This window comes from Streptomyces sp. Y20 (assembly GCF_043195475.1).
Lineage (GTDB): Bacteria > Actinomycetota > Actinomycetes > Streptomycetales > Streptomycetaceae > Streptomyces.
Genome location: NZ_JBIDDP010000020.1, coordinates 56879 through 113614, shown reverse-complemented (window position 1 = coordinate 113614; position 56736 = coordinate 56879). Strand labels below are relative to the sequence as shown.

49 protein-coding genes and 5 pseudogenes (2 of these 54 only partly in view) are annotated in these 56736 nt (G+C 70.9%); 26 read left to right on the top strand and 28 right to left on the bottom strand.

Features of this window, described 5'->3' with window-relative positions; all coding sequences use genetic code 11:
* The 3 genes in view from ACGFT1_RS33985 to ACGFT1_RS33975 are tightly spaced (at most 50 nt apart) and all read left to right on the top strand, a layout consistent with a single transcriptional unit that may run on beyond the window.
* Positions 1–1795 carry the 3' portion of a transposase gene (locus ACGFT1_RS33985; protein ID WP_373912835.1) on the top strand. The gene continues 341 nt to the left of window position 1, outside the view, so 1795 of the gene's 2136 nt are visible here — the last part of the coding sequence; the start codon falls outside the window, past its left edge; the stop codon is at positions 1793–1795.
* Positions 1796–1845: 50 nt separating this feature from the next.
* The gene (locus ACGFT1_RS33980) at positions 1846–2826 is read left to right on the top strand and encodes a TniB family NTP-binding protein (protein WP_373912846.1); all 981 of its coding nucleotides are present in this window, start codon (positions 1846–1848) and stop codon (positions 2824–2826) included.
* Entirely contained in the window at positions 2823–3737 is a 915-nt protein-coding gene (locus ACGFT1_RS33975) for a TniQ family protein (RefSeq protein WP_373912834.1), read from the top strand. Before ACGFT1_RS33980 ends, ACGFT1_RS33975 begins: the two co-directional genes overlap by 4 nt.
* A gap of 623 nt (positions 3738–4360) precedes the next feature.
* Here ACGFT1_RS33975 and ACGFT1_RS33970 read toward each other — a convergent pair.
* From ACGFT1_RS33970 to ACGFT1_RS33960, 3 genes are all read right to left on the bottom strand, one after another.
* A complete protein-coding gene (locus ACGFT1_RS33970) occupies positions 4361–5056 on the bottom strand; it encodes a DCL family protein (RefSeq protein WP_373912833.1) in 696 nt (231 codons plus the stop codon).
* Between the two features lie 210 nt (positions 5057–5266).
* On the bottom strand, positions 5267–5623 hold the full coding sequence (locus ACGFT1_RS33965; RefSeq protein ID WP_373912831.1) for a hypothetical protein: 357 nt from the start codon (positions 5621–5623) through the stop codon (positions 5267–5269).
* Between the two features lie 362 nt (positions 5624–5985).
* Entirely contained in the window at positions 5986–6168 is a 183-nt protein-coding gene (locus tag ACGFT1_RS33960; protein WP_373912830.1) for a hypothetical protein, read from the bottom strand.
* A gap of 410 nt (positions 6169–6578) precedes the next feature.
* Between ACGFT1_RS33960 and ACGFT1_RS33955 the strand changes: the two genes are divergently transcribed.
* Complete coding sequence (locus ACGFT1_RS33955; RefSeq protein ID WP_373912829.1) at positions 6579–6806, top strand: hypothetical protein; 228 nt, start codon at positions 6579–6581, stop codon at positions 6804–6806.
* 257 nt (positions 6807–7063) lie between these two features.
* On the opposite strand, the pseudogene tpg reads toward ACGFT1_RS33955, so the two are convergent.
* A pseudogene (tpg, locus tag ACGFT1_RS33950) lies at positions 7064–7342 on the bottom strand (telomere-protecting terminal protein Tpg); the annotation flags it as partial.
* 415 nt (positions 7343–7757) lie between these two features.
* Positions 7758–8006 (bottom strand): hypothetical protein, encoded by a 249-nt coding sequence (locus tag ACGFT1_RS33945; protein ID WP_373912828.1) that lies wholly within the window; start codon positions 8004–8006, stop codon positions 7758–7760.
* 213 nt (positions 8007–8219) lie between these two features.
* Here ACGFT1_RS33945 and ACGFT1_RS33940 point away from each other — a divergent pair, with 213 nt between their 5' ends.
* From ACGFT1_RS33940 to ACGFT1_RS33890, 11 genes are all read left to right on the top strand, one after another.
* Positions 8220–10082: an amino acid adenylation domain-containing protein gene (locus ACGFT1_RS33940; RefSeq protein WP_373912826.1), complete on the top strand. Its 1863-nt coding sequence runs from the start codon at positions 8220–8222 to the stop codon at positions 10080–10082.
* Positions 10079–13003, top strand: a complete 2925-nt coding sequence (locus ACGFT1_RS33935; protein WP_373912825.1) for a type I polyketide synthase — start codon at positions 10079–10081, stop codon at positions 13001–13003. Before ACGFT1_RS33940 ends, ACGFT1_RS33935 begins: the two co-directional genes overlap by 4 nt.
* A gap of 32 nt (positions 13004–13035) precedes the next feature.
* Entirely contained in the window at positions 13036–13236 is a 201-nt protein-coding gene (locus tag ACGFT1_RS33930) for an MbtH family protein (protein WP_373912824.1), read from the top strand.
* Complete coding sequence (locus ACGFT1_RS33925; RefSeq protein WP_373912823.1) at positions 13233–14498, top strand: MFS transporter; 1266 nt, start codon at positions 13233–13235, stop codon at positions 14496–14498. Before ACGFT1_RS33930 ends, ACGFT1_RS33925 begins: the two co-directional genes overlap by 4 nt.
* Positions 14491–15246, top strand: a complete 756-nt coding sequence (locus ACGFT1_RS33920) for a thioesterase II family protein (RefSeq protein ID WP_373912822.1) — start codon at positions 14491–14493, stop codon at positions 15244–15246. Before ACGFT1_RS33925 ends, ACGFT1_RS33920 begins: the two co-directional genes overlap by 8 nt.
* 10 nt (positions 15247–15256) lie before the next feature.
* A complete protein-coding gene (locus ACGFT1_RS33915; protein WP_373912821.1) occupies positions 15257–17026 on the top strand; it encodes an acyl-CoA dehydrogenase family protein in 1770 nt (589 codons plus the stop codon).
* A 1-nt stretch (position 17027) separates the two neighbouring features.
* Complete coding sequence (locus tag ACGFT1_RS33910; protein WP_373912820.1) at positions 17028–18380, top strand: condensation domain-containing protein; 1353 nt, start codon at positions 17028–17030, stop codon at positions 18378–18380.
* A 10-nt stretch (positions 18381–18390) separates the two neighbouring features.
* Positions 18391–20181: an amino acid adenylation domain-containing protein gene (locus ACGFT1_RS33905; RefSeq protein ID WP_373912819.1), complete on the top strand. Its 1791-nt coding sequence runs from the start codon at positions 18391–18393 to the stop codon at positions 20179–20181.
* 8 nt (positions 20182–20189) lie between these two features.
* Positions 20190–21557, top strand: coding sequence for a hypothetical protein (locus ACGFT1_RS33900; protein WP_373912818.1), 1368 nt, complete (start codon positions 20190–20192; stop codon positions 21555–21557).
* Between the two features lie 23 nt (positions 21558–21580).
* Positions 21581–22774 (top strand): cytochrome P450, encoded by a 1194-nt coding sequence (locus tag ACGFT1_RS33895; RefSeq protein WP_373912817.1) that lies wholly within the window; start codon positions 21581–21583, stop codon positions 22772–22774.
* A gap of 293 nt (positions 22775–23067) precedes the next feature.
* The gene (locus ACGFT1_RS33890) at positions 23068–23685 is read left to right on the top strand and encodes a hypothetical protein (RefSeq protein ID WP_373912816.1); all 618 of its coding nucleotides are present in this window, start codon (positions 23068–23070) and stop codon (positions 23683–23685) included.
* Here ACGFT1_RS33890 and ACGFT1_RS33885 read toward each other — a convergent pair.
* Positions 23678–26482 carry a BTAD domain-containing putative transcriptional regulator gene (locus ACGFT1_RS33885; RefSeq protein WP_373912815.1) on the bottom strand — a complete coding sequence of 935 codons (2805 nt, stop codon included), beginning with the start codon at positions 26480–26482 and terminating at the stop codon, positions 23678–23680. The two genes, ACGFT1_RS33890 and ACGFT1_RS33885, sit on opposite strands and share 8 nt — an antisense overlap.
* A 917-nt stretch (positions 26483–27399) precedes the next feature.
* Between ACGFT1_RS33885 and ACGFT1_RS33880 the strand changes: the two genes are divergently transcribed.
* The 4 genes from ACGFT1_RS33880 (at position 27400) to ACGFT1_RS33865 (ending at position 29200) form a co-directional block, all read left to right on the top strand.
* Positions 27400–27633: a hypothetical protein gene (locus ACGFT1_RS33880; RefSeq protein WP_373912814.1), complete on the top strand. Its 234-nt coding sequence runs from the start codon at positions 27400–27402 to the stop codon at positions 27631–27633.
* Between the two features lie 117 nt (positions 27634–27750).
* A complete protein-coding gene (locus ACGFT1_RS33875) occupies positions 27751–28026 on the top strand; it encodes a hypothetical protein (protein ID WP_373912813.1) in 276 nt (91 codons plus the stop codon).
* Entirely contained in the window at positions 28026–28424 is a 399-nt protein-coding gene (locus ACGFT1_RS33870; RefSeq protein ID WP_309055078.1) for a hypothetical protein, read from the top strand. The genes ACGFT1_RS33875 and ACGFT1_RS33870 overlap by 1 nt, the downstream gene beginning before the upstream one ends.
* 452 nt (positions 28425–28876) lie before the next feature.
* Positions 28877–29200, top strand: coding sequence for an STAS domain-containing protein (locus ACGFT1_RS33865; protein WP_373912812.1), 324 nt, complete (start codon positions 28877–28879; stop codon positions 29198–29200).
* A 244-nt stretch (positions 29201–29444) separates the two neighbouring features.
* Here the strand turns inward: ACGFT1_RS33865 and ACGFT1_RS33860 are convergent, their stop codons facing one another.
* The 4 genes and pseudogenes from ACGFT1_RS33860 to ACGFT1_RS33845 all read right to left on the bottom strand — a co-directional run.
* The gene (locus tag ACGFT1_RS33860; protein ID WP_373912811.1) at positions 29445–29981 is read right to left on the bottom strand and encodes a hypothetical protein; all 537 of its coding nucleotides are present in this window, start codon (positions 29979–29981) and stop codon (positions 29445–29447) included.
* A 1036-nt stretch (positions 29982–31017) separates the two neighbouring features.
* Positions 31018–31161: a hypothetical protein gene (locus ACGFT1_RS33855; RefSeq protein ID WP_373912810.1), complete on the bottom strand. Its 144-nt coding sequence runs from the start codon at positions 31159–31161 to the stop codon at positions 31018–31020.
* Between the two features lie 443 nt (positions 31162–31604).
* Positions 31605–31763 (bottom strand): annotated as a pseudogene (locus tag ACGFT1_RS33850) (cold-shock protein); the annotation flags it as partial.
* A gap of 40 nt (positions 31764–31803) precedes the next feature.
* Positions 31804–32025, bottom strand: a pseudogene (locus ACGFT1_RS33845) (HNH endonuclease); the annotation flags it as partial.
* Between the two features lie 14 nt (positions 32026–32039).
* Between ACGFT1_RS33845 and ACGFT1_RS33840 the strand changes: the two are divergent.
* A complete protein-coding gene (locus ACGFT1_RS33840) occupies positions 32040–32423 on the top strand; it encodes a hypothetical protein (RefSeq protein ID WP_373912809.1) in 384 nt (127 codons plus the stop codon).
* Positions 32424–33500: 1077 nt separating this feature from the next.
* Here ACGFT1_RS33840 and ACGFT1_RS33835 read toward each other — a convergent pair.
* Positions 33501–34205: a DUF4232 domain-containing protein gene (locus ACGFT1_RS33835; RefSeq protein WP_373912808.1), complete on the bottom strand. Its 705-nt coding sequence runs from the start codon at positions 34203–34205 to the stop codon at positions 33501–33503.
* A 294-nt stretch (positions 34206–34499) separates the two neighbouring features.
* Between ACGFT1_RS33835 and ACGFT1_RS33830 the strand changes: the two genes are divergently transcribed.
* Positions 34500–36725 (top strand): helix-turn-helix domain-containing protein, encoded by a 2226-nt coding sequence (locus tag ACGFT1_RS33830; protein WP_373912807.1) that lies wholly within the window; start codon positions 34500–34502, stop codon positions 36723–36725.
* Positions 36726–37471: 746 nt separating this feature from the next.
* Here the strand turns inward: ACGFT1_RS33830 and ACGFT1_RS33825 are convergent.
* Complete coding sequence (locus tag ACGFT1_RS33825) at positions 37472–38077, bottom strand: phosphotransferase (protein WP_373912806.1); 606 nt, start codon at positions 38075–38077, stop codon at positions 37472–37474.
* Positions 38078–38334: 257 nt separating this feature from the next.
* Complete coding sequence (locus ACGFT1_RS33820) at positions 38335–39201, bottom strand: MFS transporter (protein WP_373912805.1); 867 nt, start codon at positions 39199–39201, stop codon at positions 38335–38337.
* Positions 39202–39277: 76 nt separating this feature from the next.
* Here ACGFT1_RS33820 and ACGFT1_RS33815 point away from each other — a divergent pair, with 76 nt between their 5' ends.
* The gene (locus ACGFT1_RS33815) at positions 39278–39673 is read left to right on the top strand and encodes an ArsR/SmtB family transcription factor (RefSeq protein WP_373912804.1); all 396 of its coding nucleotides are present in this window, start codon (positions 39278–39280) and stop codon (positions 39671–39673) included.
* Between the two features lie 89 nt (positions 39674–39762).
* Here ACGFT1_RS33815 and ACGFT1_RS33810 read toward each other — a convergent pair whose 3' ends face one another.
* The 4 genes from ACGFT1_RS33810 to ACGFT1_RS33795 all read right to left on the bottom strand — a co-directional run bounded on the left by ACGFT1_RS33810 (position 39763) and on the right by ACGFT1_RS33795 (position 44327).
* Entirely contained in the window at positions 39763–41364 is a 1602-nt protein-coding gene (locus ACGFT1_RS33810; protein ID WP_373912803.1) for an alpha/beta hydrolase, read from the bottom strand.
* Positions 41361–42560 carry a serine hydrolase domain-containing protein gene (locus tag ACGFT1_RS33805; protein WP_373912802.1) on the bottom strand — a complete coding sequence of 400 codons (1200 nt, stop codon included), beginning with the start codon at positions 42558–42560 and terminating at the stop codon, positions 41361–41363. Before ACGFT1_RS33805 ends, ACGFT1_RS33810 begins: the two co-directional genes overlap by 4 nt.
* A gap of 542 nt (positions 42561–43102) precedes the next feature.
* Positions 43103–44095, bottom strand: a complete 993-nt coding sequence (locus ACGFT1_RS33800) for a hypothetical protein (protein ID WP_373912801.1) — start codon at positions 44093–44095, stop codon at positions 43103–43105.
* Positions 44096–44147: 52 nt separating this feature from the next.
* Entirely contained in the window at positions 44148–44327 is a 180-nt protein-coding gene (locus tag ACGFT1_RS33795; RefSeq protein WP_373912800.1) for a hypothetical protein, read from the bottom strand.
* Positions 44328–45097: 770 nt separating this feature from the next.
* On the opposite strand from ACGFT1_RS33795, the gene ACGFT1_RS33790 reads away from it, so the two are divergent.
* Positions 45098–45307, top strand: coding sequence for a hypothetical protein (locus tag ACGFT1_RS33790; RefSeq protein ID WP_373912799.1), 210 nt, complete (start codon positions 45098–45100; stop codon positions 45305–45307).
* A gap of 429 nt (positions 45308–45736) precedes the next feature.
* Here the strand turns inward: ACGFT1_RS33790 and ACGFT1_RS33785 are convergent, their stop codons facing one another.
* Complete coding sequence (locus ACGFT1_RS33785) at positions 45737–46327, bottom strand: hypothetical protein (protein WP_373912798.1); 591 nt, start codon at positions 46325–46327, stop codon at positions 45737–45739.
* Between the two features lie 564 nt (positions 46328–46891).
* A pseudogene (locus ACGFT1_RS33780) lies at positions 46892–47556 on the bottom strand (HNH endonuclease family protein).
* A gap of 151 nt (positions 47557–47707) precedes the next feature.
* Between ACGFT1_RS33780 and ACGFT1_RS33775 the strand changes: the two are divergent.
* Positions 47708–47950, top strand: coding sequence for a hypothetical protein (locus ACGFT1_RS33775; protein ID WP_373912797.1), 243 nt, complete (start codon positions 47708–47710; stop codon positions 47948–47950).
* 450 nt (positions 47951–48400) lie between these two features.
* Here ACGFT1_RS33775 and ACGFT1_RS33770 read toward each other — a convergent pair whose 3' ends face one another.
* The 5 genes from ACGFT1_RS33770 to ACGFT1_RS33750 form a co-directional block, all read right to left on the bottom strand.
* Positions 48401–49582, bottom strand: coding sequence for a low temperature requirement protein A (locus ACGFT1_RS33770; RefSeq protein WP_373912796.1), 1182 nt, complete (start codon positions 49580–49582; stop codon positions 48401–48403).
* Positions 49583–49666: 84 nt separating this feature from the next.
* Positions 49667–50536: an alpha/beta fold hydrolase gene (locus ACGFT1_RS33765; RefSeq protein ID WP_373912795.1), complete on the bottom strand. Its 870-nt coding sequence runs from the start codon at positions 50534–50536 to the stop codon at positions 49667–49669.
* Positions 50537–50666: 130 nt separating this feature from the next.
* Positions 50667–50846: a hypothetical protein gene (locus ACGFT1_RS33760; protein WP_373912794.1), complete on the bottom strand. Its 180-nt coding sequence runs from the start codon at positions 50844–50846 to the stop codon at positions 50667–50669.
* Positions 50824–51012 carry a hypothetical protein gene (locus ACGFT1_RS33755; RefSeq protein WP_373912793.1) on the bottom strand — a complete coding sequence of 63 codons (189 nt, stop codon included), beginning with the start codon at positions 51010–51012 and terminating at the stop codon, positions 50824–50826. Before ACGFT1_RS33755 ends, ACGFT1_RS33760 begins: the two co-directional genes overlap by 23 nt.
* Positions 51013–51384: 372 nt before the next feature.
* The gene (locus tag ACGFT1_RS33750) at positions 51385–52347 is read right to left on the bottom strand and encodes an NADP-dependent oxidoreductase (protein ID WP_373912792.1); all 963 of its coding nucleotides are present in this window, start codon (positions 52345–52347) and stop codon (positions 51385–51387) included.
* Positions 52348–52580: 233 nt separating this feature from the next.
* On the opposite strand from ACGFT1_RS33750, the gene ACGFT1_RS33745 reads away from it, so the two are divergent.
* Positions 52581–53018, top strand: coding sequence for a MarR family winged helix-turn-helix transcriptional regulator (locus ACGFT1_RS33745; protein ID WP_393734522.1), 438 nt, complete (start codon positions 52581–52583; stop codon positions 53016–53018).
* Positions 53019–53084: 66 nt separating this feature from the next.
* Here ACGFT1_RS33745 and ACGFT1_RS33740 read toward each other — a convergent pair.
* Both ACGFT1_RS33740 and ACGFT1_RS33735 read right to left on the bottom strand, forming a co-directional pair.
* A pseudogene (locus ACGFT1_RS33740) lies at positions 53085–53351 on the bottom strand (alpha/beta fold hydrolase); the annotation flags it as partial.
* Positions 53352–54008: 657 nt separating this feature from the next.
* Positions 54009–55079, bottom strand: coding sequence for an alkene reductase (locus ACGFT1_RS33735; RefSeq protein ID WP_373912790.1), 1071 nt, complete (start codon positions 55077–55079; stop codon positions 54009–54011).
* 288 nt (positions 55080–55367) lie between these two features.
* Between ACGFT1_RS33735 and ACGFT1_RS33730 the strand changes: the two genes are divergently transcribed.
* A complete protein-coding gene (locus tag ACGFT1_RS33730) occupies positions 55368–55853 on the top strand; it encodes a MarR family winged helix-turn-helix transcriptional regulator (protein ID WP_373912789.1) in 486 nt (161 codons plus the stop codon).
* 703 nt (positions 55854–56556) lie between these two features.
* Here the strand turns inward: ACGFT1_RS33730 and ACGFT1_RS33725 are convergent.
* Positions 56557–56649, bottom strand: a complete 93-nt coding sequence (locus ACGFT1_RS33725) for a zinc-binding dehydrogenase (protein WP_373912845.1) — start codon at positions 56647–56649, stop codon at positions 56557–56559.
* A gap of 43 nt (positions 56650–56692) precedes the next feature.
* Positions 56693–56736: the 3' end of an ABC transporter permease gene (locus ACGFT1_RS33720; RefSeq protein ID WP_373912788.1), read on the bottom strand. 1096 nt of this gene lie beyond the right edge of the window; 44 of the gene's 1140 nt are visible here — the last part of the coding sequence; the start codon falls outside the window, past its right edge; its stop codon occupies positions 56693–56695.

Genomic DNA, 56736 nt, shown 5'->3' with positions numbered 1-56736 from the left:
GGGGACGCCGCGGCCCGAGTATGACCCGCAGCGCACATCGATGGCCGAGCGGGAGCAGGCCAAGGCCGACGAACTCGCCCGGCTGGGCTGGCCGAAGGCCAGCCGGGCCACCGTGCGCCGCATGCGTGCCCGCTACCACGACCAAGGGCTGTGGGGTCTGATCCGACGCCGCAAACCATCGAGTGCGACCGGGCAGGCCGACGAACGGGTGGTGGCCGCGATCCTGGAGGCGCTGCGCCGCCAGCGCGGCCGCTCCAAAGGCACCCTGAAAGGGCTGCGGGAGCTGACCGGGCAGATCCTGGCCGACACCCACGGGCCGGGCACGGTGCCGGCGCCGCCGCCGTCGACGTTCAACCGGTTGGCGCGGGTGCTGGCCGACCCGCTGGAGCATCCCGGACGGCCCGCCCGCACAGCCACCGCGCCGGTGCGGCCCTTCACACCGACGGTGGCACTGCGACCGGGCGAGCTGGTGCAGATCGACACCACCCGCCTCGATGTGATGGCCATCAGCGAGGACGGCCGTGCGGTGCGCCCGGAACTCACCATCGCTCTCGAGGTGGCGACCAGGTCGGTGGTGGCGGCCGTGCTGCGCGAGGAGGGCACCAAGGCTGTGGACGCCGCCCTGCTGCTGGCGGAGATGGCCGTGCCGCACCCGTCGCGGCCCGGCTGGCCCGACCACCTGCGCCTGGCCCACGCCGCCGTCCCCTACGACCGGCTCCTCGCCTTGGACGACCGGCTGGAACAGGCGGCAGCGCGGCCGGTGGTGGTACCGGAGACGATCGTCATCGACCGCGGGCGAGTGTTCGTCTCCACCGCGTTCCTGGCCGCCTGCGAAACCCTGGGGGTGAGTGTGCAGCCCGCACCACCCCGGTCCCCGACCGCGAAGGGCGCCGTCGAGCGCACGTTCGGAAGCTTCAACACGCTCTTCGCGCAGCACGTCGCCGGCTACACCGGCCCCCACGTCCTCGCGCGCGGCGAGGCAGTCCAGGACGAAGCCCGGTTCACCGTGGTCCAGTTGCAGGAGCTGCTGGACGAATGGATCACCGCGTGCTGGCAGCACCGCCCCCACGAGGGTTTGCGCCACCCCCTCCTGCCCAAAGCAGCCCTGACCCCCAACGAGATGTGGGGCGCGCTGCTGGGCGCATCCGGATACGTGCCACTGCCGCTGGCCGGCGCCGACTACCTGGAACTGCTGCCGGTGCGCTTCCATCCCGTCACCGGCCGCGGCATCCGCATCAACCACCGCACCTACGACCACACCCTGCTCAACGAGCCCCGCGGACGGCCCTCCCCCGCCGGCGCGGGCGGCAAGTGGGAGATCCACCTCAACCCGCACGACGTACGGCAGATCTACATCAGGCTGCCCGACGGACACCTGCACGAGATCCCGTGGATCCACCGCGACCACGTCCACGCCCCGATGAGCGAACCCACCTGGCGCCACATCCGCACCGCCCTCAGACGGCGCGCAGGCCGCGAGGAGCACGAAGCCGCCCTCGCACAAGCCGCCGACCAGGTCCTGCGCCGCGCCCGGCCCACCACTACGGCACAACCAGCACCGCCCAGGACGACGCCGGGCACGCACACCGCAGAGGCAGCCCCCCGGGCAGCGGGCGGCCAACCAGCGGTGAGCCGCTACGAGGCCGAGGCCGAGGACAGCCGCGACGCGCTGGAAGCCCGAGTCCAGGCCGAGGCTCGTGACGACGCCGGCGCCGACGAGACCGGCGCGCACCCGCTGCCGGTGACCGGCGCACTCACGCTGTACGACGCCGACCAGGAGGCCGAACTGTGGTGACCCGTACCGATCCCCCCGCCCCCGATGACGGGGAAGCAGCCGCGGGGACGGTGACGACGTTCGACGCCTTCGCCCGCTTCGCCCACGCCGCACCCCCCACACCACCAAAGCCGGGCCAGGCACCACGGCCGCCTGAGGAACGCCTCGCCTACCACTCGCAGTTCGTCACCGTGCGCACCCCGGCCATCGCGACCCTCGCACGCCAGGTCCGCACGCTGATGATCCTCGGCCGGCATCAACACGTCACCGCCCGGCCGTCACTGATCGTCACCGGGCCGGCCACCACCGGCAAGACCACCGCGCTGCTGCAGGTCGGCCGGACCTGCCACCTCGCCCACACCCGCCGCGCCGCCCCAGGCGACGCCAGTGTGCCCGTCGCCTATGTGCTGGTGCCGCCCGGCGCCACCGCCAAGACCCTGGCCGGGGAGTTCGCCCGCTACCTCGGCATCCCCACAACCGCCCGCATGACCACCGCACAGATCACAACGGCTGTCTGCCACACCTACACCGCGGCCGGGGTCAAGCTCGTGCTGATCGACGAGATCCACCGGCTCAACCCCCGCACGTCCACCGGCGCGGAGGCCGCCGACTGGCTCAAAGACCTCACCGAACGTGTGCCCGCCACGTTCGTCTACGCCGGCATCGACGTCACCGCCAGCGCCGTGTTCACCGGCGTGCGCGGGGCCCAACTCGCCGGACGGGCCTCCCTGATCGACTGCGGAGCACTGCCCGCCCGCGCCGGCGACCGGCAGCCGTTCCGCGAGCTGATCACCGCCCTGGAACAGGCCCTCGACCTCACCGCACACCGGCCGGGCACCCTGCCCAGACTCGCGCCCTACCTCCACGAACGAACCGCCGGACGGATCGGCAGCCTGGCCCGCCTCATCCGACAAGCCGCCATCGAAGCCATCCTGGACAGCAGCGAACGCATCACCAAACCACTGCTGGACTCCATCGCGCTGGACCACCTCGCCGAAGAGCACTACCGGCCCCGCACCCCCGGACGCCGCGCCCGGCCCGGCAGCCGGTGACCACCCACACCGCGAGCCGCCCCACGGTACGAGCCGGCACCATGTGGCCCACCCCGCCCGGCGCACTGCACGTGAGGCCGCTGCCCCGCGAGAGCGCCGCCTCCTACCTCACCCGCCTCGCAGCCGCCTACCACCTCTCCCCCGCCCAGCTCCTCGACGGCCTGCACATCACCGCCACCGGCACCTCGACGGGCCTGCCCGCCACCGAAATCCACCTCAGCAACGAAGCCACCCGCCGCCTGTCAGGCTTCACCCGCATCCCGCCCGCACACCTCGCCCACGCCCTGCCCCGCCGCCCCCCGCCCGCCGCCATCGGCATCGCCCACGCCGCCACCGCCCGCTGGCAGCCCGTCCAGCCCGCGCTGCAGCCGCTGCCGGCATGCACCGCCTGCACCATCCGCCGCAGCCCGCACCAAGCCCACCCCGCATGGATCCACCCGACACCGGACCTGCCCAGGATCATGATCTGCACCCGCCACCAACAGGCCGCCAGCGACCCCAGACACCCCGCGCCCCTCGACATCCGCCCCGTCCCCGACCTCACACGGACCCACCTCCGCGCCCGCCGCCGCCCGACGGCGACCTCCCTGAGCTGGGCATCGACGATCACCACACGCTGGTACGACCACCACCAACACCTGCACCAACGCTGGCACACACGCCTCAACCAGCTCACCGCCGCCAATCCCCACCTCCCCCAAGGCCCGGCCTCCCCCGCCCTGACCTGCCGGAACCTGATCACCTACCCGGAGACCCTCACCCTCGCCGCGGCGCTTGACCGCCTGCCGCTGTACCCCCTGCCCCGCAGCCAGCAGAGCGCCTTCCTCCACGACCTGGCCGGCCGCCTGGACCTGCCCCGCCTCGCACCCGCCGACCACGACCTGCTCTGGCAACGCCTCCACGCCCGCTGAACCACCCACGTGCCCCTGCTGCCCAGACCTCAACACACCGGCCGACCAGGCCCCGTACCTATAGACGCGCCAACCACCCTGCGCAAAAACCACCGCCCCACCCAGCACACTGCGCAACACCAAACACCCAGCTCAGCACACGTATCGTCCAGCACCGAACACTTGGCTTCGCGTAAACCTCCCCCACGAAACGAACACACCGCTCAAAACAACTGAGCAACAGCACGCCACAACCAAGATCAATAAGCAGACGCCACAGCTACGCCACAGCCGCCAGGCGCACCCCCGGCACAAGGCGCCTGGACGGTGAATCCACCATCAGCTCCTGGGCGCGGTGGTGGCCGTCGCAGAAGTGGACATGGGCGAGACCTTCGGCGGTGATGTCGCGCAGCTGCTGCTCGCCGGCGCCGGCCTGCCGGGCGTCGAACAGGCGAACCGCATAGATGGGCGGCAGGACGAGGGTCAGGTGACGCAGGCCGGCGTCGTGGGTGGTATCGGGCGCTGCGGCCAGGTCTCCCTGCGGAACACCCCCGCGTCGGCGGGGGGATGCGGACCGAGGTCGCCGATGGAGGTAGAACGATCGTCCGTTGGGCGGACGGCTCCCGCCCAACGGAAGTAGCCGTTCATGGAGTGGGAGTGCCGGGCCGATTCACACGCCGCAGATCCGACAGGTTGACTCGCGTCAGCACCGGCCGCAGCAGAGCACGCTTCTGGTGGTAGTCCTGCCAGTGCCCCTCCAGCGCTTTGTCCTCCAGCTCGATGTAGCTGACCCCTGTACCCGAGTCGGGCAGGATCTGGAAGGCGTCCACACCACCATGGCCGGCGATGAACTCTTCGGCCAGGTCGAGGAACGTCGGGGGCGCATGGTCGATATGGAGCTCGGCGGCGGACGGGATTGGTGCGCCGGTGACGCTGCAGACAAGCGGCTGTCCGGAGTTGAGTGCCTCGTTCCGTGCGGCCGCCACCTGGTCAGCGATCGCGTGCCGCAGTGCGGCGAGCACCTGGGTGCATTGGTTGAGCGGGGTCAGGCAGGCGTTCCAGGAGAAGTCGGCCACCTCGCCGTCGAGCCGCACGAGGGCGATTCCGACACTTCTGCGGCCGTGGTCGTTGTGGGCTATGACACGGAAGTGCGCAATGCCGGTGCCCCGTTTGAGGTGGTATTCAGGGTGGCGTTCGAGAAGACGGCGGAGGAATGCGTCGTCGTCGGGATCGGTGACGTCACCGCCGACACCGTATCGCTGGACGATGCCGCGACAGACATTCCGTACGGCTTCCTTGGTGGGGTAGTGGGTCGCACCGATGGTGATGCCTCTGGGCACGGTGATCTCCGTTCGGGCCGCGGTCTCCTCGAGGGCAGTTGTTGCATGATGGCAGGCAGCAGCGGGACGTGTTCCGGAGCCTGCCGCCCCAGCCTGGGTGGTCCTCGGCCCGGATAGCGGCGGTCGGGCAGCTGGCGGAACGGACGCTGCCTCCAGCTTCTTGACGAGGACTGTAGAAGGGCCCGGCCGACTGGCCGGGCCCTTCGTCATTTAGGCGAGGTCAGGATGTGAGTAGGTGATTCCGACGTCTCCAGCTGAGGTCGCGGCGAGGGTCACGACCTTCCAGATCGCCTCGGGAACGCCAGCCCGGGGACCGCTCCAGGCTTCGCTGAGGAGGTCAATGGTGAACCCCACGGAGTTGCCATCTGGCCCCTTCGCCGAGAACTTGACCTCCTGAGCTGCCCACGGGTTGTCGTCGACAGAGGCGAACTGCACCAGCGCGTGGTACACCGCGAACTCCTTGCCGTTCCGGGTGACGGTGAGAGTGCCTGGCCGAAGGTGGACGCCGACGTGGACTTGGGTGTCCTCGTGCACGACGACGGGTTCGCCGGCGGCGCTCAGGTCCATGTTGCTCTCCAGGGATGTCGGAGGGGGCAGATGCTGAGCATGGCAGCTAACCGCCCACCGCGAGAGGGTGTCTATGAACCGATCGATTGATGGACGCAAGGGCTTGACACGGTGATCTTCCGCTGACGTGTCCCACTTCCTGGCCAACAATGACGGGCCGCCAGCCTGATGATTTCACTCATCAGCGTCAGCCAGGCCGCCAGCGCCAAGAGCTCGGCGTGGGGCGGGTGTCATCGCCGGGGGTGCGTCGAGGACGCAGCGGGTGCAGAGTTCGGCGAGGTCGGGCAGGCGCCGAGCAGGGCTAGAGCCCGCAGCCGTGACCAGGGATCGCGCTCACCCCGGTCACGACCCGGTGCTCCGGCTCATCGGCCGGCGGCACTGACCACGGTGGTCACCATCGCCACCAGCACCGCCGCGCCCGTCAGCGCCACGGTCAGCGGCGCGGTGAGCACCGGGCGCCGGTAGACGGCGTACCCGAGCACGGCGACGACCAGAGCGCCGACCAGGACCAGCAGCAGGACGACCAGCAGAGCGAGTGTGGACATACGGGTTCCCCCTCAGGATTGGGCACGCGGGTGGTCCGCGTGCGGTGGAGGCGGAGCGTGGACGCTCCTCAGCCCTTGCGTCTCGGGCAGGCGTCCCGGACAGTGCCTAGCCCCGCAACCCCCGCCTGATCAGCGCGCTTACACCCGGTTGTGGGCCTCGTCACGTGGTGGGTGGTGGGACGGGGCTACGGTGCTGACACTCTGGTTATGGGGGAAACCGCCACCGATGTTTGGGTCGATCTCAGTTTTCTTCGAGAGAGCCGAGCCGTGACGGGCGGACAGCGCAGCCGCCTGGTGCTCGCCGAAGTTCACCGCCTCGCGCGTGCGCGACACGCGCGGCCTTGGGCCGCCCCAGAGCGTGGCACCGGGGCGGTGAAGAAGAACTCCGCCCCCGCCGGGATGATCGGGCGATGACCGACCGCCGCCCGCTGGGCACCGGACCCGACCGCGCCACCACGTCCCGCACCCGAGACACCGACCCGGCGCCACGCGCGCAACTCGCCGCCCAACGCCTCCCCGCCGTCCCGGCCGCCGAGCCGACCCCGCGCCCGACGGCCGGGCGCCGAACACTCAGGGCCGGCCCCGGCGCACCGGGCGGTGACAGCGGCTGTGACGGGCACGGTGACACCGGGCCGTGATGGCCGGATCGGTCCGGCCCGTGCCGGGGCGCGCCCTCACACGCACGTGCGCGTGCACCGCGCGCAGTCGGCTCACACAGCCCGTAACACGCGCGGCACGCGATGGCCCCCTTCCCGGAGCCGTCGGCGGCGCTCCGCGCCCTCGCCGCACCCGGCCCGGTCCTCAAGACCGCCCCACAGCACCGGGCCGGACTCCCCGCGGGGCCACCGGCCCCGCCCAACGCCTCCCGTACGGACGCACGCGGACGCGGACGAGCGCGGGCCGCGTAGTCGGGTGGCAGTACGAGGGTGAGGTGACGCAGGCGGGCGTCGTTGGTGGTGCCCGGCGCTGCGGTGAACCAGAACCGGGCCCAGGTATCGATGACCGGACCGGTGCTCGTGGCAGCCTGCCGGCGGGCCTGCTCGCGGATGCGGGGCTGCCAGCGGGCCCGCACGGCGTCGGCCAGGTCCGCGCGCGGCCGGCGGATCTGGTCCTTGACGTAGCGCTCCACGGTCCGCTGGGAAACGCCGAGCAGTTCGGCCACTGACCAGATGCCCCCGGCGGTCCAGCCGCGCGCAGCGCAGGACCGCAGCGTGGAGGAGCGGGCTGTCGGCGACCGGCGTCTGGCGCCGCTCCCGCGCTCAGCTACGGGCGGAGTGCCGGACCAGCCCTCGCCACGGCTGCGGTGCCGCCGCTGGCTTCCGTGATCCGTGCCTGCATGGGCGTTGCTACCGCGCGGAGTGCCGTACGAACTCTCGGAGGCGCGCTTCGACCTCGTACCGGTTCAGGCGCTTGGTACGGGCGTAGTGCGTCACTGCAGCCTGCGCAGCCGTCGCAGCGTTCCGCCATATCTGGCGCTGCACGTCCCGTTCGTGGTGGTCGTTGAGGTTCTGGAGCTGGGGAAGAGCCAGCGCTGGGTGAGGTTGCCCGGCTGGGGGCCTAGTAGCGGGCTGCGGCTCCGGCCTGAGCGGTTACGAGGGCTCAATGACCGGTGGCATGAGCACCGGGGTGGTGTCGATTTCCTTGATGCTTCCGTCGGGCGTCCGGCGGATGTGCTCGGTCACGAGCTGAATGAGGCGCGGGCCCCTGACGCCGCAGAGGAGGACGAGCGCCGCGGCGGCACGGACGTCTGTCGGCAGGTCCGCGTCGCGGACGCAGCGGGTGATCTGGGCGATGTGTTTGTCCTCGTTGATGAAGTTGACGGGTTCTCCGCCTGTCATGCCGGGGACAAATGACCCGAGACCGGTCCGGACCCACCCGCTCCCTGACGGGTTCACACACGGGCTCCCAGGCAGCCATCGGTGCACAAGCGAACGGGCTCACGCGTGACGCTGGCGGGTCGATGGCGGGTCGATGGCGGGTCGATGGCTCGACCCGAGATTCTTCGGGTCGAAGCGGCCCCGGCGGGCCGCAGCCGACTCAGGGAGGGCTGTATGCAAACCGAGCTGATGGCCGACGACGCGGTGTCCGTGCCGCGTCTGCTCGAGGAGCGGGTGCGCGTCGCGCCGGACGCCGTGGCGGTGTCGGACCACACCGGGACGATGACCTACCGCGAACTCAACGCCGCCGCGAACCGGCTGGCCGACCTGCTGGTGGAGCGTGGGGCGAAGCCGGAGTCCGTCGTCGCGGTCGGGCTGCCGCGAGGCCGGGAGCTCGTGACAGCGGTCCTGGCCGTGCTCAAGTCGGGTGCCGCGTACCTGCCGCTGGACCTGTCGCTGCCCGAGGAGCGCCGCGCCTACCTGCTCAAGGCTGCCGGCGCGAGGCTGCTGGTCGCCGCCGACCAGCTCGACGGGGTCGAGACCGTCGACCCGACCGGATCCGGGCTGGAGGGACGCCCCGAGGGCGACCGGGCCGAGGCGCCGCTGCCCGACGACCTGGCCTACGTGATCTTCACCTCGGGCTCCACTGGTCGTCCGAAACCGGTAGCGGTCAGTCACCGCTCGCTGGCCCACCACGCCCGCTCCATCGGCGAGTTGTTCGGGCTGGGCGCGACCGACCGGGTGCTGCAGTTCGCCAACCCGAGCTTCGACGTGTTCGGCGAGGAGGTCTACCCGACGCTGCTCGCGGGCGGCGCGGTCGCCGTCCCGGCCGGTCAGGTGCCCGCGCCCACCGAGCTCGAGGCCTTCCTTCGCCGCGAGCGGGTCACCGTGGCGAACTTGCCGACGCCGTACTGGGACCAGTGGGTCCAGGACCTGCAGGCACAGCCCCGGGCCGTCCCGGAGACACTCCGACTGCTCGTCGTCGGCAGCGACGCCGGCCACAGCCGGACGCTGGCCGACTGGTGGCGGCACTGCGCGGTCCCGGTCCGCAACGCCTACGGCCTGACCGAGACCACCGTCACCGCGCTGACGCACGAACTGCTTCCCGGCGACGTGCCAAAGGAGGAGGTGCTGCCGATCGGCCGGCCACTGCCCGGCGTCGAGGCGCACCTGCTGGACGCTGAGTTCCTGCCCGTGTCGGACGGCACCCCGGGCGAGCTATACCTCGGTGGCGCGCTGCTTGCACGGGGCTACCTCGGCCGCCCGGACCTGACGGCCGACCGCTTCGTGCCGGACCCCTTCAGCGACCGCCCCGGCGCGCGGCTCTACCGCACCGGTGACCTCGCGCGCTGGCGCCCGGACGGCAGCCTGGCCTTCCTCGGCCGTTCCGACGACCAGGTGAAGATCCGCGGCCAGCGCGTCGAGCCGGCGGAGATCAGCGGGATGCTGCTGACCCACCCGGCGGTCCGTCAGGCCCACGTGCGCGCGGTGGACGACGAAGTGGCCGGCAAGCGCTTGGTGGCCTACGCGGTCGCGGACAGCGTCGCGGTGCCGGAGCTGCGGGCCCACCTGGCCGAGCGGCTGCCCGCCGCGCTTGTGCCCGACACGTACGTGCTGCTCGACGCCCTGCCTCTGACGGCCAACGGCAAGCTCGACCAGCGGGCGCTCCCGGTGCCCGTGGCCGGCCCGACTGCCGCCGGCGCGGCGCTCTCCGGCGCGCTGGAGGAGCAGATCGCGGCCGTGTGGCGGGAGGTCTTGCGGATCGACCAGGTCGGCGCCGACGACAGTTTCTTCGAGGTCGGCGGTCACTCACTGCTGCTGGTCCAGGTCCAGCGACGGCTGTCGCAGGTACTCGGGCGGCCCGTCACCGGCGTCGCGCTCTTCACCCACCCGACCATCCGCAAGCTGGCCGCCCATCTCGGCGGCCATAACCCCGGTGCCGGCTCGGCGAACGCCGACGAGCGTGCGGACGAGCGCCGCAGCGGCCGGGCCCGCCTCCAGCAGCGCCACGCACGGACCGGCGGTAGCGCGCGATGACCCCGCCCGCAGCGGCCAACGGCCTGGATCCAGACAGCCCGTTCCTCGCCGTCGTCGGCATGGCCGGACGCTTCCCCGGCGCGCAGGACCTGGGTCAGTTCTGGACCAACTTGATCAAGGGTCAGGACTCGATCACCCGTTATCCGCGCAACTCCGCCGAGTACCCCGACCACGTGCCGGCGATCGGTGTGCTGGACGGCGCCGACGAGTTCGACGCCGAGTTCTTCGGCTACTCGCCCGCCGAGGCGACGCTGCTCGACCCGCAGCACCGGCTGTTCCTGGAGTGCGCCTGGACCGCCCTGGAGGACGCGGGCTATGACCCGTCCCGCTACGGCGGCCCCGTCGGGGTCTACGCGGGAAGCGCCCAGACGGGGTACTACGAGGCGCTGCTGGCCCACCGGGACCGGCTAGGCGAGGCGAGCGACTGGCAGCTCCGGCTGGCGACCGGCATCGACTTCCTGACCTCCCGGGTCTCTTTCAAACTCGGCCTCACCGGCCCCGCCGTCACCGTGCAGACCGCCTGCTCGACCTCGCTGGTGGCGATCCACGTCGCCGCCCAGGCGCTGCTGGCGGGCGAGTGCGACCTGGCACTGGCGGGCGGCGCGGCCGTCCATGTGCCATTGCGCATAGGCGAGTACGCCCCGGGAGGGGTGATCTCGCTCGACGGCCGGGTGCGAACCTTCGACGCGGACGCCGACGGAACAGTCGGCGGCAACGGTGTCGGCGTGGTGGTGCTCAAGCGTCTCGCTGACGCGCTGAACGAGGGCGACCACATCCGGGCCGTGCTGCGCGGCACTGCGATCAACAACGACGGCGACGACAAGGTCGGCTACACCGCGCCCGGGGTGACCGGTCAGGTCGAGGCGATCCGCGCGGCCCAGCTGGTGGCCGAGGTCGAGCCGGAGACCATCGGCTACGTTGAGGCTCATGGCACCGGAACCCCGCTGGGCGACCCGATCGAGGTCGCCGCGCTCACCCAGGCGTTCCGCGAGGGCACCGACGCCCGCGGCTTCTGCCGGATCGGCTCGCTGAAGACCAACATCGGCCACGTCGACGCGGCGGCCGGCGTGGCCGGCTTCATCAAGGCAGCGCTGACCGTCCAGCACGGGCTCATCCCGCCCAGCCTGAACTACACCCGGCCCAATCCCGAGATCCCCTTCGCGGACAGTCCGTTTACCGTGAACACCGAGCTGTACGACTGGCAGCCGGGCGAGCATCCGCGCCGGGCCGGTGTCAGCTCCTTCGGACTGGGCGGTACGAACGCCCACGCCGTGCTGGAGCAGCCGCCGCTGCCCATCGCCGCGACCGGTCCGGCCGGCCCGCAGCTGCTCGTGTTCTCCACGCGCGGTGTACCGGCGCTCGCGGCTTCGAGAGCCCGGCTGGCCGACCATCTGCAGCAGCATCCCGAGAGCCGCCTGGACGAGGTGGCCTGGACGCTACAGAGCGGCCGGAAGGCCTTCCAGCACCGCGGATTCGTCGTGGCCGCCGATCACGCCGAGGCGATCGCCGCGCTCGCCGAGGCGGAGGCGCACACCGCGTCCGCCGAGCGCCAGGTGGCCTTCGTCTTCCCCGGCCAGGGCGGCCAGCACGTGGGGATGGGCCGGGAGCTCTACGAGCAGGTGCCCGCCTTCCGGGCGCGGGTGGACGAGTGCCGCACGCTGCTCATGCCCTGGCTCGGTCGGGACCTGCTGCCTGTGCTCCACCCCGGCGACGACGCCGAGAAGAGCGCAGCCGAGGAGGCCCTGGGCGACATGATCGTGGCTCAGCCCGCCGTCTTCGTGGTGGAGTACGCGCTGGCACGGATGTGGCAGGACTGGGGCGTGCGCCCGACCGCGGTGGCCGGGCACAGCCTCGGCGCCTTCGCGGCGGCCTGCATCGCGGGCGTGATGACGCTGCCCGAGGCGCTGCGGCTGGTCGTGGAGCGCGGCCGACTACTGCAGAAGCTGGCGCCCGGCGCGATGCTCGCCGTGCCGCTGCCCGAGGCCCAACTCGCCGGGCTGCTGCGGGACGGCATCGACCTGGCCGCCGTCAACAGCCCCGACCAGTGCGTGCTCTCCGGCCCGGCCTGCGCCGTGGAGGAGCTGCGGCAGCGGCTGACCGAGCGCGGTGTGGACGCCCGTCGGCTGCACATCGCCGCCGCCGGCCACAGCGCGCAGGTTGAGCCGATCCTGGACGAGTTCGCCGCCAGAATCTCCGAGTTGGACCTGAAGCCGCCCACCCTCCCGTGGGTCGGCGACACCACCGGCAGCTGGGTGCCGAGGGAGCGGCCGCCCAGCGCGGACTTCTGGGTGGCGCACATGCGCCAACCGGTGCGCTTCGGCGCCGTGCTGGACACCCTGCTCACCGAGCCCTGTCGGGCCCTGCTGGAGATCGGCCCCGGTCGCACCCTGACCAGCCTAGCCCGTCGCCATCCCGGCCTGAGCGAGCGCCAGTTGGCGATTTCCAGTCTGCCGCACCCGGCGGACGACAGCTCGGCGCTGCACACCGCGCTCACCGCCGCCGGCAGGCTGTGGCAGAGCGGGGTCGGCCTGGACTGGCGGGCGCTGCACGACGGCCGGGTCCCGCGCCGCACCTCACTGCCCGGCTACCCGTTCCAGCGGCAGCGGCACTCACCGCTGCCAGCCGGGGACGCTCCCGCGGCACGGCCTGAACCGGCAACCACCGCTGACGTGGATGCGCCCGAGCCGATCGGACCCGGCGGCTTGGAAGCGCGCGTCGCCGAGGCCTTCGCCCAGGTCCTCGGCCTGGAGACGGTCGCCCCTGCGGGCAACTTCTTCGAACTCGGCGGGGACTCGCTGATCGCCGTCCAGCTCCTGGCCGCGCTGCGCCGCACCTGTGGCGTCGCGCCCACCGTCAAGCAGGTTTTCGGCGCGCCGACCCCCGCCCGCCTCGCCCGGCTGCTCGCCGACGCCCGGCGCTGACCACGCCCACCCCAAACCTCTGAAGGAACGACGTGTTCGAGAACGACGACGACCGCACCTACCTCGTGGTCCGCAACAGCGAGGAGCAGTACGCGATCTGGCCGCACGGCCGCGATCTGCCGGCCGGCTGGGAGCCCGGGGGCACCACTGGGACGAAGGCTGCCTGCCTGGCAGACGTTGACCGGGCCTGGACGGACCTGCGTCCGAAGAGCCTGCGCGAGCACGCACGATGACCACCGCCACGCTCTGGCGGCACCGGGACTTCCGCAAGCTCTGGGCCGCAGACGCGGCCAGCGTGCTGGGCTCGCAGATCGCCGAGCTGGCGCTGCCACTGACAGCGATCACCGTACTGGGGGCATCACCGTTGCTGGTGGGCTTGCTGGCCGCCACGCAGTATGCGCCGTTCCTGCTGATCGGGCTGCCCGCCGGGGCCTGGGTGGACCGGTTGCCGCGCCGGCCGGTGATGATCGTCGCCGACCTGGTGCGGGCGGCGGTACTGCTGGCCGTGCCCGTGAGCGCGCTCTGCGGGGTGCTTCGGCTGTGGGTGCTCTACCCGGCGGCGCTGGTAGTCGGGGGGATGACGGTCTTCTTCGACCTCGCGGCCCAGTCCTTCCTTCCCACCGTGATCGAGGAGGAGCGCTTGGTCGAGGGCAACTCCAAGCTGCAGATCTCTACCACAATCGGGCAGTTGGGCGGTGCGAGCATCGGCGGCCTGCTGGTCCAGTGGCTGACCGCGCCCGTTGCGGTGCTGGCCAACTCGGTCGGCTTCGGGGTGTCCGGTGTGCTGGTCCTCCTGGTGCAGGCGCAGGAGGAGTTGCGCCCGCCGGAGGCGGAGCGGGCGGCGCTCGTCACGGAGATCAAGGACGGGCTGAGGTCGGTCTTCGGCCACCGCCTGCTCCGGCCGATCGTGCTGACCGCCGGCCTGGGCAACCTGTTCGGCCTGTTCGGCATGGGCCAGGCGGTGCTGCTGCTCTACGCGGTGCGTCAACTACACCTTTCTGCCGCCGCGTTGGGTGGCGTCCTGGCCGTCGCCAACGGCGGTGTGCTGGTGGGCTCGCTACTCAACGAACGGCTGACCGGCCTGCGCGGAGTCGGGCCCGCCCTCGGTGGCTCGGCCGTGCTGATGGCGAGCGCGCTCCTGCTGCTCCCGCTGGCCACCCCGACGAGCGCCGTGCCGGTTCTCGTCGCGGCCATGGCGCTGGCGGGGTTCAGCGCCGCAGTCTTCAACATCAACTCGGTGAGCCTGCGCCAGTCCGTCACCCCGCCCGAGCTGCGCGGGCGGATGACGGCGACCTTCCGGTTCGTCAACTGGGGCGCGATCCCGCTCGGCACCTTCGCCGGCGGCGCGCTGGTCGGGCCGCTCGGCCTGCGCACGGTCGTGTGGCTGCTCGGTCTGGGCAGCCTGCTCGCCGCGCTGCCGGTGCTGGGGCCGGCCGTCCGCTCGCTGCGGGAGATCCCCGGCCACACCCCTCAGAAGGAGATCGCCCATGCCTGAGCACCGACCCGCACTGCTGGTCTGCCGCCGTCGGCGGCCGGATGCCGCAGTTCGGCTGTACTGCTTCGCCCACAGCGGCGGGTCACCGGGGGAGTTCGTCCGCTGGGGCGACGAACTACCCGAAGCCGAGATCTGGGGCGTGCAGCTCCCCGGCCGTGGCTCGCGGATCGACGAGCCGGGGCACACCCGGATCGAGCAGGCCGTCGCCGAGATCGTCGAACACGCCGGCTTCCGGGGCCGGTTCGCTTTCTTCGGCCACAGCCTGGGCGCGCTGCTCGCCTTCGAGACAGCACGGGTGCTGCGGGACCGTGGGCTGCCGCAGCCGGAACGGCTGTACCTCTCCGCTTGCGTCGCCCCCGACCTGCCGCGCGGCGTGCCGCCGATCCACCACCTCGGCGACCGCGAGCTGTTCGCCGCCATCCAGGGCCAGTACGGCTCGCTGCCCACGGAGATCGCGGACGACGAGGAGTTGCTGGCGCTGATCATGGCGACTCACCGGGCCGACTTCGAGATGGTCGACAGTCACCGGCACACCCCTGGGGCGCCGCTGGCCCTGCCCCTGCACGTCGTCTCCGGCACCGAGGACCGCATTCCGGCCGCCGCCCTGGAGCGGTGGCGGAGCCACTCGGAGGGACCCTTCGACCTGCGTTGGCTGCCCGGCGGCCACTTCTACCTGCGCGAGCAGCGCGAGGCGCTGCTGCGCCACATCCGCGACTCCCTGCTCGACCCCGATCCCGTCCACGTCTGAAAGCGACCGCATGACCATGGACAACGACCCGACCCCCGCCCGTCCGACGGGCTTCCTGACCGAACTGCAGCTCGGCCGGCTCCGCTGGGACCTGATCAGTCCGTTCCCAGCCCCGGACCCGGAGGAGCAGCTCCGTGGTGACCGAGCCGTCGCCGACCTGATGGGGCTCCTGCGGGAGCAGGTGGACCCGACCGAGGTCGACCGGACCGAACGACTGCCCGAGGGCTACCACGAAGCGCTCACCGCTCGGGGTTACTTCAAGTTGATGGACCCGCCCGCCAGGGGCGGCCTGGGTCTCTCCTCGCACAGCGCGTTCCGGGTGATCCAGGCGGCCGCGGCCTGGTCGGTGCCGGCCTGCTACGCCATGGCGGTGCACCTGGGCCTCGGGGCCGGCGTCTATCTGCCGCTGCTGACCGACGACCTGGCCGCCGACCTCGGCGCGCTGCTGGACACGGGCGCCATCTCCGGAGACGCGGACACCGAGCCGACCGGCGCGATCAACCGCACCCGGGCCACCAGCGCCGTCCCGACCGAGGACGGCACCGGCTACCTGATCAGCGGCGAGAAGATCTTCATCCAGAACGGCCCGATCGCCCGCCTGCTGCGGGTCTCGGCGACCGTCCGGGAGAACGGCGAGGAGTACATCCGGCTCTTCTTCGTGGACACCGAAGCCCCCGGTTTCACAGTCAAGTCCTGGCACGAGTACCTCGGCCTCAAGGGCTTGCCCAACGCCGCGCTCACCCTCGACCGGGTCTTCGTGCCCAGGAGCCGGATGTTCACCGGCCGTCAGGGCTGGACCTCCGACGAGGAGTGGCGCCTCTCCCCGGAGCTCAACGCGATCAGCGCGCACGGCCGAATGTTCCCGATCTCCGCCCCCGCGCTCGCCATAGCCAAGCTGGCGCTGCACTGGCAACGCGAGTTCGTGCGGCGGCGCACCGCGCACGGCCGTGCCCTGGACGACTTCGACGAGGTCCAGCGCATCGTCGCGGGCACGGCGGCGGAGGTGTTCGCACTGGAGGCCGTCACCGACTGGTGCCTGCTGGCCGCCGAGCGGCACCCGGGGGTCGACGTCGTCCCCGAGCAGACCGCCGCCAAGAACATCACCTCGCTCACCTGCTGGAGCATCGTCGACCGGACCGTGTCACTGCTCGCTGGGGAAGGCTTCGAGACCGCCCGCAGCAAGGCGCGGCGCGGCGCGGAACCCCTCCCCCTGGAGCGGTTCTTCCGAGACGCCCGCGCCCTACGCATCGCCGGGGGCGTGGACTTCATGGTCGACCACTACATCGCCCGCGGCGCCCTGCTCGCCCACTACGACGCGCCCGACGCGAGCACCGCCGCCGGCACCGACGCCCCGCCGCTGCCGGACGAGGAGCGACTGTCGGAGCGGAACCGCGCGCACCTGCACGCGATCGCCGAGCACGCCGATCGCTTCGCCTGCGTCTGCCGCGAGCTGACCAAGCACCACCCGGACCGCGAGGAGCTGTTCGAGCAGGAGCGCACGCTCATCCTGCTCGGCCGGATCACCTCCGAACTGTTCACCATGACCGCCGCGCTGGCCCGCGCGGCCCGGCTCGGCGGCGACGCCCAGCACCTGGCCGACATCTTCTGCGACGGCGCCCGCCACCGGATCACCGATGCCTGGGCCCGGCTCGACGCCGACGGCGAGGCGGACCACGCCGCCGCCTGCGCGGCCTGGCTGCACGGCGAACGCCTGGAGTTCCTGGTCGACGGCGTCACCACCGTGACCCCGCCGGTCACCCTCGACGAGGAGAGCTGCTGACATGTTCGACCTGTCCCGATCCCAGGAGATCGTGTGGCTGCACGAGGAGCTCTTCCCCGACAGCCGCGCCTACAACTACACCTCCTCCCTGGAACTGCGCGGTCCACTGGACGAGGAGGCTCTCCGGCAGAGCCTGCGCGGCGTGCTGGACCGGCACGAGGGCCTGCGTCTTGAGCTGGTTCCGGACGAGTTCCCGCCCAAACAGCGCGTCGCGGAGAGCTACGACTTCCATTTCCGCACCGTCGATCTGACCGTCGAGGACGACCCGGACACGGTCTTCGAGCAGATCTGGCGTGAGCAGCACGACACCCCCTTCGAGACCACCCGGGCGGCGATGGCCCGCTGGTGCCTGCTGAAGATCGGCGAGAACCACCACCGGCTCCTGCACACCGAGCACCACCTGGTGCACGACGGCAAGTCCTTCAGTCTGATCGCCCGTGACCTGTTCACCCTCTACCGCGGTCTGACCACCGGCATCCCCGCCGAGCTGCCGACCCCCCGCTCCTACCGCGACCACGTCGAGCAGTCCGTCGCCGAGGCCGCCCAGCCCGACCACCAGCGCGAATCGCTGGAGTTCTGGCGCCGCACCCTGGACGGCGCGGACCTGCACGTCCCGCTGCGCGGCCGGGTGGACCCCGGTCGGGTCCGCGAGGTGCCGCACGGCGAGCAGCTGCGGCAGTTCCTGCCGCCGGAGGTCGCCGAACCGCTGCGCGCCGTCGCCCGTCGGGACGGGCACACCCCGTACTCGATTCTGCTCACCCTCTTCGCCGAGTTCCTGCGCCGCCGGTGCGGGCAGCACGAGTTGGTGATCGGCAGCGCGGTCGGCAACCGGCCTCTGGGCTTCGACGAGACGGTCGGCATGTTCGTCAACACCGTTCCGCTGCGACTGGCCCTGCCCGAGCAGGGGAGTGCGCTCGACGCCGTCGACGAGGTCACCGAGACGCTGTTGCGGGCCCTGCCGCACCAGAGCATCCCGATCCAGGACCTGGCCCGCGCGCTCGGCCTGCACTCGGCCGCCGGCCTGGACAACCCGATGTTCCGGGTCATGTTCAGCGCCCACGACGCACCCCTCCCGGAGATCGACGGCGTGGGCCTCGACGTCTCCATCCACGAGGGCTACAACACCGGCACCTCCCGGTTCGACCTGGACCTCGTGCTGATCCCGGACTCCCGGCGCACGGTCAACCCGCGCACCGAGCCCGGCGGCATGATCCTCGTCTGGGACTACGCCAGCGACATGTTCGACGCCGACGAGATCGCCGCGTTCCAGTCCGAGTTCCTGGCGATGCTGCACGCCTACCTGGTCGACCCGGCCACGTCCCTGTCCGGACTGTCGGCCCCCACCCATGTGTGAGGAGCACCCGATGACCGACCTCTCCATCGCCGTCGGCGGCCCCGAGGCTGTGCCGCCCGCCCCCGGCGACTCGGTGCTCGGCTGGTTCGAGCACTGGGTCGCGCGGCAGCCCGACGCCCCCGCCGTCGTGGACGGCACGGTGAGCTGGAGCTACGGGGAACTCGATGCCGCCGCCACCCTCCTCGCCAAGAAGCTGACCGGCCGGGTGCTGCCCGGCGACCGGGTGGGCGTCTGCCTGGACCGCTCGCCCCAGCTCGTGGCCGCGGCCGTCGCCCTCGCCCGGCTCGACGCGGTCTACCTCCCGCTCGGGCCGACGCCGGGGCCGAGTCGGCTGAGCACACTGGCCGAGGAGGGCGCCGTCGACTGCCTGCTGACCGGCGAAGCCGACGTCGCCCCCGAGGGTTGGCGGACGCACCCGCTGGAGGAGACCGGGCTCGACCTGGCCCGGCCCGTCCAGGAGATCGCCGCGCCTAGAGCATCCGACGCGTTCTACGCCGTGTCCACCTCCGGCACGACCGGCGCCCCCAAGGTCATCCTGGTGCCCGAGGCGGCCCTGGCGAACCTGGTGCGCTGGTACTGCCGGGAGCACGAGATGGGCCCAGGGACGCGGGTGAGCCTGATGGTCGGACCCACCTTCGACCCACACCTGAAGGAGCTCTGGGCCGCCCTCTGCTCCGGCTCCGCGCTGCACGTCGCGCCGGAGGACGCCAGGTTGTCGACCGGGGACCTGTTCCAGTGGTGGGAGCAGGCGGGCATCACCAGCTGCATCCTTCCGACCCCGCTCGCCGAGCTGGCCTTCACCCGTCAATGGCCAAGCGAACTGGCGCTGCGTCACATCAGCGTGGGCGGCGACCGGATGCGCACCAGGCCCCCGGCCGACTGCGCGGCGACCGTGCACAACATGTACGGACCGGCCGAGGCCACCTGTGTGATCACCTCCCACCGGGTCGAGCGCGCCCCGGCCGACGCGGAAGCAGCCGTGCCGATCGGCGTGCCGATGAGCCGCGTCACCGTCTTCGTCACCGACCCGGACGGCGGCGTACTGCCGCGCGGCGAGGCTGGCGAACTTCGCGTCGGGGGTGCGGGGCTGGCGCTCGGCTACGTCAACGCGGCGCTCACCGCCGAGCGTTTCGTCCAGGCGCCGGCCGGCCACGCCGGAACCGTCTACCGCACCGGCGACAAGGTGCGGATGACCGCCGACGGCGTGCTGGAGTTCCTCGGCCGCCTCGACAACCAGGTCAAGATCAGCGGAGCGCGGATCGAACCGGCCGAGGTGGAGGCCGCGTTGGAACGGCACTCGGCCGTCCGCCAGGCCGTGGCGGTCACCCTGCCGGTGGCGGGCGGTGAACTGCGCCTGATCGGCTTCGCCCAGCTCGCCGAGGACGCGTCCGCCGAGCCGGCCCAGATCCTGCGCGTCGCCCGCGAGCACCTCATCCCCCAGGCCGTGCCTACCACCCTGCACCTCGTGAAGGAGTTCCCCTTGAATGCCAATGGCAAGATCGATCGCACCGCCCTCGCCGAGCAGGCCGCCGATCAGGTACAGCCCAGCACGGTGGCCGAGACCGAGGAGTTCCTGGTCGCCACCTCGCGGCTGCTTCTCGGCGTAACGACCCTCGGACCAGAGGACAACTTCGCCGACTCCGGCGGCGCTTCACTGGCCGCCGCCCGCCTGCTTGCCGTGATCGAGGCCACCTACGGCATCCGCATGAAGGCCACCGAGGTCATGCGCCAGCCCGACCTGCGTTCCCTGGCCGTCCTAGTGGCCGAGCGCCGGGCCGCGACCGCCGAAGCCCGGAGCTGAGGCTCCTCATGAACCGAGCCACATTGACGGAGCGCTATCTGGAGCGGCTGCGCGAGCAGCGGCCGGGCGCCGCCGAACTGATCGGACGCCAGCCCGAGCTTCCGGTGCTGACCAGCGACTCCCCGGGCTTCCTGGCCCGCCCGCTCTTCCTCGGCCACCAGGAGCGCGAGCAGCTAACGGCCGACCTGGAGCACTTCCGGACCGCTCTGCTCTCCCTGCCCGAGCAGCTCTTCGGCGGCGACCTCGCCGCCTTCGCGCGGGCAGCGGGCATGACCGAGGTGCAGATCTCCGCCATCCTGCGCAGCCGGCAGAGCGACCACGTCAGCCGGATGGCCCGCGCGGACCTCTGCGTCGACGCCTCGGGCTTCTTCAAGCTGCTGGAGTGCAACATGAGCAGCGCGCTCGGCGGCATGGAGAACCCGGTCATGGCCAGGGCGCTGCTGGAGCACCCGCTGCTCGCCGAGTTCGCCGGCGAACACCGGCTCGCCGTCGGCGACACCGTGCGGGCGCTGGCCCGCACCATGTACGCCGAGACGGGATACGGCGCCGGGGGCTGTCCCGTGGTCGCCGTGGCCGACTTCCCGACCAGCTATCTGAACGGGTTCCACGAGTTCGTGACCCCGTTCGCCGGGCTGCTGCGGGACCTGGGCGTCGACGCCCACCCGTGCCACATAGGCGAGTTCGAGTACCACGACGGCCGGGTCTGGTTGGGTGAGCGGGCGGTCGACGTGATCCTGCGGGTTTTCATCAACGAGGACGTGCTGGAGTCACCCGAAGCACCGTCGATCATGGATCCGGTCCTGGCGGCCGTCGAGGCGGGACAGGTCAAGCTGTTCGGCTCGATGGACTCCGAGATCTTCAACAGCAAGGCCGCACTCGCCATGCTCTCCGACGAGGCGAACCGGAGCCTCTTCAACGCCGAGCAACTCGCGGCGCTGGACCGGCTGCTGCCATGGACGCGCATGGTGAGGGACGGCGAGGTGACGCTGGAGGACGGCTCCCAGGCCGACCTGTTCGCGTACGGCATCGCGCACCAGGCGGAGCTGGTCCTCAAGCCGGCCGTGTCGCACGGCGGCTCGGGTGTCCTGCTCGGCTGGGACGAGAACGTCACGGCAGCGGAGTGGCGCGCGCGGCTCACCGAGGCGCTGGGCGGCCCGTACGTCCTACAACGCAGGATCCACCCGCTGCCGGAGTACTTCCCGGACCAGCACGGAGAGTTGCAGCCCTGGCTGGTGGTCTGGGGCGTCTTCATGATGGCCGACGGCTACGCCGGCGTGCTCGCCCGCGGTTCTCGCGTCGACTCCGGCGTCGGCGTGGTGAACTGCGCGAACGGAGCCTTCTGCGGCACCGCGCTGCATGAACTACCCCCGGTCTGAGACCCGTGGAGGACACGAGCCGCATGCGCGCTCAACACTACAAACTGACCGATCTGGCCGGGTTCGCGGACGACACCTTCGTCGCGGAGCTGGACCGGCTCCGCGAGGAGGATCCGGTCCACTGGCACCCGCAGGCGGACGGCCCGGGCTTCTGGGTGGTCACCCGGCACGCCGACGTCTCGCAGGTCTACGCCGACGCCGAACTATTCAGCTCCAACCGCGGCATGCGCCTCGGTGGCGACCCCGTCGCGGTCCGAGCCGTCGCTGACCGGATGCTGGTGGTCAGCGACCCGCCCGCGCACCAGCGCGTCCGCAAGCTCGTCGGGGCCGCGTTCGCCCCCCGGGCCATGCGCACCCTGGAGGGCCGCGTCCGGTCGGTGATGGCCGAGCTCATGGACACCGCCCTGGCCGCCGGCCGCTGCGAGTTCGTCGGCACGGTCGCCAGACCGCTGCCGACCGACCTGGTCTGCGCCTATATGGGCCTGCCCAAGGGCGACTGGCGGATGGTCGGGGCGCTCACCACCGAGGGCATCGACTCCCCGGACGAGGACACCCGACTGGAGGCCAACACCGAACTGTTCCTCTACCTCACCCGGATCATCGAGGAACGGCGGCGGACACCGGGCCAGGACATGATCAGTGACATCTTGTCAGCAGCCGACGAGGCCGAGGGGGAGGGATTCTCGGACGTCGACCTGGTGATGAACCTCGTCGGGATCCTGATCGGCGCCAACGAGACCACCCGCTACACGGTGGCTGGCGGCCTGGTCGCCCTGGCTGAACACCCGCAGCAGTGGCGGGCATTGCGGCAGGACCAGGGCTCGCTCACGGGCACCGCAGTGGACGAGCTGTTGCGCTGGGTCGCGCCTGCCGTGCACGCGATGCGGACGGTCACAGCCGAGGCGGAGCTGCACGGCCGCACCCTGGCCGCCGGAGACCGGGTCACCGTGTGGACGTCCTCGGCCAACCGCGACCCGCGCGTCTTCGAGCGGCCTGGGGAGTTCGACCTGGCCCGCACCCCCAACCGGCATCTCAGCTTCGGCCACGGGCGCCATGTCTGCGTCGGCGCCCGCCTGGCCCGGATGCAGATCGCCGCGTTCATCGACGAGTTGCGCACCCGGGTGGCGGCGATCGAGCTGGAGGGGACGGTCGAGTGGAACCCCTCCAACTTCACCCGGGGACCCGTCAGGGTCCCGGTCCGGCTCACGGCACGCTAACGGGGTCAGGGTGCAGATCCGGCTGCTCGGCCCGGTCGCATTGCGGACCGAGGCCGGGCACACCGTCGACCTCGCCGACCCGGGACAGCAGACCCTGCTGGCGGAACTGGCCCTCTGATTCGGCCGCGTCGTGCCGACCGCCCGACTCACCGCACTGCTGTGGCGCGGGTCGCCACCCGCCAAGGCTTCGGCGCTGCTGGGCACCCGGATCACCGCGTTGGCGTAGCGCTCGGGCGCGATGGGAATTGCGGGCTCAGGTCGGCGGCTACGTCCTGCGCGGCGATCCCGCACGGGTGGACCTGCACCGCCTGCGTGAGCTGGCCGACGCCGCCAATCGGGCGGACGAGGAGGCAACCAGCGTGCAGCTGCTACGCCAGGCGCTCGCGCTACGGCGCCGGCGCCCCACCGTGCCGCATCAAGTGCCACCGCCGGCCGCCGGTTTTTGGCCTACCAGAGAACTCGGCGTACTCGGCGCGCTGCGCGCCGGTCAGACCAAAGACCCGCTCGTCGCGATGCTGGCCAGGCCGCCAGGTGCGGGCAAGACCGCCCTGGCGGTGCGCTGGGGGCATCAGTCCGCCGGCCACTACCCTGACGGTCAGCTCTTCGCAAACCTCGACCGACCAGCCGGCGGGATTACCCGGGCCCTGGGCGGGTTCCTTCGGACCCTCGGGGTGCCAGCGGCCGAACTGCCCCCGGGCACTGGCGCCCGCGCCACTCGGTTCGCGGAGCTCATACGCGTGGCCCGGGTGTTGGTGGTGCTGGACCACGTGCGGGACGCGCACGAGGTGCGCGCCCTGCTCCCAGCCGGCGTGGACTGCGCCGCACTGATCACCAGCCGTTCGCCGCTCACCGCGCTGGTGGCCAAGGAGGCGGTCGCCTGGCTGGAAGTGACACCCGTCGACCTCAGCTGAGGCCGTCGGCAGGGCACCCGCCGGCCGACGCGATGAGCGACTCCAACGTCGCCGTCGGCCGTCCGTGCTCGATCGCGTTGGCGAGGGCACGCCGCCAGCGGACGAGAGCCTCGGCCGTACGCCCTTGCTCATGCAGCACCCTGCCGATGAACTGCTCGCAGTAGCCTTCAACGCGTCGGTTCCCCTGCGCACGGCCCAGGCCCAAAACCTCTTCGCTGCGGGCAAGCGCCTCCGCATGGCGTCCCAGTGCGTGCAGCACTTCCGCCTCGGTCTGGCAGGAACTGATGAGGAATGGGTCGTCCGCCCGGCCGTCAAGAAGAGCCACAGACTCCCGGGCAGCGATCAGGGCACCTTCCGGATCGCCAAGCTCAACCAGGACATTTGCAAGATTGTTGAGCGACCGGGCGGCCAGACGATGCTCGCCGAGTCCCTGGGCCGTCCGCACCGCGGCGCGCTGCAAGCGAGCTGCCTGCTCCAGATCACCGAGTGACACCAGCACGTTGGCGAGCCGGTTCTGCGTCAGCAGCAGGAAGCACGGGCTCCCGGCACGCTCGGCGAGAGCGGCCGCGTGCTGGGCCCTGGCCAGCGACTCGTCGAGCCGGCCGAGGACGTGCAGAGCGACCCCGTGGACCGAGATCAGGCCGGGCCACTGCGTGGTCGTGCCCGCCGTCGCCGCCGCCTCTAGTGCGACCGACATCGCGGACTCGAACCCGCGCACGCGTCCGCCGTAGCGGTAGTAGAGGTCCCCGAGCGGCTCGGCCAGGGCGCAGACGCGCTCATGCCGACCAAGTTTCGTGCCCGCCACGATGAGTTCCCGGATAGTTGGCTCGGTGCTTGCAAACCAGGAAAGGGCGTCCGCCGCGCTGCCGAAGGAGGCCGTGCGTGACTGCGGCGCGACCGGAGGATTGGGAGAGAACACCGGTGGGGTCCCGGAACCAGCGGAGCAGGCTGCGAGTACCAGCGCCCGGTAGTGATCGAGCAGGCGGTCGACGGCCTGCTGGCGTGGATCAGCGGCGATCCGCTCAGCTGCCTGATGCGTGTAGACGCGAACCAAGTCGTGGCGGGTGTAGCGGCCCGGCCGAGCCTCGTGGACCAGGTGGACCGAGTCGAGCAGCGCGAGGGCAGTACGCGCCGAGCGTTCGTCCATGTCGCCGAGCGCAGCTGCGGCGGGGACGTCGATCCACTCCCCGGGGTGGAGCCCGAGCAGGACGAAGAAGTCGGCTGCAGGCCTGGGGAGGGAGCGGCAAGTCAGCTCCAGGGCTGCCTCGATGCTGATGGTTCCCGGCGTGGAGAGCGCGGTGAGGCGCGAGCGCTCGTCGGCGAGCTCCTCGGCTAGTTCCGCCACCGACCAGTGCTGCCGAGTGGCCAGCCGGGCGCCGGCGATCCGCAGTGCCAGGGGCAATCCCTGACACAGCGCCGCGACCTGCTGCGCGGCCTCCGGTTCCGCCTCGACGCGCTCCCGGCTCACCATCCGGGCCAGGACAGCGAGCGCCTCGTCGTCGGAGAGGGTGCTCAGCGGCAGCACCGCAGCCCCGTACAGGGCGACCAGCTCGGACAGTCGGTTACGGCTGGTCACCAGCACAACGCAACCCGGCTCGGTTGGCAGCAGCGGCAGCACCTGTTCGGCGCTGCGGGCGTTCTCCAGGACGATCAGGATGCGCTGCCCGGCCAGCTCCGCGTGATACCGGCCGGCGCGCTGCTCCAGACCCTCCGGCACCTCCGACTCGGGGACCCCGACGGCTACCAGCAGGCTCGCCATTGCCTCCTCGGGCCGCAGTGGCTCGGTCTCGTCGAAGCCGCGCAGGTTCACCCCGATTCGGCCATCCGGGAACGAGGTCGCGTGCCGGTGTGCCCAGCGCATCACGAGGGCGGTCTTGCCCACTCCGGCAGGGCCGGTGACCAGGAGCAGCCCGTCCGCCTCCGGTCCGCTGTGGCCGTCCAGCCAGGCCAGTTCGCCGACGCGGCCGATGAACCCGCCGGTCTCTCGGGGCAGCCGCACCCGCGTGCGGTCCGACGCGGCTGCCGTGGCCGCCGGTACGGGGCGGACAGTCGCCTGCGCCTGAGGACCCCGGCTCTCCGCAGCACCCAGCACCTGCGCGAACGCCGCTTGAAGCTCCGGGCCCGGATCGATTCCGGCCTCGTCTGACAGCTGCGTCCGCAGCGCGTGGTAGGCGGCGAGTGCCTCGGCCTGCCGACCCTCCTGCCGCAGACAGAGCATCAGCAACCGGACCAACGATTCCCGGAGCGGGTGCACTGTCAACGCCTCGGAGAGGTCGGCGGTGACCAGATGGCCCTCGCCCGCCCTCAGCGTCCGTTCGGCCAGCTCCTCCAGCGCATGGAGGCGGATGGACTCCAACCGCCGCGCCGACCCCTCACGCAGCGCGGTCGAGCCGCAGTCGGCCAACGCGGGGCCGCGCCACTGGCAAAGCGCCTGACGCAGCAGTTGCACGGCCTCGTGGTCCTGCGCGGACCTGGCCCGGGTCAGCAGGCGCTGCTGCAGATGGACGTCGATCCGGTTGGGGTCGGCTTCGAGGGCGTAGCCGGGGTCCTTGGTGATCAGTCGGACGGTGTCGTCGAAGAGAGCGCGCAGGCCAGCCACGTGACCCTGCAGGACAGCCTTGGCGGTGGGCGGAGGAGCATGGTCCCAGACCAGGTCCAGCAGCCGGTCCACCGGAACCACCCGGTTGACCTCCATCGCGAGGGTCGCCAGCACCGCCCGCCGTCTGGCGCCCCCGACGTGGACGGCCGAGCCGTCCTGAGTTCGGAGTTCAACCGGGCCCAGAAGCAGAATGCGCACGTGGCTCCTGTGTCTCTGCTGTTTTCGATCAAGAGAGAACAGCGCCCTGCATGGCACAGCCCCGTGCGGCCGGCAATCATCCGGCCATGTCCGAGACAGTAGCTCACTCTCTCAGTTCACGGTTGCTGGGAAGTAAACGGAGTATGGCATTGAGGTTCTGCCTCCCAGGACGGCTTCGGCCAGACTCAACGCAGCCAGGCGTCACGCCTACGCTGTGGATGGCGTCCCGTCGCGTGCGACCCGTGACTTGGAGCGACCCCGGCCACAGCTGGTACTTCGACTGGCTCGGGAGCGCGTCTCCTCTCCGGTGCGCTCTCTCCTGCACACGGACGGACCAGTCGGCGTTGAGGACGGAAGCGGTGCGTTCATCAAGGTTCCCCTTCCATCCGGTCGAACCGTCAGGTGGCGAGCCTCCCGCGCCGTCGCGGTCATGGAGTTTCAGGAATGGAGCAGCGAGGAACCGCGTCGATGGCGCGCATTCATCTGGAGCCGGGACAAAGTCGGCCGTCGCCAGGTCGGACGGGCGATCGCCTAAACGGCAACATGTCCGCGCGTGGCCGTCGACCGTCAGCAGTGCCCGGAATCGACAGCCGTCGATAACGGCTCGATAACCCTTTCTGTCGGGTGCGTCAAAACGTCCCGCAAAGTGCGTGACCTGCACCGACCCCAAAAGGCGCTGCGATTGAATCGCAGACCGCCGCCAACAGATAACCACATCCTGCGAGCAGATATCAGCGTTTACGCAGGTCAGCGCGTTGCATCTCTCCTACCATGGTTCGGCGTCCCCTAGGATCGGCGTATAGCCGCGAGCCGGAAACGGCAAAGGGAAGCGCTCGGTGGCGTCGCGTGCCTTTTTACCGAGAACTTCCCTGCCGTGCCACGACCGCACCATTCGAGAGAGAAGGGGCAGATAAACCGTGACCACCACCGAAAGTACCTCACTGCGCCCACCCGACCCAACGCCACCGCAGCCCGCTCGACCAACGGCGTCTTCGTCGGCTCTGGGCTGGGCCCAGCTCGCCCTGTGCGCTGCCAGCGTGATCGGCGGTGTCTTCATCGGCCTGACGTGCTCGCAGCCCTTGGGGAACACCCTGGTGGCCGCTGGCCTCGGTGGCGCCAGCATCCGCATCGTCATCAACGTCTTCCGGTAGCCGTACAGGTTGGTGGCCCGGGCAGCGGCTGGTGACTGGCCGCTGCCCGGGGCAGCCGATCCGGCGCGACTACCCGTTTCCTCTACCCATGGTAGAGGAGCGCAGTAGAGTCGGGGTATGGCAGCAGACGAGACGAGCATCAAGGTGAGCACGGCCGCGCGGGACCGGCTCGCCCAGCTGGCGGCCGAGCACGGCACCACCATTCGCAGCCTGGTGGAGGACCTCGCGCAGGGCACCCCGACGCAGGCGGAGTACGCGGAGCGGGCCGAGCTGGCCCGTGCCGAGCTCGCCTCCGCCCTAGGCAGCGCGCCGAGCCCGGAGGCCGAGGCGAAGGCCAAGGCCCTGCTGGAGCGTCTGGGCGGCGCCGCGCACGGTCCGCGGGCGGCCGCGTAGTGGCGGGGATCGCGGTCGTCCTGGACCACACGACCGCTGGAGCGCTGTACGACCCGAAGGACCCGTTCAACGAGGCGGTCGCCGCGTTCTACGTCCAGGCCTCCGGCGGACTCGGCGACCTGTACGCGCCGGTGCTGTCTCTGACGGCCGGCGACGCCGAACGGCCCGGCCTGCTCGGCTACATCAAAGGCCTGCGGTTCATCCGGATCGAGGCGTTCGACACCGACGCCGCGGTCACCGCCACCGAGCTGCTGCGGTTCGGGCACTCCTGGGCCGCCGTCCACGCCATCCACGCCGCCCGCCCCTCCGCAGCCCACCCCGCCGGACGGTACCTGCTCACCCTGACCCCCAAGGCGTACGCGGGCACCGGCGTCCAAGCCGTCCACCCCGACCAGTAACCGCCAGCCGCGCGGCGGCAGATCGACACGATCGTCGCGTTGCTCGGGCTGCACCCGCTCTTGACTGTCCCGGTGAAGCCGTTGTACCCCCTGACCACCCTGCTGATCCGATCGACGACACACCCCAGGCCAAGCCCGCCTCCCGCGCGCCGTGGTACCTGCCGCGTCGTCCTTCTCCTGCTGCCTCGCCCGCTGGACATCATCGGCATCGTGCCGGGATACAGCCTTTGCCAGGGCACGCTGGCGGCCGATGCCCGGTCTGTGCGACGTTGGACGGACAACCAGCCTGGTTTGGTAGGAGACCCCGCACCGTCCCCGAAGGCCACCTCGAGTGGCCGGGACGTGGTACGGGTTTGTCTTGCTCGACTGTGCGTGCCCCCACGTCACGCGCTTGATACCCCCCAGCCCGGGGGTGTGATGGGCTCGACCCCCCGAAAAGCGAGGGGCGAACCATGAACGACCTCACCGTCACCACGCAACAGCACCCCGACCGCACCGTCGTCACCGTGGCCGGGGAGATAGACCTCGCCTCGTGCCCCGCTCTAGAAGACGCGACGCTGGTCATCCCCCTCGCCGGCAAGACCCTGCACCTGGAGATGTCCGGGGTGTCCTTCATGGACTCCACCGGCCTGAACCTCCTGCTAAAGCTGCGCCGCCGTCTTCTGGCCGAGGGCGGCCAGCTCCTCGTCACCGGCCTGCAGACCCAGCCCGCGAGCGTGCTGCGCCTGACCGAGACCGACACACTGCTGACCCCCGTCGCCGCACAGGCCGCTTGACGACTCGAAGCTCAGATCGTGGTGCGGGTGCTGGGACCGGACGCCCCCAACACCCTGACCCCCCGCAGCAGCCTCGCCAGCTGGCTTCGGGATCGGAGTGAAGCTCTTCGCGGTCCCACCCGGAGCGCTCCGAAGATGTGGCGCGAGGGCAGCGGGGGCGGGTGCCGGCTGGCCCTCGCCGTGAAGGACGGCCAAGGTCGGGCGGATCAACCCCTTGTTCTGGTGAGCTGGGCCGCTGAGGCGCTTAGAGGCCGCCGACCTTGACGGGGAACTTCTGGATGACGGCGAGTACCTTGGTCGGGTCCTCCGGGTCGACCAGCTCGACCGGCTTCTCCAGGCTGTAGAGGTCGCCACGGGGCGGGTACTGGGTCAGTTGCCCGATAAGGACCATCGGCTCCTTGGCGGTCAGAACCAGCGGTCCGCTCCCGTCCTCGGGCTGGTCGATGGTCATCGTGAAGTTCAAAACCTCACGAAACTCGTACCTGGGTGGGAACTGCTGGACCAGACGCAGAAGGCTGGGCGCGTCGCCATCGATGTCGGTCTGTTCGATGGTGATGGTGCCGCCCCCGCTCATTTCGCCCGGCAGCTCTGCGGTCATCCTGTGTCCGATGGTGCGCATGCGGACGGAGTTGTTGGGGTCTTCGGGATTGACGTCGACGCGGTGCTTGATGCCGCCCCGGAAGTCGACGGTGACGAGGGCGTCCTTGATCCGGAGCGGGGTGTTGATGGCGAGGCGAGAGCAGGGGATCTCGGCGCCGATCGGCGGAAGTCCAGTTGACATGTCGCAGAGCCCTTACGTGAGGGGGACTTACACAGGCCATCCAAGGGGGCGGGGCATTCCGGCTTTGCCATTCACTCCGTCGTGGGCGTGCCTGCCTAACGGCGCGCCCCGGAAGGCAGGATGGTGCGGATCCAGGGAGAGACGCAGGGACGCGGCCTCCGCGCTGGAAGGCCTGCGGGTGCTATGCCGTATCGGGAACGAACGCGTTGCGTTCATCTCCGTGCGGTATGCGTACACCTAGCGGAGTGGGGTGCGGATGCCCGGGCGCTCGGGGACGAGCACCGAGCGCGAGGCTGTGCAGACAGCTGGCCGGCTGCGGCAACGAGCAGGTCGTCCCGGCCCATGCCGCCCCGGCCTGGCATGGGCTTCCCACGTGGAGGTCGCCCATACGTGACATTCCTGTCAACCCAGCACGACATCTCTCAGCATTGTGTCCTCTCTGAGGGGACACACCTCACCTCCAGGCACGGGGCGCCGCGTCCGTGCCGAACCATCCGCGGCCGGCGGACGAGGTGGTGCCGCGCGCACGCCGGGACGGTGAGGACAAGGCCGGCCTCGCGCGAGCAGAGGTCTTGCGACGCCTCAGCGTTGTGACCGGGTATCCGCTGCGGCCGCCGGCAGCTCTGTTCCTGGGGGCGTTACAGCCCGGCCAGCGGATCCTACGGGCCGGGAGCGGCCCGCGGTGCAGGGCCGGGAAGGTCCATGGGCTGGCGAGTAGGCGGTGGTGAGGATTCCGTCCCCGGCGCAGCTGGGTCCCTTCTCCGGCCGCCCGAGAGGGAAAGCCGGTGCACGAATCGGTGCGCTGCTCACGCCTCCTCCCCGCGTGCCTCCGGCCGGACGGAGGGCGAGTCCTGCCCCGGGAAGTCAGGCGGTCCACCTGCCCCCCACCGGCCCACTCGCCGGAGCACGGTTCCGACATGCCCCGGCCTCCGGCCCCGAGCTGCCGGACACCCTGGCGTGGGGGCTCGACATCGCTTGCCACGGGACGGTGCCGGGACTCCCCGTTGCGTCCGACGGGTCTGCCCCGGGAGTCTGCTCAGGGGTCGTGTGTGTCGTCCGCGATGCGGGTGTTCCCCGTGGCGGGCAGAGGCGGGAACAGCCAGTTCTCGAACGCGTCCAGGGCGAAGAGGGCCGCCATCATCACAACCGGCGTCATGAGGGCGAACGCGAGCACGAGCATGGGACCTCCCGCGGCTGATGCCTTGGGCCAAGCAGGTGACGAAATCCAGGATGCGGCCGAACGACCGACGCCGCATGTTGACCCTGACCGGGTCGGACGCCTCGCCATCAGGCGGCCGCTGGCCGCGCATGGCCGCCTTCCCGCCCAGCTCCGGTTTCTGGAGTGCGTCCAGGAGCGGGACCTCGCGCGTACCCGCCGGTGGATCGCCGACGAGGAGCGGCGCCGGGGCGGGCAGCCCCGGCACCGGGCCGGCGCGCGCAGTACGGCCTAAGCCGGCGCGGCGGGGAGCAGGTCCACGGCGATCACTGCCGGGCGGCGGCACGAAGCAGCCGGACCCGCAACGTCACCCGCGGCCTGAGGCTCCCGGGACGGCCTGGTGGGCCGGGCAGCAGGCGGACGGTTGCTCGGGACAGCAGCAGGTCGGCACTTACCCGGTCTGGGGCTCAGCCCTCCGGGATGACCTCGTCCGCCTGCATGCCCTTCTGGCCCTGCACCGCGACGAAGGTCACCTTCTGGCCTTCCTTGAGACTCTTGAAACCGTTCCCCTGGATCGCCCGGAAGTGCACAAAGAGGTCCGGGCCGCTTTCGGGGGTGGCCGGGCCCCGGTCAGCGGGCCAGCGTGACGGTGACGGGGACGTTGGGTCAGCGGCCGAGCACGTCTGCGAGCGTGGCGTGCTCGTCGGTGTCGATGCTCAGTCGCCAGCGGGTCTTGTCGGCCACCCGGTCGGTGACGTGCTGGCAGCGGTAGCCGGCGGTCGGCGGCAGCCAGGTGCTGGGGTCCTGGTCGGCCTTGGACCGGTTCGAGGCAGCCGAGACCGCGATCAGCGCGCGGTCGTCACCGAGGTCGTTGGCGTGCGCTTGCCGACGCCGACGCCCTCATGGAACGCCTCCCCGAGGGCGAGCGGTCGGACACGTGGCTGACGTACGGCGAGCAGAAGCACCACGTCCACCTCAGCCACGCCTTCACCACCCTCGGGGACACCCGCCGTGCGAACGAGAGCCAGCAGCGCGCCCTGGAGCTGTCCGCGCCGACCAGCACCATGACGCGCACCCTGCTGACCATCGACGCTGCCGCCTGCTCCCATCACGACGGCGACACCGAGCAGGCGTGCCGCCGCACGGTGGCCGCCCTGACAACGCTGCCCGCGGACTACCGCACCGGCCTGGTCCGCCGCCGCGCCCTGGACCTGTACGAAGCGATCCCCGCCCAGCACCACCGCGAGCCCGCGGTACGGGAACTACGCGGCGTCGTGGCCAGCTGACAACGCCGGCTCCCACACCGGGGCGAGCACCCACATACGAACGACCACTGAACCTGAACCTTGCGCAGCGCAGATGACACGACCTGATCACCGGCGTCTGGAGGTCCGCGCGAATCTCGGCAGCGCGCGCACTTTTACCGTACGAATCGCGCACGGAACGCGACCATGCTGCGGTCCTGCCTTGCATCCCGTCCCTGCTCTTTGGATTCGGGCGCCGACGCGAAGGGGCCGAGAGAGGATGGCGCTCCTACAGCCGACGCTCTTGCGGTCCAGCTGGGTATCTGTTGCGAAAAGGGCCCACCGGGCCGGCTAGCAAGAGAACGTCGTGGAGTGATCCATCATCCGGGCCTGCTGCGGACCGCTCCCCTGCCGGGGGAGACGACTTCGTCGCTGATCTGCCGCATCGCGAGCCGCTACGGGATGGAAGCGAAGGTGCTGCGGGCCTGCTGGAAGTGGCGCAACTACCCGCCCGGGCATGAGGGCGGCGGCGCACGGGCTGACGCCGAGGTGCTGCTGAAACACGGCCGGACGCCAGCTGCTGGCAGACATGTGCGGCGTTCGAGGCCACCGACGCGCGGTGCACGGTCTTTCAGGCTCCGGCCGCCGGCGGCATCGGACACGAGCAGACCGACGACATTGTCTCGAAGCTGGAGGCCGGGGCGGTGGCCGGCGCCCGCACCTGGGTCTTCGAGAGCAGCCCCGCACGGGTCCGAGCCGCGGTTCGAGGACGGCTGGTTCGCCGGAGCAACAACGGCGACAGGCCGACGTCGACGTGATGGTTGCCGACTCCCTTAATCGGCGTTCGCCTGCTCAACGGCTCGGAGTACGCCTCTTGCGTCGCCCAGCCCTCGGCATGGCGTCGAGGTGGGAGGCCCCCGGTCCGGGCCGGCCACCGGCCCGGTGGAGCGGGGCGGAGACCGGCGGACCGTTGGCTTCCTCGCATGCGCCGAGCCGGGCCGCTGGCTCGGGTCGGACACGGCGGCCGCCCGCGGACCGTCGGCCGCGGGCGCACCGGCGCGGGTCCGGGCCACGGCTCCGGCGCTGGTGCGGCCGCGTCCTCCCGCTCGGGGACGGGACTCAGAAGTCGTCCGCGCCGTTGCGGAGTTCCGGGGTCCAGTAGCCGGTGAGGGCCTTGGCCGGGTCGACGGCGATGCCGCCGCTGCCGGGGGCGGTGACGGCGATGACCGTGGAGTCGCCCTCCAACTGCACGGAGAACGCCGACACAGGCTCGTTGTCCTCGTCGACCCCGCCGTCCGACAGCTTCACCAGGGCGTAGGCCGGGGCCCCGGCCGTGAGCACGACCGGCCTGGCCGGCTTGCTCTTGGCGACTGGCGGGACGTCCTGCTTGTGGCTCTCCAGGAACTGGATGTGCGGGAAGCCCGTCAGCCGGCAGGAGTGCCCGGAGGTGTTGCGCGCCGTGAGGACGATGTGGGTGTAGGGCGGGCCGTCCTGCGTGGCGGCGGTGACCCGGACGTCCCGCGCGGTGCAGACCGGGGTGGAGGCCGTCCCGCGTCCACCGGTGGAGCCGGTGGCGCCGGTCGAGGAGGCGCCGGTGGAGCCCTTCGCCTCCGCCGGGCGCGCGGAGGCGGCCGACCCCGCCGCCTCGGAGGTGACTGTGTCCTTGGCGGCCGTCGTCGCGCCGGCCGCCGGGGACGACGCCACCGTGGCCGACGTTGCCGGCCGGGACGACGTGCTGCCGGAGTCGCTCTGGCAGGCGGTGAGCGACAAGGCGAGAGCCGTGCCCGCGACGGCGAGCAGCGTGGAGCGGTGCAGCGTGTTCATGGAGAGGTCCCCTGTGCGTGGTGCGGGCCGCGGCGCGGTGCCGCCGGCCCGGATGGTGATGCCGGTCGGTCGACGACGGAAGGGATCCCGGCCCGTGCACCCCGGTGCCCCGCAGTTGCGTCCGCCGGGACGGCCGGACCCGCGCAGGCCCGTGAACAGGCGCTCCGTGTCGGCCTTCAGTCGACCACTTCCGGTTGTCCTCGCCCAGGCAGTTCCCCCGGCAGAAATACGGTCGGCGATACTTCTGCCGGGGGGCTCTCAACCAGACGAGCCGGACGATCGGGGAAAGCCACGGTGCACGACGGCACGTCTTCGGGCAGGAACTTCGGGCAGCGGTTGCGGGCCTTGCGGGTGAACGCCGGACTGAGCCAGGAGGCGCTGTCCCACGAGGCCGGCGTGAGCGTGCGGGCGCTGGCCGACATGGAGCGCGGGCGGACCCGGGGCCCCCAGCGCCGTACGGTGCGGGCGCTGGCGGAGGCGCTGGGCCTGGATGCGGCTGAGGCCGGCGAGCTGGAGGAGGCCGCGAGCCTTGGCCGGCCCCGCCCCTGCCGGTCGGCGGACGCCGCCCAGCTGTCCGCCGCCGAGCCGGCAGCCGCCATGACCACGCGTGCACCTGACCTGCTGCCGCGCGCACCGCGCGGCTTCCACGGCCGGGCGTCGGAGCTCGCAGCCCTGACCCGGGCTACCGCGGGCGAGGCCCCGGTCTGTTTGGTCGTCGGGCCCGCCGGGGTCGGGAAGACCGCCCTGGTCCTGCGCTGGGCCCACCGCGACCCCGCCGGACTCAACGACGGGCGCCTCTATGCCGACCTGCGCGGCTTCAGCGACATGGGTGAGCCGGCCGCCGTTGAGGTGCTGCGCGAGTTCTTGGCGGCCTTGGGCGTGCCGCATGAGCGGATACCGGAGTCGGAGAACGGTGCGGCCGCACTGTTTCGGTCGTTGGCCGCCGACCGCCGGCTGCTGGTCGTCCTCGACAACGCCCGCGACTCCGAACAGGTCAGGCCGCTCCTGCCTGGCGGTGACCGCTGCGTCACCGTCGTCACCAGCAGGCACCGGCTGCCAGGGCTGATCGTCAGCGACTCCGCCCGGCCCGTCGCGGTCGACGTCCTCGCTCCCCTGGACGGCACCGCCCTCCTGGCCCGGGTCCTTGGCACGCACCGGGTGCACGCCGAGCCGGCGGCCGCGCTCCGCCTGGCCGAGCTGTGCGGCGGGCTGCCGCTGGCCCTGCGGGTGGTGGCCGCCCGCCTCGCTGGCCGGCCCGACTGGTCACTTGACTCGATGGCCGCCGAACTGTCAGACCAAACACGCCGCCTGAGCCTGCTCGACCTGGAGGACACCGGTGTCCGCGCCGCACTGCACCTGACACTGCAGCAGCTTCCGGCGCACATCTCCGGGGTGTTCGCCCATCTCGGCCGTCACCCGGGCACGCACGTCGACCGGTACGCGGCGGCCGCCCTGGCGGGCACGGATCCGGCGGCCGCCGAGAGCGCCCTGGAGCACCTGGCGGCCGCGCACCTGCTCACCGAAACGGCGCCCGGCCGGTGGGCGATGCACGACCTCGTGCGGCTCTACGCCCGCAGCCTGGACGCCCACCCCGACACCCTCAAGCGCGTTCTCGACCACTACATCGTCACGGCCACCGGGGCCGTGGCGGCGGCCGAACCCGGCTCGGAGGACTGCTTCCCGCCCCCGTCCGACTTTCTCCCGCCCGCTGCGGTGCGAAGGTTCGACGACCGCTCCGCCGCCGTGGCCTGGTACGCCGCCGAGCGCGACAACCTCACCCAAGCGGTCGCCGCGGCCAACGCCGCCCAACTGCACGACAGAACCTGGCGCATCGTCATGACGATGTGGCCGCTGATCGTGTGGCGCGTGCGCGACGGCTGGGCCCCGCTCCTGCAGACCGCCCTCACGGCCACGCGCGCCGACGCCGACGAGCACGGCGAGGCCCGGGTGCTCAACATCCTTGGCTGGGTCCTGACCGAGGAAGACCGCACCCCGGAAGCACTCGTCCACCTGAAGGCCGCGTCCACGCTCGCCGCCCGCGCTGGCGACGCGTTCGCCGAGGCCAACGCCCTGATCGTGCTGGCCATGGCCCACGCTTCCCTGGGCGGCCTCAAAGAAGCCGCCCACAGCTGCGAACGCGCGGCCGACCTGGCCCGCCAGATCGGCGACCGCAGGATGGAACGCCTCGCCACACAACACCTCGCCCGCCATCAGGCCGACGCCGGACACTGGCACCAAGCCCTCGCCACTGCGACCCACGCCCTGGCCTTCGAGCACCGACCCGAGACAATCGACATCCCCCACATCCTGCTGCTCGCCGTCAAGGGAGAAGCGCTGCTCGGACTCGGGAAACAGGCCGAGGGCATCACCCAGCTCGACCTCGCCGCCCGGGAAGCGGAATCGGCCGGCTACGACGACGGCGCGCTACGGGCACTCACCGCCCTCCTGCGGGCATCGGCGAACCCAGAAGTCCAGGCACGATACGACGCGGCACTCACACGACTCACCACACGCACCTGAACCCTGACGCCCCCCGCACCTCAGGAGTTCCAACCTTCCGGGCGGCCCTGAGGCCGGACGACGGACCAACATGATGATCTTGGCGGTGGAGATCATCGGGCCAAGGCGCACCCTCCTCGCCAGAGATGGCCGCGAGCTCCAGGCACGTCTCGTGGTCGCCACCCGCGTTGCCACGGCACAGACGGGCGAACTCGGCACCCGCCAGCGGCACCGAGTACAGGTCCAGCGTCCCGCTCTTCTCCGTCATGGCACTCTTCGTGTTCTTGCGGGGACCGGCCCCGCGGTTGGCCCGCCCACCTGATTGGTGAGCGGGAGTCTGGGAGCGGCCCCGGCCGCCGTCACTCCCCTGGACGGCCGGCCGGGGCGGCGTGATCTACCCCGCACCACGGCACCGCAACGGATGCGGCGCGCGGGCGACCGAGAGCCGTGGGTTCACCACGAGGGCCCGGTGCGGGCGTTCACGGGGGCTACAACAGGCGCACCACGGCCGCCGCGGACAGGCCGACCAGCAGCGCAGCCCAGGAGGGCCGGCTTGTCGCGGCGCGCCGGGGTTCGTGGGCTGGCATCATGCGAGGCGGAGCCCGTCCGAGGCCCTTCGCACGCTGCCCGGGCGGGCCGCCCCACCTCTCCTGCGCGGGCAGGGTAGGCGGCGATGCCCGTCGTAGGGGGCTGAGGGCGCCCAACCCTGGTTTCCGCCGGCGACCCAAAGATCATTCAAGGACTTGTAGCAGCCCTCTTCCTCCACTTCAGCCCAATGCGCAGCGATCGAGTGCAGCACGAACCCGGTTGAGTCCCTCCACTCTCCAGTGGCCCCGATCAGGCATTTGGTCGCCTCGGCGCCAGCGCCAGGCCGAGAACATCGCCCAGTTCAGGGCGCGGCACCGCTGGATCAGGCCGTGGTCAGCCCCCGCGTAGTGCCCTCCCACTTCTTCGGGGGCATGGGCGAGGTCGAACTCGATCGGACCACGGCAGCATGTGGCAAGGTCTACGAAAAGCGGCCCTCTTCTCGTGTTGAGGAGGTTGCCCGGATGCGGCTCGCCGTGCAACAGCTGGTCGCCGGGTTCGTCGCTGCTGATCGTGGCACTCAGCCCGCTGAGTGTGTCGCTGAGAAGTTCCCGACCATAACCAGGTAGCTCGGGGGACTGTTCCCGATCGTTCACCTCTCTCAGCGCCGCGGCGACTCGATCGGTGAAATGCGATGCGTCCAGATCGATCTGGCGCAGGGCGGCATGGTGCCGCATGAGCACGTCTGCATAGTGGGTCGGCGCGATCTCTGATCCCACAGGTTTGTAGTATTTTGCCCCGCTTTCCGTCGATGCGGGCCAGGTGGTGCTGCGCTCCAGGCGCGGCACCAAGATGCTTCCGGCGTCTCCGGAGATCGGCGCCGGGGCCGCGCAGCTGCCGGACGCGACTGCGCTGGACGGAGTTATGTGACCTGTCGGCCTGTCTCAGCCCGTTGATGTCTCATGTCGGACTCAGGGCCTGCTCCGGGCGAAGGCCTCCGCAGAGAGCTGGCGCTCACGTACGTATTCACCCCTGGTGGTATTCGCATGGATGGCCCGTTGCGCTGCACTGGGCCAACAAGGGTGCACACCTCTCCCGATACGGCTCATCGGTCGCGCTCCGGCTCAGTCGCTTGTGTATCGCCAGTGCGTCGTCGGACTGTATGAACCCTTGATCTTGGAGTGTCGTTGCTGGCGGGGCGCATGCTGATCAAGCTTGCGGCGAGTAGGAGAGCGCCCCCGATGTAGAAGGGGGCGCGAAGCCCGAAGGAGTCGGCTTCAAGACCCGCGAGAACAGCGCCGAGCGTGATTCCGCCGCCGATGACCATCTGGTAGGCCATGCCGACGCGTCCCAGTAAGTGAGCAGGGACGAGTGCCTGGCGGAGGGACACTGCGGTCACATTCCATGCCAGCTTCGCCGCTCCGTACACTGCGATACACGCGCCGGCGACGAGGCCCGAGGGGGCCGCGCCGGCAGCCACTGCGGTGCCTGCAGTGATCGCAGCAGTCAGCCGCAGAACTCTAGGGGGTCCGTAGCGGGCGCTCAGACGAGGGGTCGCCATCGCCCCCGCTACGCCTCCGATCGCGAAGGAGGCGACCAGCAAGGCGAATCCGAGATTGGTCAGGCCCAGGGTCTGCCGGGCGTAGAGCACCAGAATGGCGATGAGACCCCCATCTACGAAGTTGGTGATCCCAGACGTCAGGCAGAGGCGACGGAGCAACGGCTGCTGCCAGAGCCAGCGCACCCCCTGAGTCGTGTCGTCGAGCAACCTCCTCCAAGGGTTTGGTGTGGTTCGCGGCCGTGGACGAAAGTCGCCGCTCAGCGTCAGGGCCAGTACGGCAGCAGCGGCGAACGACACCGCATCGACGGCGAAGGGAAGCGTGGCGCAGACGCCGAAGAGCAACGCCGCCCGCACTACACGGCTGGGCCTGCACGGATAGGCCACAGCCTTGAACGAGATGCGTCCGGGCATGCGATGGCTCGGGGACGACCGCCTGCAAACCACTGTCTGTGACAGCCCTCCTCTGGAACTCTCCGGGGTGCCACTCATGTTCGTCCCCGTTACCCTGAACCAAAGCTGGGTCTGCTGGGACGTCCCGGCCGTCGACGGCCGGGACGCACGCCCCACCCAGCGGTACGCGATCGTCTATCCCTGCTCGGGCGTCCTAGCAGACAGGGACCGAAAACAGGCACCCGAGGCCCTTGCCGCGCTACTCGGATCCGCCCGGGCCGAAACACTCACCCTGCTCGACACCCCGAAGACCACCACCCAGCTGGTGGCCCTCACCGGCCAGCCGCTGGGCTCGGTAGGGCGGCACCTGAAGATCCTGCGCGAGGCCCACTTGACCCACCACCGGCGCGCGGGCCGTTCAGTCCTGTACTACCTCACCTCAACGGGCCAGGTCCTCGTGGGAGCGCAGGGGGCCGGGCTCGGTGGCCCCTGACAGCCCTGTTTCGCACCTCCTCCACCCGCAATGAGCCCGGAGGGCCACGTTCGCGCGGACCGACCTCGTCAAGGGACTCGCCAATCGCCTCAGGTAGCGGACGGCCCGTCAGGTCGCGGCCGGGCGCAGGTCACGTCGCGGATCGGGAGGTGTCCGGTCGCCAAGTAGGTGTTGACGGTGGTGTCCACGCAGGCGCTGCCGAACACGCCGTACACCGCGTGCTGGTCGGCTCCGCGCAGGGTCACCAGGCGGGAGCTGGGCCAGAGGTGGCGGACCGACCGCGCGCCGCGGTAGATGGTGCGCGGGTCGCCGGTGGCGTTGACGAGCAGGGCTGGCAGGTCGTCGCGGACCGTGGTGGGGCGTTCGCGCGGCGCGTCCCAGAAGGCGCACGCGTTGATGCCGTTCGTGACGGGTGTGAACAGCCGGTCCCCTGTCCCGGCGCGCCGCAGATCGCGCCAGTACGTCTCCGGGTCATGGGGTGCGGCCACGTCCCCGCACAGGATGGCCGCCTGCGCGCTGCCGTAGGCGGACTCGTGCCCGGTCAGCAGGAATTCCAGTGCCGAGGCCAGCCACGGGGACGGGGTGACCGTCCGGCCCCTGACGGCGCGCCGCAGGTCCCGGACGCCCTGTGCGAAGTCGCCGTAGGCCTGGGGGTTGTCCTGGGAGAGCCCGTTGAAGACGAGGACGGGCAGCACGTGGTCGTCCACCCGGTAGCCGCCCAGACGCAGGGGTGTGCGGGCCGCGGCGGCGCGGACCGTCTCCACGGTGCCCAGGACGGCGCTGCGGGTGCGGCCCAGCCCGTAGGCCGCGTGGTGGGCGGCTGCCCAGTCGGCCCAGCCGCGCAGGGCGTGCCGGTTGGCCTCCTCCGAGCCCCGCAGCAGCCGCGGGCTGTAGCGGGCGGGGTCCGCCACGCCGTCCAGGACGACTCGGTCGACGCGCTGCGGAAACATCGTCGCGTAGACCTGTCCGAGGTAGGTGCCGTATGAGTAACCCAGGTAGCTGATCCTGCGCTCGCCGAGGGCGGCCCGGACGACGTCCATGTCGCGGGCGGTGTTGCGGGTGGTGGCGTACGGCAGCAGGTCACCGGCGTGGGTGCGGCAGCGGTCGGCGAGGTCCGCGGAGAAGGAGACCATGCGGTCGAAACCGGCGCGGCCGCTGCCGGTTCCGCGGATCATGCTGCCGGTGGGCCACCGGCAGTCCAGCCGGGTGCTGCGGCCGACGAAGCGGGGGTCCACTCCGACCACGTCGTAGCGGACGGCGACGTCCTTCATGGCCTTGCGCACCCACGGCGGGTCACCGATCGTCTGTCCGCCGGGTCCGCCGCTGTTGAGCAGGAGCGCGCCGGCGCGGTGGGCGGTGTCGGTGCCCCGGATCCGGGATATCGCGACGGTGACGGTACGGCCGGCGGGGCGGGTGTAGTCCAACGGCACGGTGACGTCGGCACAGCGCGCGCCGGCCTGTTCGAGTTCCTTGCCGGTGGTGTCGTCGGGGCCGAGCAGACAGCTCTTCCAGTGGAGGTGCTGGTGGTGGTAGCGGGCCAGGGGGTCGGCGGCCGGCCGGGCCGCGGCGGGGGTTGCGGGGGCGGCGCCCAGGGTCAGCGCGCCCGCCAGTGCCAGGGTGAGGGCTGCCGCGCCCCGGGAGAGGAGGCGGCGCGGGCGCCGGCTGACGGCCGGCAAGGTGGGGCGGGTCATGCGGGTGTCCTTTCGGTGGACGTGCCCTCGCAGAGGGCCTTGTCGACGACGTCGAGGAAGTCCCGTTCGGCCTGGAGGGTGGCGGGCACCTCGTTCAGGGCGACGGCCCGGCCGCCGGGCCCGGTGGCGACGAGCGCGCGGTGGCCGCCGGGCACGGTTCCGGCGTGGCCCCACCAGGTGCCGCCGCACGACAGCGGTGAGGAGATCAGGCCGAGCCCGTAGCGGGCGCCCGGCCAGAGCCGGTCGGGGTCGGCGACCACCGTGCGCCGCATCTCGGCACGTTGGGGCGCGGGCAGGAGCCGGCCGGCGGACAGCGCGGTGGCGAACCGGGTCAGGTCGGCCGGGGTGGACACCAGGGCGCCGCCGACGCCGCCGAAGGTCGTGTTCCAGTCGGTGCCGTCCACCAGGCGGCCGTCCCCGGCGGTGAAGTAGCTGCGCGAGTGCGGGCCCCGGATGCGGACGGCGTCGCCCGGCCAGTAGGTGTCGTGCAGGCCCAGTGGGCCGATGATGCGGCGGGTGATCTCCGTCTCCGGGCTGTGTCCGGTGACCTGGCGCACGATCAGCCCGGCGATCAGGTAGTTGGTGGTCGCGTAGTGCCAGGTGTGCTGCGGGGGCGGCAGCCGCAGGGCGCGGGCGACGAGCTGGCGCGGCTCGAAGTGGCGGTACCGCAGTCGTTCGATGTGCTGCCACTCGGGGGCGTCGAGGTAGTCGGGCAGCCCGCCGGTGTGCTGGAGGAGCTGCCGCACGGTGATCCGGCGGCCGTCGTGACCGCCCGCGCGGATCAGACCCGGCAGGTAGCGCTCGACGGGCGCGTCCAGGGACAGCCGCCGCTCCGCGGCGAGTTGGAGGACGACCGTCGCGGTGAACGTCTTGGTGACGCTTCCGATCCGCAGCCGGTCGGCGGTGCTCATGGGGCGGCCGGTCCGCAGGTCGGCCACGCCGTCGCTCGCCGTCCAGCGGGCGCAGGGCGCGTCCGGGCCCGCGCCGGTAACCAGGACCGCGGCGCCGGTGATCCGGTCGTGCGTCACCAGGTGGTGCACGGACCGGCTGAGCGCCGGGTGGGGGCCGCACGCGCGGGTCGTGTGCTGCGGGGACTGTGCGGCGGCGGCCGGGGCGGTGGTCAGCAGGCAGGCCAGCGCCATGACCGCGAGCCCGGTATGCCGGCGGACCGCGGAACTCGATAAGAAGATCGCCATGGGACCTCACGCTAGGCACCGCCTGCACCGCGCTCACTCCGGCAGGCAGGCGATTCGGTGCGGAGGGCAGCACCAACGCGCGCCCGGAGGCAAACCCCCGGGCCCGGCAGCGGATCGGGTTGTCTTCCTGGAAGCGGCCGGACACGATCGTGCCCAGGAGGGTGGCGACGACGGCGAAGCCGGCGGTGACGACGGTGGCTAACACGCGAAGGCTCCTCGGTGAAGGGGGAGAGCAGGAAGCGCCGCGCCCCGGCCTGCTGGTGTCCGAAAGTGCGTAGCGAGCTCAGAGCCCGGCCGTGCTCTGAGGCCGGTCGGCGAGCAGCAGGTGGCCGAGGCCGTCGGCGAGAGCGGCGAGCTGGCCCTCGGGTTCGGTGACGTCGTGGGTTGCCAGGTCGTGGAAAGGTTAAGCAGAGGCTTGCCCCCGGGACCGCCCGCGGGTGCCGGGCCCCGACCACCCCGACACCATGACCACCCGCAATAGGCTCGCCCGCTGGCTGCGACTCACCGAAGGCCACTGACTCCGGTGGCACGCAAGGAGAAGGTCATGATGCATGCCGGAAGGGCATGACAGCGGCCGACCCGACGGAGCCAGAGCCGAACTTGTCGCGGATGCGGTCCATGGCCTGTTCGGCGACGAGGCGGGACTCGCGGGCGGTGTCCAGGCTGATCTGCTGGGCGACCTGGTCGGCGTCGAGGAGGTCCTCGCCCTTGAGGACGAGCCCGGTCAGGCGGCCGCGCTGGAGGCCAGCGGCGTCCATCAGCTGGTAGGCGAGTGTGCGCAGGTCCTCGTCGTGGGCGGAGGGTTCGGGCAGGCGGCGGGTCTTCTCCCAGCTGGTGCCGCCCGCGAAGAGCAGGGTTAAGGTGAGGGCGCGGGCGGCCTGGTCGCGGCGGCGCAGTTGGAGGCCGAGCTGGACGACGAGGTCGTGGAGGGCGGCGCGGACGGTTGCGCCGTCGAGGGTGTGGTGGGTGAAGCGGTGGCGTACGGCGGCGGAGGCCGGCAGGGCCCGAGGGACGACCGGGCGGGGGTCGATGCCGCGGGCGCGGTCGGCCGCGAGCCGGCCGGCCTTCTTGCCCAGCAGACGCTGCACGGTGGCCGGGGAGACGGTGGCGAGCAGACCGACCGTGTGGATGCCGTAGTGCAGCAGGATCGCGTCGCGCTGGCGTTCGCTGAGGACGCTGACGGCGGCGTACAGGGTGATGGCGTCGGTGAGCCGGTCGTAGGGGTCCTCGACGTGGTCGGCGAGCGCGGCTTCGAAGGCGGCGGTCTCCATCAGCTCCGGGCGGCGCCGGCGCTTGCGGTGCAGGTCGATGATGCGGCGCTTGAGGATCGTCCAGGCGTAGCCCTCCAGGCTCTCCATCTCCAGCATCCGCAGCCAGTGGTCCATGATCCGGTCGAAGGTCAGGTCGACGGCTCCCTCGGCGTCGGCGTCGGAGCCGAGCTGGAGGTAGGCGTAGCGCATGTAGTGAACGCGGCGCTGCTCGTGGAACCCCCAGTACGACATCTGCGCGGCGACGGGCCACTGATCGATCGGCACCGCGCGCGGGGTGCCCACCGCGCCGCCGGTGTCCTCCGTTCCTGCTCGCCGCTCACGACGCCTCCCGGTCCGACTCGCCGGAGCGGACCGCAGTGCGGGCGCCGGTCAGTTGGGCGATGCCGATACGGACGCCGGCGGTCAGCAGCCGACGGCATCCGCGGCCCACGTCCGGGCCGAACACCCTGAAGGCGAGCGCGATGTCGAACAACCACACGGCAGCAGTGTGCTGCACGGGTCCTCCCTATACCTGTTCCATGTCCAGGTGCCGCACCCTCCCCCACCCCCCGGGCACCAGAGGCGACAACCACCTCCACCCCATCAGGCCTGAACAGATAGAAATGTGCAGTCGATCCCCCCAAAAAGTTACGTTCAGTATCGAAACGATTGCAGCAAGTTCAATCATCTAATGATTTTCGAGCTGACGACCATCGCCCGCCGCTGGCCCGTCGGGCGTCTCGCGACGCGCAGGGAAGTGACCAACAGTCAGCGGCCGGAGTGACGGTACGGGCACGTCCGGGCAACGGCTGAGGGCGTCCGTGAGCGCGGCCCGTTCGACGGCGTCGACGCTCAGACCCCAGCGCATTTTGTCGGCCGCCCAATCGGTGACGTACTGACAGCAACAGCCGGCGGCGGGCGGCATCCGTATAGCCGGGCGCTGCGGTGGGGGCGCTGCGGAGATGAGGCGCCACCACGAGACAGGGGTAGTGGGCACACGTGATCGAGGTGGCTGAAATGTGTGTTGAGTCCCCGACTGGTCAGCCCTAGATTCGGCCCACCGCATATCGTGCAATACGGGGGAACAGAATGAAGCTGGCGAACCTGTCAGGGCGTCTGAAAGTGCGGGCTTCCACTGCTTCGGTGGCAGTCGGAGCCGCTCTGGCCGCGTCGATGCTGGTTGCGTCTCCTGCCGCAGCCATGTGGATCGACCCAAACCCCGGGCCTGCGCCCGATAATTGCGCGCCCGGGAACGTCTGCGTTTATGCCGCTTTGATACCAGTCGGCATGACACCTGAACACCGGTACTACTACTACGGCTCGTACAACTTCGTGAATGAGTTCGACGATCACACCGTGTGGAACAACCAGACCGGCGGAGCTCGCGCGCTGTTGTGTCTCGGCTACAACGGCACCAACTGCACCGTCACCATTGCCGCCGGCCAGGCGTTCCACGGATCGCTTACTCCGTACAACTCGATCAAGCTGATCTCCTGATCGCGGCTCTCTGAGGTCATCGGAGGGTACGGCCTCCGGCGGAGTCCTCCGGGCTGCGGACAAAGCAGTGGGAGGTCGGTACCTGGTCTGCGGCGCCTGCGCGGCAGGCGCCGCACTTTCCCGCCTCACCAGCGCGATCAGCCCGGCGACCCCACAGCACACGGTCCATGACGAGGCGGGGAACCGGCTAGGTCGGCCCGAGATATCACGAGACTTCGACGCCGGTGCAGGGGTGGCGCCACGGCGACTGGCGAGGCCGCCACCATGAGAGGACGGCGACCGTCACGATGGCCGCGCTGACGGACCGTGAATCATCCCCAGCCGACTCTCTTCCACGCCGACGTCATCACGGGTGGGCCAGGAAGGGCACCCCCGAGGCCCGCTCCACGTCAGTCAGTGCCATCGGCGGTAGGAGGAAAGCGCCGGACGTCACCGGCCGTAGCCCGGAGGCTGAGGCGGAGCACACCGTTCGGCTCCGCTGCCCACGCAGGGGTGTGCGGGCATCAGGGCCCACACGTGTCGTCCTTCGGCGGTCGTCTCGATTCCGCAGCTGTCGGCGCCCAGATCACGCAAGCCGATGAGCAGGTCCGCTGCCTCTCCGGTATCGGCGTGCCGGTGGCTCAGGCAGAGGACGAGAGCCATGCCGTTCTGCTCGGACAAGTGAATGCTGATACGGCGGCCGCCGTCGGCGATGACCGTGGCAGTCAGCAGACGCACCACCTGGTCGAGGGATGCGGCTGCGGTCAGGCCCCAGTCGGCCAATCGGGCCGTCACGTTCCTGGCGGCTCTGGCCGGCGTCCATGGGGCGGTGTCCAGCGTCCATGACGCGCCGCGTCGGTTCCTCATGACAGGGTGCCCGGTGCGGCCGGCGCGCTGCGGTACGGGCAACCCCGCCAGGAGGTGGCTGCGGGACGGGGCGGGAGGCGGCGGGCTCGGCGGCTTCTTCGGGGGCGGCGGGGTCTTCGGCGGGTAGTCGGGCCGGGGCTTGATCGCGTCGGGCCCGGCGGGCGGATCCTCCATGCGGCCTCTCCTGTCGACGCGTTCATCGTAGGGGCGCAGAGGGCTGACGGTGACGCGTTCTCATGTACCAGCTCCGGCACGGGCCTGGGGCCAGGACGAGCTGGTGTGAAGGGCATTGGCGACAGCCAGCGCCGGCTGCTCAGGTTCCAGCGACAGAACGGCCGGCGGCAGACGGGCGAGCTGGAGCCGGGCGAGGGCGGAGGCTGGAGTGCCCCGGACCACGGCCCGGGCACCGCAGCACGGCCGGACGGCGGGCACGAACGGCCCGACGGTAGGCCTCCCCCGGCGGCCCGACGACAGAACGGTGCAATAGCGCGGCGGTCAAACACATGTAGCCAGGTGTGGGAGGGACAGCCGGCGCGGTGGACGGCCGCGGGGAGTGCGTCGGCCTTCTGCATCGTGGTGACACGCAAGGCCCCCGTGCCGCCCTTCGCGCCCGGTCACGGACGATGCCGACCGTGACGAGGACGCCGGCGGCGATGGCGCTACCGACCAGCACATGGGGCCGCGCAGCGCCGCCCGCCGGGCCGGATCAGGGGGGAGGTCACCGGCGGGCGGGCCGGATCAGCGTGCCGGGGTAACGGTGATGGGGACGTTCGGGCAGCGGCTGAGCACGTCTGTGAGGGCGATGTGCTCGACGGCATCGATGTTCAGTCGCCAGCGGGTCTTGTCGGCCACCCAGTCGGTGACGTACTGGCAGCGGTAGCCGGTGGTCGGCGGCAGCCACGTGCTGGGGTCCTGATCGGCCTTGGACCGGTTCGAGGCGGCCGACACGGCGATCAGCGCGCGGTTGTCACCGAGGTCGTTGGCGTAGGCCTCCCGCTCCTTCGCCGTCCAGGTGGAAGCACCGGAGTCCCAGGCCTCGGCGAGCGGGACCAGGTGGTCGATGTCCACACCGCTGCGCCCCTGGATGTAGCGGTCGTCGTAGGGCGAGTACCACTCGCCCCCGCTCAGGGCGCAGCGCGGGCCCTGAGCGGGGGCGATGACGGCTTCGGCCTTGAGTACTTCGGCGCGGGTGTTGCAGCCGTCCCCGTCGGCGTCGACCCACACTTGGTGCGCTCGTAGCCGGTGCGGTCCTCGGTGCGCAGGGGCAACTGGGCAAGGGCGTCTTGTACGGGCAGGGTGACGGAGTCGCCGGGCGCGGCGGCAGCCGGGACGGCGTGCGCGGTCGTCGGGAGGAGGAGGGCGGCGAGCACGGCAGCCGCGGCGGCGGGGCGGGCAAAGCGCACGAGCGGGAGTCCCCTCGAAGAACACAGGCAGGCCGTGATCTTCGTAGCGGCTCCCGCGGGCGACCCGCCCGGAAACCGGCAGTGGCTCTACCCGATCGGGGGTCAAGTCGGATCGTCGACACATACCGCGGGCGGCTTAGGATCCGTGGCCGTGGCAGACGTCCCCGATGAGCTGATCGAGCTGGAACGATCCGCCGAGGGCGAGCGCGTCAAGCTCGCCGGTCTCGCCGGTGAGGAGTACGCCGCCCAGTGGCGGCGCTGGCGTGAGGCGTCCGGGACGGTCCAGGCGGCCGTGACCGCGCACGCCGAGGCGGCCGGGGCGAACCGGTACGAGGTGGAACAGGCCGTGAAGAAGGCCGCCCGGCACACCCCGCAGGATCCAGGCGCCGAATAGCCGAGCCTCCGCTACCGCAGGTCCGGCCAGGCGACCAGGACGTCGCCGCTCTCGACGGTGGTGAGGACGATCGGGGCACCAGGCATACCCCCGTACTCGCCGACCCAGCGCCGGAACTTGTCCCGCGCAAGTTTCTGTGGGCGGGAAGGTCATCGACCCTACCGCGGTGCTGCGGACCGTTGCCCCCGGATGGCCGGTCGGGCAAGCCGTGAGCGGACGGGCGGCGGTCCCCGGCGTCGTCGCGGCCTGACGCAGGGGGCGTCGGCCCTTCACCCGGGGAGGTCTCGTCCCGTTCGGGTTCCGCGGTGGTCCCTGGACGGGTCGGTGCGCCGGCGGGAGTGTGACGGTTGCCGCTGAGGAAGTTCTACGAAGGATGCCGCGCCGGCCGAGCCGGGGCGGCATACGCCGTCTTGCCACCGTGCCCTGCTGCGGCTGCTGCCGTAGGGCCGGTCAGCGCCCGGAAAGGGTGGGCTGCCGGGATGCGGTGATCAGGGACATCACCAGCAGCACGGTCGCCAGGAGACCGGTGGTCAGGTAGGGCTGTCCGGTGAAGGGGGTGAGCCAGACCAGCAGAGCGATGGCGGGATGCAGCCACGAGCGGGCGGCGCGGGTGCCGTGGGGACGGATGTGCAGCAGCCAGGCCAGGACGAGGAAGACGGCGACGGCGGTGGAAAAGATCCACGCCGCCGTGAAACCGGAGACGCCGCCGTGGTGCTCCAGCAGGGCAACGCCGATCTCGAGTCCGGCGCCCACCGCGGTGGCGGAGCCGAGGATGAGGTAGTGGCCGTAGCCCCAGCGAAACGCCTGTTTCTGGGGGGTGATGAGCGCGGCTCCGGGCTGGGCGAAGTACATCCACCACATGGTGAAGACCGTCAGCAGCCCTCCCACCGCGATCAGGCACAGCTGGAGGAGATGGGGGCCGTGGAGTGCCTCCTGCACGGCTCGGGTGGCGGAGGTGACCGTCTCCCCCAGCACGATGAGGGTGAACAGCCCGAAGCGTTCGGCGATGTGTCCGGGATGCCAGGCTGCGACCGGACCCCGCTCGCAGAACACCGGAACGAGCAGTTCACCGATCACCAGGCCAGCGAAGAGGGCCATCTGCCATGTCCCGGGCAGCCACAGCCGGCCGATCCAGCCGGCCTGCAGGATGCTGATCCCGGCCGCATACCGGCGTGCAATGCGCCGGCGGTCCGCATCGAGGTCCTCATGCGAGGCGCGCAGCCACTGGCCGACCACGCCGATGCGCATCACCGCGTAGCCGGCGGTGATGACGGCGAACTCGCCCGCGAAGGCGTCCGGGACCCCCGCAGCGAGGACGAGGGCGCCCGCGATCTGTACGAACGTTGCGATCCGGTACGGGACATCGTCCGTGTCGTAAGCGGAGGCGAACCAGCTGAAGCCCATCCACGCCCACCAGATCGCGAAGAACGCCGCCGCGTAATACCCAAGCCCCCGCGCGACATGGCCGTCCAAGACCTGCTCGGCCAACTGCGCCGATGCCTGGGAGACGGCCACGACGAAACAAAGGTCGAAGAACAGCTCCAGCGTGGTGGAGACGCGATGCTCCTCTCCCGGATCGCGGCCCCGCATCGGTCTGCGCAGTGGATGCCGGGCCGGCTCGGGCACGGACATCGACAGCCCACCTCCATGGATCGGGGCGCCGCTCCCGCGCCGGCGGGCAGCAGCTGCTGCTGTGCGGAACCACGGCGCCCCCGGTCAGCCGAAGAACTGCACCAGCTCGCGGGTCAGTTCCTCGGGGCGTTCCTGGGAGAGGTAGTGGCCGGCGTCCTTGAGCTCCACGTAGCGCACGTCGGTGGCCTTGCCCTCCAGCAAGGCGGGGACGAAGGCGAAGTTCATGCCGCCCAGGCCGAGGACGGGCATGTGCAGCTGGTCGTAGGTACGGGCGTCCTCGATGTCCTGGCCGAACGTCTGGTACCAGGCGTTGGAGGCACGTACCGCGCCGGGCTGTTCGTAGGCACCCGCGTAGATCTCACGGCTGGCTTCGTCGATGGCGTCCGGGTCGAGGGCTTCGATGCCGATGAGGTGGTCGATCAGCAGGCGGTAGCGGCCCGTCAGGAGCTTTTCGGGCAGGTCGTCGACCTGGTTGAAGGCGAACCACCACAGGTGCGGCTGGCCGGGCTGGGGCAGCATGCGCAGCTCGTTGAAGACCTCGCCGGGATGACCGACCTCCCACAGGGCGAGCTTGATGGTGGCCTCGGGGTGGTTGGCAGCGAAGGCGTAGGCGACCATCGCACCGATGTCCTCCCCGGCGATGTGGACCCGCTCATGGCCGAGATGGCGAACGAGTTCGTAGACGTCGTGGGCCATGGTCTTCTTGTCGTAGCCGGCCTCGGGCTTGTCCGAGGTGCCCATGCCGCGGTAGTCGACGGCGATCACTGCGTACCGCTCGGCCAGCGCGGGCATGACCTTGTGGAACTGCCACCACGTCTGCGGCCAGCCCGGCAGCAGCACCAAGGGCTCGCCCCGCCCTGCGGTCACATAGTGCAGGCGGGTTCCGTTCACCTCGGCGTCGTGGTGCTCGAACCCCTCGAGGGTCGGCTCGGTGAAGGCGGGGGCGGTGGTCATGGTACGTGTCCTTGCTTGACGTGCGGGGTCGCCGGTGTGGTTGCGGGCGGCTTGCCCTCGCGCCTGCGCCGCGGCTGGGTGGGATCGGTGCGGGTGCCTGCGGGGGGCCCGCCCGGCACGGCGGAGGGGCTTACATCTCGTCCAGGTGGGAGATGACCTCTTCGAAGGTGATTTGGATGAGCTTGCCGCCGGCCTCGGTGGACCAGTCGACGCCGAGTTCGGCCACCAGCTGGTTGGTGGAGGTGGTGACCACGCCGTAGCTCTCCCAGCGGCGGCGGGCGGCGTCCTCACCGATCGCGTTGGGAGCCACCGGCGTCCTGCACGACCTGCACGTTGAAGCCCTCCTCGACCATGCTGATCGAGGGGTAGACGATGCACACGTCGTTGGTCAAGCCGGCCGTGATGATGTTCTTGCGGTCACCGGCCGCCTCAAGGACGGCGTTGCGGTAGTTGGGGTCGTGCCAGGCATTGGCCATGCCCGAGCGCTTGATCCGCGCCTCGTAGCCTCGGGCAGGATCTCCTGCATGTCCGGGATCAGCGGCCCCTGCGCATGGTCCTCCTGGCTGGTGGTGAGAACCACCGGCACCTCCAGGGCCTTGGCGATACGGGCCAGGGCCCGGGCGTTCTGCACGATCGTCTTCCGGGAGATGTTCCGGCAGAAGTTGAGCGTGCCCTGCTGGTGGTCGATCAGCAGCATGACACTGTCCTGCGGCGTGAACGCGGTGAACTTTTCAGCCATGACGATGGCGCCTTTCCATCAGGGAAGGGGGTGGTGTGTGCGCTGGGTCCGGTCCGGGCGGGGCTGCACTACGGAGCCGCGCGGTGCCCGACGCCTGAGTGCCGCGGGTTCAGTGGGATGTGATGACGAGCTTTCCGCGGACGTGACCGCTGGTGGAGGCGGTGTAGGCCTCGTCCATGGCGGTCAGAGGGAAGAGGGTCGTCTCGGCGATCTTCAACACGCCGGAGGTGACCAGCTCGGCCAGCTCGGCCATGTCCTCGTCGGTGGCCTGGTAATTGAAGTTGACCGCCCGCACGCCGCGGTCAGCAAGGGCGTGGGGGTCGGCCGCGAAGACGGTACTGGCCAGTCGGCCACCGTCACGCACCAGCGGCGCGATCTTCTGCATGAGCACATCTCGGTTGTCGACGAGGTCGAGCACGGCGTCGACACCGTCAGGGTGCGCGGCGCGCACGGCGTCGGCAACATTGCTGGTGCGGTAGTCGATCACCTCGGCAGCGCCGAGGGTACGGGCGTAGTCGTGATCGTCGCCGGCTGCGACCGCGATGACGCGCACGCCGCGGGCCGCGGCCAGCTGCAGGACGTAGGAGCCCACTCCCCCGGTCGCACCGACCACCAAGAGCGTCTCCCCCTCGGAAGGGTCAAGTCGGCGCGTCAGGCCCAGGGCGGTCCCACCGGTCATCGGCAACGCCGCCGCCGGCACGGCATCCAGTCCGTCGGGCCGTACAGCCAGGGCGACGGTGTCCTTGGAGGCGGTCATGTACTGGGCGTAGGAACCGTGAGGGTGGCGGGCCGCGGTCCCCGGGCGCCGCATCCCGAACACCTCCTGTCCCACCTCGAACGCCGCACCGTCACCCGCGGCCGTGACCCGGCCGGCGACGTCGAAGCCGAGGGTGTAGGGGAAGGGGAAGTCTGTCCCGGGAGGCGCCAACGCACCGGCGGCCACCTTCCAGTCGATCGGGTTGACTGCAGCAGCCCGGATCTTGATCTGCACCTCACCCGGGCCCGGCTCCGGTACCGGCAGGTCTTTCAGCTGCGGAGTCTGCCCGAAGGAGTCGATCGCGAAGGCATGCATGAGGGACCTTCTTCCCTGCTCGTTCACGGCGGCTGAGGGGGCGGGGCACCGGGAGTCAGCCACCCGCAGATATATAGACGCCTATGCTTTGACTTTCAGCATAGAGAGCTATGGGATGATGTCAAGGCGACCCCACGATCATTGAGCGAGCAGGAGATGCGGTCATGGCGGCACGCCCCAGCGGTGAGGCGGCTCCCCCAATCGGCCGACCGGAGGCATCTGCGGCGGAGTCGATGGTCTGTTACACCGTCAACCATGCCGCCCGGCTCCTGGGACAGGCCATTGCCTGCCGCCTGGCCGCCCTCGGCGTCACCACCGGCCAGCTGCCCACCTTGCTCGCCCTCTACGCCCAGGACGGCCAGACACAGACCCAACTGGCCCGCCGGACCGGCGTGGAGCAGCCCACCATGGCCGTCAACCTCCGCCGCATGGAACGCGACGGCCTCATCACCCGCACCCCCGACCCCGCCGACGCCCGCCGCGCCTTGGTCCACCTCGCCGACAAGGCCCGCGCCGTCCGACACGACGTCCAAGCCCTGCGCTCACGCATCGACACCGAAGCTCTGGCCGGCTTCACCCCCGCCGAACACGAACAGCTCCGCGGCATGCTCGACCGCCTCGTGCACAACCTCAACACCCTCACAGCAGAACCCTGCGACCCGGCGATGTGAGCCCAGCCTCCGGTTGAAGGCGAAGTGCCACAGGAGGTCGTTCAGCCTGCGGTCGCCGAGCAGCGGCGGTGAGGGCGCGACTCCCGGGATGATGCCCTCCGAGCATGCGAATCTCTCGATTCGCTCCGGGTAGTCGGCAGCCATCGCGTACCCGGTCAGCATGCCGACATCGTGGCCCACCATCGCAAAGCGCTGGTGACCCAGTGCCTCCATGAGTCCGATGAGGTCACGGGCAACGATGCCGGAGTCGTAGCCGCCCTCGGGCTTGTCAGACAGCCCGACGCCTCTGGGATCGACCGCGACCACCGTGAAGTCGCGGGCGAGCGCCGGCATGAGGAATCGCCACGCATACCAGGTCTGCGGCCAGCCGCAGAGCAACAGCAGGGCGGGTCCCCGGCCGCCGACGACCGCGTGCAGGAGCAGGCCGTCCACATCGACGAGGCGGCTTTCGAACGTCTCCGTAGCCCTTACGGCAGGTTCGGTACTCCGGTCACCGAGCCGAACCCGGTCGGCTTGCTCCTGCCGGTCGGGTCAGTGGTCACATGAGGAATGGCAGCCCAAAAATGTGGCGGGACTGGGTCGGGTCTTGGCAGCCCAGGCACCAGCTGGGCACCCGCTGGTATGGGTGCGCCTTGCCCGGACCGCCCCTCCTGTGGTCGCGGGCTTGCGCCGGTGCGGCCTGGGCCCTGCTCGGCGGAGCCTTCGCGTCGGCGTCTTCGTCGCCCCGTCAACAGATGTGCGGGCGGTTTGGCGGATGTCAGTCAAAAGCCCCAGCCGTGGATCCTTTCGGGTGCAGGCGGATAACTTCCGCGCTTCAGCCCGGCCCGAGGATGCGATCGCCGTGCCGGGCGCCCCAGGCGCTGGCCGCCGAGGTAGCTGAGCGCCTGTCCCTGAAGCTGGTCATGCAGTCGCCTTCTCTCCGCTGTCGGGGCCACGCACCCCGGATCCGCGCAGGTGAGCCGCATCCGAGCCGGGGTGCTGTGCCCGCGGTCAGGCGGACAGGGCGGGGTAGTCGGTGTAGCCTCCGTCGTCACCGCCGTAGAAGGTGGCCTGGTCGGGGCTGTTGAACGGGCCGCCCAGCTGCAGGCGGCGGGGCAGGTCCGGGTTGGCCAGGAACAGCATGCCGAAGGAGATCAGGTCCGCGGTGCCGTCCTCGATGAGGGTGAGCGCGTCGGGCCCCGTCGGATTCGGGTGCGTGAACGGGTTGAGGATGAACGTGGTGGGCCAGACCTTGCGCAGGCGAAGAGTGAAGTCGCGGTCCGGGCCCTCCAGGAGGTGGAGATAGGCCAGGCCCAGGGGTGCGAGCTTGTCCACCAGCGCGCCGTAGGTGGCGTCCAGATCCTGCTCGGCGATGTCGTTGTAGGGGTTGCCCGGAGACAGACGGATACCGGTGCGGTGGGCGCCGATCGCGTCCGCCACTGCTCGGGTCACCTCGAGGGCGAAGCGGATCCGGCCCTCGACGGTGCCGCCCCAGGCATCGGTGCGCTGATTGGCGTTGGGGGCGAGGAACTGGTGGACGAGATAGCCGTTGGCGCCGTGGATCTCCACACCGTCGAATCCGGCGGTTACAGCGTTACGGGCGGCGGCGGCGAAGTCGTCGATGGTCTGCCAGATCTCGAGCTCGCTCAGCTCCCTGGGAGTCACCATGTCCTTCGGGCCCTCGTGGGTGAAGACCTGACCCTTGGCGGCGATGGGGGACGGGGCAACCGGGACCATCTCGTCGGGCAGCAGACTGGGGTGTCCGACGCGTCCGGTATGCATCAGCTGCGCAAAGATCACGCCTCTCTCGCGATGGACCGCGTCGGTCACCTCGCGCCATCCGGCGATCTGCTCGGGCGAGTGCAGGCCCGGAGTGTCGGGATAACCCTGGCCGACCACTGACGGCTGAGTGCCCTCGGCGACGATCAGCCCGGCACTGGTTCGCTGAGCGTAGTACTCGGCCATCGAGGCTGTGGGGACGGCGCCGGCACCGTAGGCACGGCTACGGGTCATCGGCGCCATGACGATGCGGTTGGCCAGTCGCTTGCCGCCCAGCAGGAACGAGTTGAAAGCGGTAGTCATGTTCGGGCTCCTTCAATGAAAGGCGGGGCCGGGAGGGGCCGGGCCACCCGTTGCAGCTGTGTGCGCCGCATGGTTTACCTGTCTGAACAAGTAAATGGCATACCGGCATTCCCTGCGAAGGGTGATGCTCGTCACCAGGCAAAATTCTGGGGGTGCGCCGCCCTGCCGATGTTTCGTCCCCTGGCGGTACCCTGATAACTGTTCGGACAGTACATGGGACCCGTAGGGAGGATGGACGTGGCGAGAAGTGAGCCGTCAGACGCAGACGCCCTGGCGTCGGAGGAGGAAGTGCTCGGCGCAACGGTCCCGCTTCCGTCCGCCGCCCGCACCGGTCAGGTCAGCCATGCGATCTTCCGAGTCGCGCGCCTGCACCGCATGCTGGCCGGCCAGCTCCTGCGCCGCGTCGGCCTGCACCCTGGTCAAGAGCTGGTGATGATGCACCTGTGGGAGCAGGGCCCCCAACGCCAGACCGACCTCGTGCGCCTGCTGGACTCCGACGCCGCCACCATGACCCGCACCATCCGACGCCTGGAACACGCGGGCTTCGTCCGCCGCCGTCCCAGCCCCACCGACAAACGCGCCGCGCTCATCGAGGTCACGCCTGCCGGCCACGCGCTGCGCACGTCGGTCGAACGCCTCTGGGCCGAACTCGAAGCGCACACCCTCGGGGACCTCGCCCCCGAAGACCAGGACACCGCCTTGCGTGTCCTCGAACGCTTCGAGACGAACCTCACCCGCACCCCGCCGCCTACAGGGACCCGAGGTACGTCCTGACAAGCTGGGCGGCCCTCACTGCGGCCGCCCGCCTATACGCCCGCCCCACGGATCCGCGCGGTTACCGCTTCACGATCATCTCGGGCAGATGAGGCCGCATTCCTCGCAGGAGGGGCTTTGCAGCTTGCTCGCCCGGCAGCAATTTGAGGACCAAGCCTGCGCCCATTCGTCGGAAGGGCACCGGAAGTGCCGGTCTGCCGACGCCCTCACGTTCACCTACGCCAGTCCTGGGTGCAAGGGCAATCTTCCAGCGACAGCGTCTCTGGGTGGATCTCACGCAGTCCGCCCAGGTCCGCTTCGTAGCCGCTGGTCTCGAGCCACCGGTTCATCACGTACATCTCCTCGCTCTGCTGTGCGCCGGAGTCCTCAAGCCGACCGCTCAGGCCAGGTGGCAGGCATGGTCATCGCGCACTCCATGCACCCGACCCGGTAGCGCGCCGGACCCCCAGCCCGCAACGCCAGCCGCCTCCTGCACCCGCCCCACGAACTCAATGCCTTTCGCGCAGGCGGTGGTTCAACTCAGTTTCAGTACCAGTGTGGTCCCGGCTTCCACGGCTGGGACGACACCTCCCGGAAGAACGACGGCAAAGCCGTCATGGGCAGCACGACGGTGAGCGAGTCGCAGCGGAGTCTCAGCCTTCCACGCCCTTGCCGGCCACCGCGTGGCTGGCGGTCAGGCGTTAAGTGTCGCGTGGACCAGCTGCTACGGCATCAAGACGATCTTGCCGCGGTTACGGTGCGCCTCCAGGTCGGCATGCGCCTGGGCGGCCTCTTCGAGCGGATAGGTCTTCCAGATCGGCAGGTCCAGCTTGCCGGCTGCGGCGAGCTCGGCGAGCGATTCATGGCTGGACGGCCGTCCGGCCGATCTCCGCTTCCGCTCGCC

Excerpts from the sequence above, each read along its gene's own strand:
- ACGFT1_RS33965 (WP_373912831.1), bottom strand. The coding sequence starts at position 5,623 with ATGGACCTGAGCGCCGCCGGCGAACCCGTCGTCGTGCACGAGGACACC.
- ACGFT1_RS33960 (WP_373912830.1), bottom strand. The coding sequence starts at position 6,168 with ATGTCCACACTCGCTCTGCTGGTCGTCCTGCTGCTGGTCCTGGTCGGC.
- ACGFT1_RS33955 (WP_373912829.1), top strand. The coding sequence starts at position 6,579 with ATGACCGACCGCCGCCCGCTGGGCACCGGACCCGACCGCGCCACCACG.
- ACGFT1_RS33945 (WP_373912828.1), bottom strand. The coding sequence starts at position 8,006 with ATGACAGGCGGAGAACCCGTCAACTTCATCAACGAGGACAAACACATC.
- ACGFT1_RS33940 (WP_373912826.1), top strand. The coding sequence starts at position 8,220 with ATGCAAACCGAGCTGATGGCCGACGACGCGGTGTCCGTGCCGCGTCTG.
- ACGFT1_RS33935 (WP_373912825.1), top strand. The coding sequence starts at position 10,079 with ATGACCCCGCCCGCAGCGGCCAACGGCCTGGATCCAGACAGCCCGTTC.
- ACGFT1_RS33925 (WP_373912823.1), top strand. The coding sequence starts at position 13,233 with ATGACCACCGCCACGCTCTGGCGGCACCGGGACTTCCGCAAGCTCTGG.
- ACGFT1_RS33920 (WP_373912822.1), top strand. The coding sequence starts at position 14,491 with ATGCCTGAGCACCGACCCGCACTGCTGGTCTGCCGCCGTCGGCGGCCG.
- ACGFT1_RS33915 (WP_373912821.1), top strand. The coding sequence starts at position 15,257 with ATGACCATGGACAACGACCCGACCCCCGCCCGTCCGACGGGCTTCCTG.
- ACGFT1_RS33910 (WP_373912820.1), top strand. The coding sequence starts at position 17,028 with ATGTTCGACCTGTCCCGATCCCAGGAGATCGTGTGGCTGCACGAGGAG.
- ACGFT1_RS33905 (WP_373912819.1), top strand. The coding sequence starts at position 18,391 with ATGACCGACCTCTCCATCGCCGTCGGCGGCCCCGAGGCTGTGCCGCCC.
- ACGFT1_RS33900 (WP_373912818.1), top strand. The coding sequence starts at position 20,190 with ATGAACCGAGCCACATTGACGGAGCGCTATCTGGAGCGGCTGCGCGAG.
- ACGFT1_RS33895 (WP_373912817.1), top strand. The coding sequence starts at position 21,581 with ATGCGCGCTCAACACTACAAACTGACCGATCTGGCCGGGTTCGCGGAC.
- ACGFT1_RS33875 (WP_373912813.1), top strand. The coding sequence starts at position 27,751 with ATGGCAGCAGACGAGACGAGCATCAAGGTGAGCACGGCCGCGCGGGAC.
- ACGFT1_RS33865 (WP_373912812.1), top strand. The coding sequence starts at position 28,877 with ATGAACGACCTCACCGTCACCACGCAACAGCACCCCGACCGCACCGTC.
- ACGFT1_RS33860 (WP_373912811.1), bottom strand. The coding sequence starts at position 29,981 with ATGTCAACTGGACTTCCGCCGATCGGCGCCGAGATCCCCTGCTCTCGC.
- ACGFT1_RS33855 (WP_373912810.1), bottom strand. The coding sequence starts at position 31,161 with ATGCTCGTGCTCGCGTTCGCCCTCATGACGCCGGTTGTGATGATGGCG.
- ACGFT1_RS33840 (WP_373912809.1), top strand. The coding sequence starts at position 32,040 with ATGGAACGCCTCCCCGAGGGCGAGCGGTCGGACACGTGGCTGACGTAC.
- ACGFT1_RS33835 (WP_373912808.1), bottom strand. The coding sequence starts at position 34,205 with ATGAACACGCTGCACCGCTCCACGCTGCTCGCCGTCGCGGGCACGGCT.
- ACGFT1_RS33820 (WP_373912805.1), bottom strand. The coding sequence starts at position 39,201 with ATGCCCGGACGCATCTCGTTCAAGGCTGTGGCCTATCCGTGCAGGCCC.
- ACGFT1_RS33815 (WP_373912804.1), top strand. The coding sequence starts at position 39,278 with ATGTTCGTCCCCGTTACCCTGAACCAAAGCTGGGTCTGCTGGGACGTC.
- ACGFT1_RS33810 (WP_373912803.1), bottom strand. The coding sequence starts at position 41,364 with ATGACCCGCCCCACCTTGCCGGCCGTCAGCCGGCGCCCGCGCCGCCTC.
- ACGFT1_RS33805 (WP_373912802.1), bottom strand. The coding sequence starts at position 42,560 with ATGGCGATCTTCTTATCGAGTTCCGCGGTCCGCCGGCATACCGGGCTC.
- ACGFT1_RS33790 (WP_373912799.1), top strand. The coding sequence starts at position 45,098 with ATGACACCTGAACACCGGTACTACTACTACGGCTCGTACAACTTCGTG.
- ACGFT1_RS33785 (WP_373912798.1), bottom strand. The coding sequence starts at position 46,327 with ATGGAGGATCCGCCCGCCGGGCCCGACGCGATCAAGCCCCGGCCCGAC.
- ACGFT1_RS33770 (WP_373912796.1), bottom strand. The coding sequence starts at position 49,582 with ATGTCCGTGCCCGAGCCGGCCCGGCATCCACTGCGCAGACCGATGCGG.
- ACGFT1_RS33765 (WP_373912795.1), bottom strand. The coding sequence starts at position 50,536 with ATGACCACCGCCCCCGCCTTCACCGAGCCGACCCTCGAGGGGTTCGAG.
- ACGFT1_RS33755 (WP_373912793.1), bottom strand. The coding sequence starts at position 51,012 with ATGGCCAATGCCTGGCACGACCCCAACTACCGCAACGCCGTCCTTGAG.
- ACGFT1_RS33750 (WP_373912792.1), bottom strand. The coding sequence starts at position 52,347 with ATGCATGCCTTCGCGATCGACTCCTTCGGGCAGACTCCGCAGCTGAAA.
- ACGFT1_RS33745 (WP_393734522.1), top strand. The coding sequence starts at position 52,581 with ATGGTCTGTTACACCGTCAACCATGCCGCCCGGCTCCTGGGACAGGCC.
- ACGFT1_RS33735 (WP_373912790.1), bottom strand. The coding sequence starts at position 55,079 with ATGACTACCGCTTTCAACTCGTTCCTGCTGGGCGGCAAGCGACTGGCC.